At 67.1% G+C, this 57671-nt stretch carries 32 protein-coding genes, 1 tRNA gene and 2 rRNA genes (1 of these 35 running past the window's edge); 26 read left to right on the forward strand and 9 right to left on the reverse strand.

Going from position 1 to position 57671, the window contains the following annotated elements; all coding sequences use genetic code 11:
* The 12 genes from IT182_16670 to IT182_16725 form a co-directional block, all read left to right on the forward strand.
* Positions 1-161 (forward strand): 23S ribosomal RNA (locus tag IT182_16670); the annotation flags it as partial.
* A 228-nt stretch (positions 162-389) separates the two neighbouring features.
* Positions 390-506: ribosomal RNA gene (rrf, locus tag IT182_16675) — 5S ribosomal RNA — on the forward strand.
* Between the two features lie 58 nt (positions 507-564).
* Positions 565-1440, forward strand: a complete 876-nt coding sequence (locus IT182_16680) for an SDR family NAD(P)-dependent oxidoreductase (protein ID MCC6164984.1) — start codon at positions 565-567, stop codon at positions 1438-1440.
* Between the two features lie 24 nt (positions 1441-1464).
* Positions 1465-2178 (forward strand): hypothetical protein, encoded by a 714-nt coding sequence (locus IT182_16685; GenBank protein ID MCC6164985.1) that lies wholly within the window; start codon positions 1465-1467, stop codon positions 2176-2178.
* Between the two features lie 52 nt (positions 2179-2230).
* Entirely contained in the window at positions 2231-3439 is a 1209-nt protein-coding gene (locus IT182_16690) for an ATPase (GenBank protein MCC6164986.1), read from the forward strand.
* Positions 3439-4272 (forward strand): methyltransferase domain-containing protein, encoded by an 834-nt coding sequence (locus IT182_16695; protein ID MCC6164987.1) that lies wholly within the window; start codon positions 3439-3441, stop codon positions 4270-4272. Before IT182_16690 ends, IT182_16695 begins: the two co-directional genes overlap by 1 nt.
* Positions 4273-4365: 93 nt before the next feature.
* Positions 4366-5139 (forward strand): class I SAM-dependent methyltransferase, encoded by a 774-nt coding sequence (locus IT182_16700; GenBank protein ID MCC6164988.1) that lies wholly within the window; start codon positions 4366-4368, stop codon positions 5137-5139.
* 42 nt (positions 5140-5181) lie between these two features.
* Complete coding sequence (locus IT182_16705) at positions 5182-5934, forward strand: YebC/PmpR family DNA-binding transcriptional regulator (protein ID MCC6164989.1); 753 nt, start codon at positions 5182-5184, stop codon at positions 5932-5934.
* Positions 5931-6494: a crossover junction endodeoxyribonuclease RuvC gene (gene ruvC / locus IT182_16710; protein MCC6164990.1), complete on the forward strand. Its 564-nt coding sequence runs from the start codon at positions 5931-5933 to the stop codon at positions 6492-6494. Before IT182_16705 ends, ruvC begins: the two co-directional genes overlap by 4 nt.
* A 23-nt stretch (positions 6495-6517) precedes the next feature.
* A complete protein-coding gene (ruvA, locus tag IT182_16715) occupies positions 6518-7084 on the forward strand; it encodes a Holliday junction branch migration protein RuvA (GenBank protein MCC6164991.1) in 567 nt (188 codons plus the stop codon).
* A gap of 14 nt (positions 7085-7098) precedes the next feature.
* On the forward strand, positions 7099-8118 hold the full coding sequence (gene ruvB, locus IT182_16720; protein ID MCC6164992.1) for a Holliday junction branch migration DNA helicase RuvB: 1020 nt from the start codon (positions 7099-7101) through the stop codon (positions 8116-8118).
* Positions 8119-8144: 26 nt separating this feature from the next.
* On the forward strand, positions 8145-9155 hold the full coding sequence (locus IT182_16725) for a ketoacyl-ACP synthase III (GenBank protein ID MCC6164993.1): 1011 nt from the start codon (positions 8145-8147) through the stop codon (positions 9153-9155).
* 99 nt (positions 9156-9254) lie between these two features.
* On the opposite strand, the gene treY is transcribed toward IT182_16725, so the two are convergent.
* The 5 genes from treY to IT182_16750 form a co-directional block, all read right to left on the reverse strand.
* On the reverse strand, positions 9255-12200 hold the full coding sequence (gene treY / locus IT182_16730) for a malto-oligosyltrehalose synthase (GenBank protein MCC6164994.1): 2946 nt from the start codon (positions 12198-12200) through the stop codon (positions 9255-9257).
* Positions 12197-14140 (reverse strand): malto-oligosyltrehalose trehalohydrolase, encoded by a 1944-nt coding sequence (treZ, locus tag IT182_16735; protein ID MCC6164995.1) that lies wholly within the window; start codon positions 14138-14140, stop codon positions 12197-12199. The genes treY and treZ overlap by 4 nt, the downstream gene beginning before the upstream one ends.
* On the reverse strand, positions 14137-17412 hold the full coding sequence (treS, locus tag IT182_16740; protein ID MCC6164996.1) for a maltose alpha-D-glucosyltransferase: 3276 nt from the start codon (positions 17410-17412) through the stop codon (positions 14137-14139). The genes treZ and treS overlap by 4 nt, the downstream gene beginning before the upstream one ends.
* Before the next feature lie 95 nt (positions 17413-17507).
* On the reverse strand, positions 17508-19640 hold the full coding sequence (gene glgX / locus IT182_16745) for a glycogen debranching protein GlgX (GenBank protein MCC6164997.1): 2133 nt from the start codon (positions 19638-19640) through the stop codon (positions 17508-17510).
* 63 nt (positions 19641-19703) lie between these two features.
* Entirely contained in the window at positions 19704-20615 is a 912-nt protein-coding gene (locus tag IT182_16750) for a TIGR01777 family protein (protein MCC6164998.1), read from the reverse strand.
* A 94-nt stretch (positions 20616-20709) separates the two neighbouring features.
* Between IT182_16750 and queA the strand changes: the two genes are divergently transcribed.
* The 5 genes from queA (at position 20710) to IT182_16775 (ending at position 25332) form a co-directional block, all read left to right on the forward strand.
* Positions 20710-21771: a tRNA preQ1(34) S-adenosylmethionine ribosyltransferase-isomerase QueA gene (queA, locus tag IT182_16755; protein MCC6164999.1), complete on the forward strand. Its 1062-nt coding sequence runs from the start codon at positions 20710-20712 to the stop codon at positions 21769-21771.
* A 66-nt stretch (positions 21772-21837) separates the two neighbouring features.
* Positions 21838-22242 carry a hypothetical protein gene (locus IT182_16760; GenBank protein MCC6165000.1) on the forward strand — a complete coding sequence of 135 codons (405 nt, stop codon included), beginning with the start codon at positions 21838-21840 and terminating at the stop codon, positions 22240-22242.
* Between the two features lie 104 nt (positions 22243-22346).
* On the forward strand, positions 22347-23729 hold the full coding sequence (locus IT182_16765) for a sulfatase (protein ID MCC6165001.1): 1383 nt from the start codon (positions 22347-22349) through the stop codon (positions 23727-23729).
* Between the two features lie 146 nt (positions 23730-23875).
* A tRNA-Met gene (locus tag IT182_16770) sits at positions 23876-23952 on the forward strand.
* A gap of 192 nt (positions 23953-24144) precedes the next feature.
* Entirely contained in the window at positions 24145-25332 is a 1188-nt protein-coding gene (locus IT182_16775) for a tyrosine-type recombinase/integrase (protein ID MCC6165002.1), read from the forward strand.
* Between the two features lie 93 nt (positions 25333-25425).
* On the opposite strand, the gene IT182_16780 is transcribed toward IT182_16775, so the two are convergent.
* The 3 genes from IT182_16780 to IT182_16790 form a co-directional block, all read right to left on the reverse strand.
* On the reverse strand, positions 25426-26187 hold the full coding sequence (locus tag IT182_16780; GenBank protein ID MCC6165003.1) for an ATP-binding protein: 762 nt from the start codon (positions 26185-26187) through the stop codon (positions 25426-25428).
* Positions 26174-27748 carry an IS21 family transposase gene (locus IT182_16785; protein MCC6165004.1) on the reverse strand — a complete coding sequence of 525 codons (1575 nt, stop codon included), beginning with the start codon at positions 27746-27748 and terminating at the stop codon, positions 26174-26176. Before IT182_16785 ends, IT182_16780 begins: the two co-directional genes overlap by 14 nt.
* Before the next feature lie 67 nt (positions 27749-27815).
* The gene (locus IT182_16790) at positions 27816-28187 is read right to left on the reverse strand and encodes a hypothetical protein (GenBank protein MCC6165005.1); all 372 of its coding nucleotides are present in this window, start codon (positions 28185-28187) and stop codon (positions 27816-27818) included.
* A 483-nt stretch (positions 28188-28670) separates the two neighbouring features.
* Here IT182_16790 and IT182_16795 point away from each other — a divergent pair, with 483 nt between their 5' ends.
* The 4 genes from IT182_16795 to IT182_16810 are packed head-to-tail and all read left to right on the forward strand — an operon-like array spanning position 28671 to position 45590.
* Positions 28671-32222: a hypothetical protein gene (locus tag IT182_16795; GenBank protein ID MCC6165006.1), complete on the forward strand. Its 3552-nt coding sequence runs from the start codon at positions 28671-28673 to the stop codon at positions 32220-32222.
* The gene (locus IT182_16800) at positions 32191-37440 is read left to right on the forward strand and encodes a DEAD/DEAH box helicase (GenBank protein MCC6165007.1); all 5250 of its coding nucleotides are present in this window, start codon (positions 32191-32193) and stop codon (positions 37438-37440) included. Before IT182_16795 ends, IT182_16800 begins: the two co-directional genes overlap by 32 nt.
* Positions 37441-37489: 49 nt before the next feature.
* The gene (locus IT182_16805; GenBank protein MCC6165008.1) at positions 37490-40408 is read left to right on the forward strand and encodes a DEAD/DEAH box helicase; all 2919 of its coding nucleotides are present in this window, start codon (positions 37490-37492) and stop codon (positions 40406-40408) included.
* Positions 40409-40424: 16 nt separating this feature from the next.
* The gene (locus IT182_16810; protein ID MCC6165009.1) at positions 40425-45590 is read left to right on the forward strand and encodes a class I SAM-dependent DNA methyltransferase; all 5166 of its coding nucleotides are present in this window, start codon (positions 40425-40427) and stop codon (positions 45588-45590) included.
* On the opposite strand, the gene IT182_16815 is transcribed toward IT182_16810, so the two are convergent.
* Positions 45587-46453, reverse strand: coding sequence for a hypothetical protein (locus IT182_16815; GenBank protein MCC6165010.1), 867 nt, complete (start codon positions 46451-46453; stop codon positions 45587-45589). The two genes, IT182_16810 and IT182_16815, sit on opposite strands and share 4 nt — an antisense overlap.
* Before the next feature lie 115 nt (positions 46454-46568).
* On the opposite strand from IT182_16815, the gene IT182_16820 reads away from it, so the two are divergent.
* The 5 genes from IT182_16820 to IT182_16840 form a co-directional block, all read left to right on the forward strand.
* Positions 46569-53000, forward strand: coding sequence for a DEAD/DEAH box helicase (locus tag IT182_16820; GenBank protein ID MCC6165011.1), 6432 nt, complete (start codon positions 46569-46571; stop codon positions 52998-53000).
* On the forward strand, positions 52997-55093 hold the full coding sequence (locus IT182_16825; GenBank protein ID MCC6165012.1) for an AAA family ATPase: 2097 nt from the start codon (positions 52997-52999) through the stop codon (positions 55091-55093). Before IT182_16820 ends, IT182_16825 begins: the two co-directional genes overlap by 4 nt.
* 166 nt (positions 55094-55259) lie before the next feature.
* The gene (locus tag IT182_16830) at positions 55260-56465 is read left to right on the forward strand and encodes a phospholipase D family protein (protein ID MCC6165013.1); all 1206 of its coding nucleotides are present in this window, start codon (positions 55260-55262) and stop codon (positions 56463-56465) included.
* A 119-nt stretch (positions 56466-56584) separates the two neighbouring features.
* Positions 56585-57208, forward strand: a complete 624-nt coding sequence (locus IT182_16835) for a hypothetical protein (GenBank protein ID MCC6165014.1) — start codon at positions 56585-56587, stop codon at positions 57206-57208.
* Positions 57209-57643: 435 nt separating this feature from the next.
* Positions 57644-57671: the beginning of a transposase gene (locus IT182_16840; GenBank protein ID MCC6165015.1), read on the forward strand. The gene runs 404 nt beyond the window's last position; only the first 28 of its 432 coding nucleotides appear in the window; it begins with the start codon at positions 57644-57646; the stop codon falls past the right edge of the window.

Consider the following 57671-nt stretch of genomic DNA (forward strand, 5'->3'; position numbering starts at 1 on the left):
AAACGCTGAAAGCATCTAAGCGTGAAACCCTCCACGAGATGAGATCTCCCTGGACGCAAGTCCCTGAAGGCCCCTGGTAGACCACCAGGTGATAGGCCAGGTGTGTAAGGGTGGCGACATCCTCAGCTGACTGGTACTAATCGGCCGTGAGGCTTGACCATAACTTCACCCTCTGCGGTGTCGTCGAGTAAACACTACCGTTTGCAGGATATTCAGTTGTCCGCCCACGCGGCCTTTGGCCGCTACGGCGGGGTTCTTTTACAACGAGATGCGCGGCTGCACGTCATGCCCTTCACGGATGTTGGGGCCCCAGGCGTGCGCACCTCGGACGACGAATGTCGTCGAGGGCTCGGTACCGGATGAGTCCGGTGCCGGCCGCCAACAAGTTTCCCGGTGGCCATAGGGGAGGGGTCACACCCGTTCCCATTCCGAACACGGAAGTTAAGCCCTCCACCGCCGATGGTACTGCAGGCGCAGGTCTGTGGGAGAGTAGGTCACTGCCGGGGATATATCGAAGCCTCGGGCATCGGAAGATGCTCGGGGCTTTTTTGTGTTCCGTAGCGTATGTCGCCTGGTTCCGTTTCCCGCGTCGTCCTCATCACCGGCTGCTCGTCGGGCATCGGGCACGCGACGGCGCTGCGTCTGCGGGCGCGCGACTGGCGGGTGTACGCCACGGCGCGCGACGTGCGCACACTCGACCATCTGAAAGCCGCGGGGTGTCACGTGCTCGCCCTGGATGTCACCGACGAAGCGGCGATGCAGGCCGCCGTGGAACACGTGACGCGCGAGGCCGGTGGCATCGGTGCGCTCGTCAACAACGCGGGCTACAGCCAGTCGGGCGCGTTCGAGATGGTCCCCCTGTCGCGCGTACGGGCACAGTTCGAGACGAATGTCTTCGGCCTCGTGCGCCTCACGCAGCTGGTCCTGCCGGGCATGCGCGCGCGCCGCTGCGGCCGCATCGTCACGATTGGATCAATGGGCGGCCGGCTCACCTTCCCGGGCAGCGGCTTCTATCACGCCACCAAGCACGCGCTCGAGGCGCTGACCGACGCGCTGCGCTTCGAGACGGCCGGGTTCGGGATCAAGGTGGTCCTGATCCAGCCTGGTCTGGTGCGGACAGCCTTCACGAAGACCGTCACGGCGCACGTGGAGGCGCTGGAGTCCGGCGCGTCTGGTCCATATGGCCACTTCACGTCGGAAGTCGAGCGGATCACGCGCGAGTCGTACGAGAAGGGGCCGGTCGGGCGGCTGACGGCGACGGCTGATGAGGTGGCGGCGACGATCGAAGAAGCGCTGACGACGATGGACCCGCGTCCGCGGTATCGGGTCGGCTGGTCGGCGACGGTGTTCATGACGTTGCGCGCCCTGGTGCCTGACCGGGTGTGGGACGCGCTGCTGGCGCGCACGTACCCGCGCCCTGGCGACCGTTCCGGCCCGTGACGCCACCGTATACTCTCTGACGCCGTGTCCCATCGGATACCCGTCGAGCTCGACACAGAACGGAAGGTTCGCACCCGGAACAAGCTCTACTACCGATGGCTGCACTGGCCGCTCTGGATCTTCGTCTTCTTCATCGCACCGGGACCGCTGACCTTCGATCTGTTCGAACGCGGCTTCGATCGGCGGATGATCCTGTGGCTCGGCGCCGTGCTCGTGGCCACCGGCATCGCGTTCGCACGCGGACGCCTGCCTGGCTGTGAACCGGCGCCGTACATCATCAGGTTCACCGAAGATCGTCCGAACCCGCCGTATCGCCGCGTGTGCTACTCCTTCGCCTGGGGTGAAGCCGTCGCGTTCGCGGTACTCAACATCGCGGGGCTCGTCGTGGCGATCGCCACGGGCACGTGGATGCTGAAGGAGATCTACCGGTACGCGTACTTCCCGATCGCGGGCTCGATCTGGATCGCCGGCCTGGCCGGTCATCTTCCCCGCGTGAGACCGTCCACGGCTGGCGAAGGACGCGAGCGGCGCTACTTCTACGGCACCGTCTGGGCCGTCTCCGTGGCGCAGCCCGTGCTCTGGCTGCTGTATCTCACACTCCCGAAGGGACCCGTGCCGGACACGTTCAAGCTCGCGGCGTTCATCGGCACGCTGGCCTTCATGGGCGGCCTGGCCTACAAGGGCCGTCTGCCACGCACGCGCCCGATCGTGCCTGGCGAACTCGCCGCGCTCGATTGACCCGCTGCCCGGACCGTTCCCGGGCGACGTGAACTAAGATGCGCTGCACGTCATGACTGCATCCGAGCCGTTGACGGTCCTTTGTGTCGCGACCTACGAGAAGGGCGCCGACTTCCTGCGCGAGTGCAAGCGGCAGGGGTGTACCGTGCTGCTGCTCACCACCGACGCGCTGCAGCACGCCGCAAGCTGGCCGCGCGAGGCGATCGACGAGCTCTTCGCCATCCCTGTCGACATCTCCCGCGAGGACCTGCTCAAGGGCGTGAGCCATGTGGCGCGCACGCACCGCTTCGATCGCATCGTGGCGCTCGACGATTTCGACGTCGAGACCGCCGCGCTGATTCGCGAGCACCTGCGCGTTCCGGGCATGGGCGAGACCACGGCGCGCTACTTCCGCGACAAGCTCGCGATGCGCATCAAGGCGCACGATCACGGCATCCTGGTGCCGCCCTTCACGCCACTCTTCAACGACGCGGACGTGAACGATTTCCTCGATCACGTGCCCGGCCCGTGGCTGGTGAAGCCGCGATCGCAGGCCGCCGCCATCGGCATCCGCAAGGCCACCACGCGCGATGAGGCGTGGCGGTACATCGACGATCTCGGCGACATGCGGGCCTTCTCGCTCATCGAGCAGTTCGTGCCGGGAGACATCTTCCACGTCGACGCCATCGTCTCGCATCGCGAGGTGCTGTTCACGGCGTCGCATCGCTATGGATCGCCGCCCTGGACCGTGGCGCACCATGGTGGTGTCTTCACCACGAGCTCGCTCGACAGGGCGTCTGACGAGGCGCGTGAACTCGACGAGCTCAATCGCCACCTCCTCGACACGCTCGGGCTCGTCCGCGGCGTGACGCACACCGAGTTCATCAGGGCAGACGCCGACGGCCGGTTCTACTTCCTCGAGACGGCGTCGCGCGTGGGCGGCGCCTTCATCGTGGACGTCATCGCCGCCGCGACGGGGCTGAATCTCTGGTGCGAATGGGCGAAGGTCGAGATCGCCGGCGAGCACGGCCACTACGACGTGCCTCCGCACACCGACGACTACGCGGGCCTCGTGCTCTCGCTCGCACGGCAGGAGCACCCCGACACGTCGGCGTACGTCGACCCGGAGATCGTGCACCGTATCGACATGGCGCATCACGCGGGCCTCATCGTGCGCGCCGCGACGCCCGATCGCGTCAACGCGCTGCTCGACGCGTACGGTCATCGTTTCATCGAGGACTTCTACGCCTCGGCACCGGCCCCCGACAAGGCCGCGCACTGATGTCTCGCGACATCGACGCGCTCACCTCCTACACCCTCAAGCACCTCCGCGATCGCTGGTGGACCACGCGATGGACGCAGTGGGTGAGCCGCCATCTGCGGTGCGATCCGGGCGAGCGCTTCATCCACGTGGGCTGCGGCAACGGCGAGATCGATGTCGCGCTCGCGCTGGCCACGCCGGGTCTCGACGTCGTGTCGCTCGACGTGATCGAGGCCCGAGCGCGGCACACGCGCGAGCTCGCCGGAGACGTGGACGTGCGCGTCCATGCCGTTGCGGGCGATCTGCGCGCGCTGCCTGTCGCGCCGGCGAGTGCCAACGCGGTGCTGTGCATCGGAGTCCTGCAGCACCTGCGAGATCCGGAAGCCGCCGTCGCCACACTGGCCGCGCTCGTGAGGCCCGGCGGCCGCATCCTCGTCGTCGAGCCCGACCACGAGGCACGGTACTGGTTCAGTGGCACGCCTGCCGGTGAGAGAGCTTTCGTCGCGGCCACGGAAACGCTCGGTGGCTGGCACGTCGCGCGTGTGGCAGGTGCGCCGTCGCGCCTGGGTGTCCACGTGGCACCGTGGCTGCGCGACGCGGGCATGGAACCCCTCTCCGTGGAGGCCCTGCCCGTCTCCGAATCGAGGCTTGGCGCGCCGCCGCCCGGCGTGTGGGAGGCACGCGAGCGCGCCGCCACAGCGCTCGCTGCCACGCCGGGCCGCGAAGCGGACGGCCATCGCCTCCTCGACGCCGTGAAGGAGTACAGGCGCGAGGCCGACGCCCAGGGTGCCGCCTTCGTCGAAGTGCAGCACGCCCTCCTCATCGCCACGTTGGCGCAGCGCCCCAGCCGCTGACCGGTTGCCCGTTGCCGTTCCGTAGGGACGGCCCGTGCCCGCCCTCCGTAGCTGCGTAGCAGCGGAGAGGGTGGCGACAGCTACACTGACGCGATGCCATCGGGCCATGAAGGATGGGGGGCGTACGCGCCGTTCTACGACTGGGAGAACGCGCGGACGATGGGGCGGCGGGATGTGGGGTTCTGGCGCCAGCTCGCCACGCAGACGGGCGGGCGCGTACTCGAACTCGGCAGCGGTACGGGCCGACTGACGGTGCCGCTCCATCGCCAGGGCATCCCCATCGTCGGCGTGGATCGCGCGGCGGAGATGCTGCAGCGCGTCGGACCGCGTGCGCGACGATCCCGCACCACGCGACCGCCCCTCGCCCGCGGCGACATCACGCGATTGCCGTTCGCCGATGAGCGCTTCAGGCTCGTCATGGCGCCGTACGGCATGCTGCAGTCGCTCCTCAGCGACGTGGTGCTGGGACGCACCATCCGCGAGGCCTGGCGCGTGCTCGAACCGGGCGGCGTCCTCGGCGTGGACCTCGTGCCCGACGTTCCGCGTTGGCGGGAGTACACGAGGAAAGTCGTGTTCTTCAGCCCGGCAGGTCCCCGCGGCCTGCCCATCACCCTCCGCGAGACGGTCAGGCAGGACCGCGACAGGGGCGTCACCACCTTCGAGCAGGAGTACATCGAGGGCCGCGGCAAGGCGCGTCGGGTGACGCCGTTCACGATTCGCTTCAGGACGCTGCCGCTTCCGGCGATTGCGGCCCGACTGGAGCGAGCAGGCTTCCAGGTGGAGGCCGTCCTGGGCGACTACAGAGGCACTCCCTGGGACCGCCGGGCCGACGTCTGGCTGCTCATCGCCCGCAAGCCGACGTGCTAAAATCCCACGGTTCTACGACGTTCTGCCGAGGAGTTCCACGCGATGTCCGGCCACTCGAAATGGCACACCATCAAGCACAAGAAGGGCGCGCTCGACGCCAAGCGCGGCAAGATCTTCACGCGCATCATCAAGGAACTGTCCGTCGCGGCACGTAGCGGCGGAGGCGATCCGGCGATGAACCCGCGGCTCCGCACCGTGATCGCGGAAGCCAAGTCCGTCAACATGCCCAACGACAACATCGCGCGGGCGATCCGGCGCGGCACGGGCGAGGAAGACGGCGTCAACTACGAGGAGATCACCTACGAGGGCTACGGCCCCGGCGGTGCGGCCGTCATCGTCGAGACCCTCACCGACAACCGCAACCGCACCGTGGGCGAGCTGCGGCACATGCTGACCAAGTTCGGCGGCAGCCTCGGCGAGACCAACAGCGTGGCGTGGATGTTCGATCGCAAGGGCTACATCGTGGTCGACAAGACCGCCGCCGCCGAAGAGGCGTTGATGGGCGCGGTGCTCGACGCCGGCGCCGATGACATGGCCGACGATGGCGACACGTGGGGCATCACGACGGACATCTCTGGCTATGAAGCCGTGCTCGACGCCGTGAAGCAGCTCGGCGTGGAACCGTCCACGGCGCAGGCCATGGCGATGCTGCCGAAGAACACGATCAAGCTCGAGGGCAAGACGGCGCAGCAGATGCTGAAGCTGATGGACGCGCTCGACGACCACGACGACGTCAAGCAGGTGTGGTCGAACTTCGACATCGAGGAGAAGGAGATCGAGGCCTCGATGGCATGAGGATCTTCGGGATCGATCCCGGATCGGTGCGCACGGGGTACGGCTGCATCGAGTCCAGCGGCAGCTGCTGGGCGCTCGTCTGCAGTGGCGCCATCGTGCCGCCGGCAGGGCGCGACTTCCCGGAGCGACTCCAGATCCTGCACCACGAGCTCGCCGATCGACTGGCCGCGTCAAGGCCCGACTGCGTGGCCATCGAGAGTCTGTTCCACGGCCTGAACACCCGCAGCGCCTTCGCGCTCGCGCACGCGCGCGGCGTGCTGCTGCTGGCCGCCAGGCAGCAGGGCGTGCCCATCGTGGAGTACGCACCGGCGGAAGTGAAGCGCGCCGTCGTCGGCTTCGGCCGCGCGGAGAAGGCGCAGGTGCAGCAGATGGTCACCATGCTGCTCGGTCTCGCGGCGCCCCCGCGACCCTACGACGCCTCGGACGCCCTCGCCGTGGCCATCTGTCACGCGCACACCTCGTCGCGTCAGCTCTCGCACGTCGACGCCTCGCCGTTCGCGCGCGGGCGGCGCGTCACGAGCTGGCGGCAGATGCGCCCCGAAGACCTGGAGCACCGGTGATTGCTGCGCTGCGTGGACGGCTGATGGAGAAACAGCCGGCGCGAGTGATCGTGGATGTGAGCGGTGTCGGCTACGACGTGCAGGTGCCGCTGTCCACATACGGCCGCCTCGGCGACGTCGATGCCGACGTCGTGCTGCGCATCCACACGCACGTCCGCGAGGAGCAGATCGCGCTCTTCGGATTCCTCACGGCCCTCGAACAGCAGATCTTCGAGCGGCTCATCTCGGTGAGCGGCATCGGCCCGAAGGTGGCGCTTGCCGTGCTGTCGGGTGTCGCGCCCGGCGATCTCGTGGCGGCGGTGCAGGGCAACGAACCCGCACGCCTCACCGCCATCCCAGGCATCGGGCGCAAGACCGCCGAGCGCATCGTCCTCGAGCTGCGCGATCGACTGCCCGCAGCGATGCCCGTCGCGCAGGACGCCGCGACGCCCGGAGGCGCCGTTCGCGCCGACCTGCTGTCGGCGCTCGTCAATCTCGGTTACCCGCGTCCGACGGTCGAGAAGGCCGTTGGTGACGTCCTGAAGGCGCAACCGTCGGCGTCGTTCGACGAGGCCCTGCGGCAGGCGCTCGGCAGGCTGGCGCGCGCATGACGGCCGAGCGCGACATGCCCGATCCGCGCGTGCTCAGCGGACGCGTCACAGACGATGAGGCGCAGTACGAAGCGGGCCTGCGTCCCCGGACGCTCGATGCGTACATCGGCCAGGATCGCGTGCGCGAGAACCTCCAGGTGGCCATCGCCGCGGCGCGACAGCGGGACGAGGCGCTCGATCACGTGCTCGTCTCCGGCCCTCCCGGACTCGGCAAGACGACGCTGGCACACGTGATCGCCAACGAACTCGGCGTGTCGATGAAGGCGTCGTCAGGACCCGTGATCGAACGTCCTGGCGACCTCGCCGCGATCCTCACGACCCTGCAGCGCCACGAGGTGCTGTTCATCGACGAGATCCACAGGCTGTCTCCCGCGATCGAGGAGATCCTCTATCCCGCGATGGAGGACTACGAACTCGACATCGTCATCGGGCAGGGCCCTGGGGCGCGGTCGGTGAAGGTGCCCGTGCAGCCGTTCACGCTCGTCGCTGCGACGACTCGTACTGGATTGCTGACGGCTCCCCTGCGCAGCCGGTTCGGTCTCGTTCATCGTCTCGACTACTACGCCGAGGCGGACATGATCGAGATCGTGTCGCGCTCGGCGCGCATCCTCGGCGTGACGATGGATTCCGAGGCCGCCGCGGAAGTGGCCCGTCGGTCGCGCGGCACGCCGCGCATCGCGAATCGCTTGTTGCGTCGCGTGCGCGACTACGCGCAGGTGCGGGCCGACGGGTCGGTGACTCTCGACGTGGCGCGCGCGGCGCTGACGCTGCTCGAAGTTGACGCACATGGCTTCGACGAGGTCGATCGCCGGCTCCTGCGGGCGATCATCGAGAAGTTCGACGGCGGGCCCGTGGGCGTCAACACGCTCGCGGCGGCACTCGGCGAGGAACGCGACGCCATCGAAGACATCTACGAGCCCTTCCTCATGCAGGTGGGCTTCCTCGAACGCACGCCCCGCGGCCGCATGGTGACGCGACGCGCGTACGAGTTCTTCGGGCTCGAGGAGCCCGGAAAGGACACGCGCCTGTGGTGACCCAACCAGCGGCTCAGCCGCATGGAGTGTTCAGCGGCGGACGGCCGACGATCCAACCCTGCATCAGCGGCCTGGCCACGTACCTGCCGCCGCGCACGCTGACCAACGCCGATCTCGAGAAGATGGTCGAGACCAGCGACGAGTGGATCCTCCAGCGCACCGGCATCCGCAAGCGCCACATCGTCGATCCGGGTGTGGCCACGTCCGATCTCGCGGCCCAAGCCGCGCGCGAGGCCATCGCCAAGGCGGCCATCGGACCCGAAGACATCGACTTCATCGTCGTCGGCACGACGACGCCTGACACCATGTTTCCGAGTACGGCGTGCCTCGTGCAGGACAAGATCGGCGCGACGCGCGCGTGGGGGTTCGATCTCGGTGCCGCGTGTTCAGGATTCACGTATGCGCTGACGACGGCGGCGGGCTTCGTGAGCAGCGGTGTGGCGCGGCACGCGCTCGTGATCGGCGCCGACGTGATGTCGAGCATCATCGACTACACCGATCGGACGACGTGCGTGCTGTTCGGCGATGGTGCGGGTGCGGCCGTCGTCTCGGCCGCGCCGGGACCGGGTCTCGGGATCATCGACTTCGTGCATGAAGTGGACGGCAGCGGCGGTCCTGCACTGTGCATGCCGGCGGGTGGATCGCGCCTGCCGGCGTCGCACGAGACTGTCGACAACCGCCAGCACTACGTCCACCAGGACGGTCAGACCGTCTTTCGTTTCGCGGTCCGCAAGAACGAGGAGATCTGCCGGCGCCTCCTCGAGCGCAACGGGATCGGCCCCGACGACATCGACCTGTTCGTGTCGCACCAGGCCAACAAGCGCATCATCGAGAACACGGCGGAACGCGTCGGCGTCCCGCGCGAGAGGGTCGTCATCAACATCCAGGAGTACGGCAACACGACGGCCGCCACCATCCCGCTGGCGCTGCACGACGCCGTGAAGGACGGCCGCCTGAAGAAGGGCGACCTCGTGCTCATGGCCTCGGTCGGCGCCGGCTTCACTGCCGGATCAGTCCTGCTGCGCTGGGCGTATTGAGCGGGCCTGGCTCGACCTTCGACTGCGATCAGGTCGCCCTGCGCTTGCCGAAGGGCGGAGCGCCGGTCCTGCCAGGCAGGATGACGTGCCCTGGTGGCGTCATCGTCGCTGGCTGGACAGGGAATGCGCATGGGTGCAGGCGGGAGGACGCGCCAAGGGGACGAGCACCGAGACGGGGACGGACTGTAGCGTCTGGGCGAGGAAGAGCCAGCGTTCCGTTGCTGACTCCACGGGGCGGTGTTCCGTGCCTGTCAGAAGATCGCGCCACGCGCCTGAGGGCGCCGATGGCGACAGTACGACGCGCGAGGTTGCCCAGGCGGCGCCGACGGGCCAGTCTCCATGCAGTCGCGCCGTGCGCGTCCCCGCGATGACGATGGCCCAGCGATCGGCTGACGCCACACGTGCGTAAGCCATCGCTGTCGCATCGACGGATGTCTCGGCGAGGAGCGGTTGGTAGCCGCCCTGCAGCCACAGCTCGGGATCCGCGCGCCGTGCCCGCAATAGCGTGGACACCACGTGCCGCTTGATATCGCCGTCCTGCCAGGTGTCGAGCCACGCGGCGAGCCGATCCGGGCCGAACGTGCTGGCCTGCTGCGCCGCCGTTACGTGTGCGAGACGCGTTGCGAGCCCGTCGAAATCGACAGGGCCCCTGTTGTCGGGATCGACGAGGTGGAGTGCCCACTCCTCGGTGCCCTGATACGTATCGGGCATGCCGGGCGCCGTCAGCTTGATGGCGGTCTGCGCGAGTGCGTTGCTCACGCCATGTCGCATCACGCGCGTCATGAGCGGACGCAGCGCCGCGAGCGCGCGCTTCGAGCCAGGCCCTCGCAGCAGGCCTTCGACGTACGCGAGCATGCCGGTTTCGTACGCCTCATTGGGCGTCAGCCAACTGGTGTGCCGCTTGGCTTCACGGATCGCCTTGGTCATGTACGTCTGCAACCGTTCGACGAGCGCCTCTGGTGCTGGCGCCGCGACGGGCACATCGGGCGGCCAGCATCCGACGAGGATCTGGAGGCATCGATACTCATCGCTGCGATCGGGTGCCCACGTATCGGCAAGCCGCACGCGCAGGTGTGACGTTGCGCGCAGCACACGACCGAGCGTCTCCCGCCAGGGATCGGGCAACTCCGACAGCACGTTGAGGCGCGCACGCACGTCCTCGCCGAGCTTCGTGTCATGCGTCGTCAGCGTCGTCATCGTCAGCGGCGTGTCGGCGACGCGAGAGGCCATGCGCGTGTGGAACTCCTCCACGTCGCGCGCCGCCCGCGCGGGCTCGCCGCCGACCTCCGTTGTGGAGACGAGCACGTTGTGACGATAGAACGCGGTGTCTTCGACGCCCTTGGCCTGCACCGGACCCGTGTACTGCTGCAGCTTCATCGCGAACGCGAGACGGCGCTCGTGCATCCCGTCGTTGTCGCTGCCGTCAGCGGTCTCTTCGCGCTCCGAAAGCAGCACCGCGCGCAGGAACGTGAAGAGCGATCGCTCCGTCGCGGGGTTGCGTCGCCGCGCCTCGGCGATGGTCCTGTCGATGATGATCCCGTCTTCGGGCGTCCACCCTCGCGGACCGACGTACGTCCTGTAGACGGGGATGCACGCGACGTATTCGATGAGCAGTTCCCGAAGGCTGTTCTGCGTGAAGTCGCGCGTGCGCCTGTCCGATCGCGCGATGCGGGCAAGCGCGTCGGTCAACACGCCGAGCTCGCTCGACATCGTCGTGTTCATGATCAGCTTCTTCGACTCGTACACGATCTCGTGCAGCGGATCGCGCAGACCGGTGACGCGCGCGTGGAGACGTTGCAGCTGACGCATGCCGGCAGGATCGAGGAAGAGCCCGTTCACGTCGGACAGGAACGCATAGCCCGTCGTCCCGTGTACCTCCCAGTCGGGCCGCAGCCGTTCGCCGTTGGAGAGGATCTTCTCCGCAACGGTGTAGATCGGCGCCGTGCGCGCCGTGGCGATCCGCGCCAGCGCCTGAAGCCGCTCGAAGTATGCCGGCGGATCGAGCAGGCCGTCGGGATGATCGACGCGCAGCCCGTGCACGATGCCTTCGCGCAGCCAGCGTTCGACGAGGACGTGCGTGGCGTCGAACACGTCGTCGTGCTCGACGCATACGGCGGCAAGGTCGTTGACGTCGAAGAAGCGGCGATAGTTGATCTCGTCGACGGCCGTTCGCCACGACGCGAGCCGGTAAGGCTGTGCCTCGAGCAGCATGTGGAGGTCGTCGAACGATTCCGGATGACCGGGACGGCCGTTCACGTGCCTGAGCGCGCCTTCGATGGCGTCGAGGACGACAGGCGTGTCAGCGACGAGCCGTGCAAGGCGGCCCCGCAGCACCTCCTTCTCTCTCGCGCGAGTCGCGATGCGATCGGACTGCGTGTCCGTGTAGGGCGGCAGGTTGCTCAGTCCTTCGATGATGCTCAGGAACTCGAGCACGGCCGGATGCGCGTCGCCGAACGTTGCGCGCAGGTGCGGCTCGGCATGCCGCAGCGCGATGGGCGCCTGCCGCGGATTGATCGGCAGCACGGTGTCGACGTACCGCAGCAGCAGGCGGCCATCGTCGAACGCGACCTGAAGCTCGCCGCGCTCGAGCACCGCGCCGTACTGATCGCCGAGAATCGGTAGCAGTACCTTCTGGTGCAGGTGCGGCGTGATCGGTTCCCAGTCGATGTCGAAGTACCCGGCGTACATCGAGCACGGGCCGTTCTCCAGCACCTCACGCCACCACGGGTTGGCCTGTGGATCCACGCCGACATGGTTGGGGACGATGTCGGCGAGCAGTCGCAGACCGTGACGATGTGCGGTGCTCGCGAGACGTACGAGATCGTCGTCGGTGCCGAGATCCGGATTGAGCGCGCCGTGTTTGCAGATGTCGTAGCCGTGCGTGCTGCCGGGTCTCGCCTCCAGCATCGGAGAGAGATACAGCGCACCAACGCCCAGCGACGCGAGGTACGGAACGAGGGCTTCGGCGTGCGCGAAGGTGACCGACGGTCCGAGCTGGAGCCTGTACGTGCTCGTGGGTGTCCATGCGGCGTGCGTGAGGCTCACGACGACACTCCTGCGGTGTGAAGCACCACGGCATACGGTGCTGACGGTGCATCGATCGCGATCGCGTCGCCCTCGACACTCACGCTGGTGGCCCGCGGCGCCGCGGTGGACGCCGTGGCATGGAGAAGGCGAACCTCGCGTCCCGCCACGTTGCGCGGCCACGGCACGAATCGCGCGGGCGTGTCGGAGAAGTCGACGATGGTGACCAGGTGTCCGCCGCACGCGCTCGGTTGCGCGAGACACAGCGCCCGCGGCCCGACCACGTCGCAGCGGATCGACGTCCTGTCGCGGGGCATCGACAGGTGCGCGGCGCGGATCCCCAGCAGCGCCGTCGTCTCCGCCAGCACGTGTGCGTGGATCGGCTTCGCAGGCTCGGTCCAGTCGAGCACGCTGGCCCGCCACGTCGCGATGTCCTGTGGACTCGGGATCCGCGCACTGGCCAGGTCGCTCGCGAACGCCGCGAATCGCCTGAACTCGCGCCGGCGTCCGTCGATCACCTGACGCCCGAGCCCTGGCTCGTGATCGGTGAAGTACAGGAACGGCGTCGACGCTGCCCATTCCTGCCCCATGAAGAGGAGTGGCGTCTCAGGCGCCGTCAGGAGCAGGGCCGACGCGGCAAGCCACGCGGCGATGTCGATCCCGTGATGCAGGCGATCGCCGAACGCCCTGTTACCGATCTGGTCGTGGTCCTGCAGGCAGATGACAGCGGCTTCGATGGGCACGTCGTGCGGCGGTGTGCCGCGTGCGCCGCCGAAGTGCGACGCGTACTGGCCGGTGAACACCCACCCGTCGCGGACGGCCGTCGCGATCTCGCCGATGTCTCCCGTGAAATCGGCGAACCACGCGTCGCGATCGCCGGCGAGATGGCGGCGTACCGCGTGATGGAAGTCGTCGGTCCAGACGCCCGTCATCCCTGCGCCACCGCGCGAGACGGGATGCAGCAGCGTGTTCAGGTTGCGCTCGTCCTCGGCGATGAGGTGGACCTCGCGATCGGAGATGCACGCAGCGACTTCGCGCGCCAGCTGCGCCAGCAGATGCTCGGGACTGGTGTCCACGAGCGCGTGCGTGGCGTCGAGCCTCAATCCATCCATGTGGTACTCGATGAGCCAGTGGAGCGCGTTGTCGCACAGGAGCCGGCGCACGTCGGTGCTGCCCGGGCCATCGAGATTGATGGCCCGGCCCCATGGCGACGTGCTGCTGTGGAAGATGGTGGGCATCCACGCCGCGAGATAGGCACCGTCGGGACCCAGATGGTTGTAGACGACGTCGAGCAGGACCGCCAGACCGAGCGCGTGCGCGCGATCGACGAGACGGCGCAGATCGTCAGGATGGCCGTAGCGCTCCGACGGCGCGAAGAGCGCCCCGCCGTCGTAGCCCCAGTTCCTCGTGCCTGGAAACGCGGCGATCGGCATCAGCTCGATGGCCGTCACGCCGAGTGCGGCGAGTTCCGGCAGCTTCGCCGTCGCGGCAGCGAATGTCCCCTCGCTGGTGAAGGTCCCTACGTGCAGTTCGTAGATCGCGAGGCGAGGGCGTGCGACCCCCGTCCACGACGCGTCAGTCCATGCGAACGCATCAGGGTCGACGAGCATCGATGGACCATGCACGCCGTCGGGTTGCCAGTGGCTGCACGGGTCGGGCCACGTGTGCGTCTCGTCGCGACCGAGCATGTAGCGATCGCCGGCGCGCGCACCGATGACGTGCGCCTCGAACACGTCGCCCTCGCGTCGCGTCATCTGGTGGACGTCGCCGGTGCTCATCACCACGGAGACCGACGCGGCGTCGGGCGCGCAGACGCGGAACGTCGCGCCCGTGGTCTCTGCGGTGCCCGGTGCCCGGGGCCTCGTCCCTTCGATCCGATGCCCGATGCCCGGTGCCCGGTGCCCGGCCCCTTCGATCCTGTGCAGACGCGGTCCGAACGCCGGCTGCCACCGCGCGCTCATCGGCTCGCTCCCGTGCTGCGCGCGGCGAGGTCGGCGAGCATGCGCGTGGCCTGTTCCCGCCGCGCGTGCCCGGCGCTCGCCGCGTCGACGAGCAACCGCCAGAGCAGTCCCGCCCGCAGTCGTGCGACGAGGACGGCCGGCTCTGGCGCCGACCGTCCTTCAGCGGCAAGGCCTTCCTGCCAGCCGCGCACGAGACTCCATGTCGCCACGGCCCACCACGCGCGCGCCGCGGCGATGGGGGCCGGAGCGTCGTCGACGGCAGGCAGGACCGTGAGCGCCACGTAGGCGAGATCGGCAGACAGCGCGGCGATGTCGCGCTCGCCCGGATCGGCGCCGCCGCTGTGCAGGCCCGGCGTGCTGTCGTCGGGATCGATGGGGATCGGGGCGTGGCCTGCCCACCGCCAGCGCGCCAGCGCGCCGAGGACCTGACGTGAGTCCAGCACGTGTCGGGCGGCATCGCTGCCGAGCAGCGTGGCCCATCGGCTGCGCACCGAGTTCGGTACGCCGCTCGCCGCGGCGAGCGCGGCATCGGCCAGGTCGCGATCGTGCGACGTCACGGGCGCGTCAGTCGTCGTCGCCGTGTCGGCGGCGGTCGACCGCTCGATGGCGACGTGCGTGCGCGCCACGCCATGGCCCATCGCGCGCATCATCGGTTCGAGATCGCGCAAGGGGTCGCCGTCCAACGGCGGTGCGTCACGCTCTTCGATCAACCACACGAACGGATCGGGTGCGGCATCGAGCGACCGCGGCTCGCCGATCCATTGCCTGGCGAGGGCTTCGGCGCGCTGCCACCCGTCCTCCGGGTACGGGACGCGCGACCGGAGCAGCACGAACGGCCAGCGCGCGCCGTCGGGCGTGAGCAGGTCGATGCCCGCGTACACGGCAGGCAGGTCGACGTCGAGATCGTCGGCCAGTGCGGCCATCAGTGTGTGTTCGTACGAGCGTCCTGGCAGCAGGCGTCGCCGGATCTTCAACTCCGCGGCCGCGCCGCACGCGATGACCGTCTGCGCCAGTGTCGTCGGCAGGGCCTCGTACGGCTCGTGGTCGGCAAGCACGACAGGGCCGCGCGATGCCGCGTCGAAGGTGCCGCCCTGACCCGTGAATCGCGCACCCTCGGTCAGCGCGCGCATCAGCACGCGAGCCGCGTCCGCCTCGACGACTTCGTGCAGCACGCCCGTCCGCGCCCCGCCGATGCGCGCGAGCACCAGATCCGGGTGCGTGTCGAGCACCTCTTCGCCGCGCGCGCCGGCCGTGAACGTCAGGGTCAGGCCGAACCTGTAGGTATCCACTTCGCCTTCCACGTCGACGGCCACGAGCACCACCGGCTCGGTCCCGTCGCGCGCGACGGCATGCGCGGCCACGCGCACCGCACGGACCTGTGCGCCAGGTGCGCGATACCAGGGCTGACGCTGAAGGTATGGCAGCAGATAGCGCCGCTCGAGGATCGCGCGGACGGGACCGTCCAGGACCGTGCTCCACCTGTCACTCACGAGCAGATCCGGAAGGGGATGGCGGCGCTGCTCGTCGGCGGCCTCGCTTCTTGCGCGTGGATCCGAAGCCTCGACGAGGTCGAGCCAGTACCAGCCGAATGGCGCAAGGGTGACAGGGAGTGTGCCATCGGCGACCGACGGCAGGCGCGTGCCGCCGAGTATCTCCACGGGCACGCGCACGTTGGTGGATCGCCGGGCTCGGAGAGCCGGCCCTACCACCGAAGCCGGTCCTACCATCGATTCCGTCGGGCCGGTGGCGATTTCTATTTGCGCCGCCTGTACGTCGGCAGACAGGTTGGCGACAACGAGGACGCGCTCGTCGCCGAGCGTGCGGGTGAACGCGAGCACGCGACGATTGCCCGTCTCGGGAAACTCGACGAGACCGCGGCCGAACGTGCGTCTGGTCTGGCGTGCGGCGATCATGCGTCGCGTCCAGTGCAGGAGCGACGAGGGCGTCCGTTCCTGTGCCTCGACGCTGACGGCCTGATACCCGAACACCGCGTCCATCACGAGCGGCGCGCAGAGCCGCTGCGGATCGGCGGTCGAGAAGCCGGCGTTGCGATCGCCCGTCCACTGCATCGGCGTGCGGACGCCGTAGCGATCCGAGAGGTAGATGTTGTCGCCCATCCCGATCTCGTCGCCGTAATACACGACGGGCGTGCCCGGCAGAGACAGCAGCAGGACCGTCAGCAGTTCCACGCGACGCCTGTCGCCGCCGAGCAGTGGCGCGAGCCGTCTGCGGATGCCCGCGTTGATCCGCATGCGCGGGTCCTCGGCGAACGCGCGCCACATCGACTCGCGCTCCTCGTCGGTCACCATCTCGAGCGTCAGTTCGTCGTGGTTGCGCAGGAACAGCGCCCACTGGCAGAGGTCGGGGATGTCTGGCGTCTGCCGCAGGATCTCGACGATCGGCTCGCGGTCTTCGCGCTGCAGCGCCATGTACAGGCGCGGCATCAGCGGGAAGTGGAACGCCATGTGGCACTCGTCGCCCGCGCCGAAGTACGCGCTCACGTCGGCAGGCCACTGATTCGCCTCGGCCAGCAGCGCGCGTCCCGGATACTCCGTGTCGAGGAAGCGCCGGACCTGCCTGATGATGGCGTGCGTCTCCGGCAGGCTCTCGCACGACGTGCCTTCACGCTCGATGAGGTACGGGATCGCGTCGAGGCGGAAGCCGTCGACGCCGAGATCGAGCCAGAACCGCATCACGCGCAGCATCGCGCGCAGCACGCGCGGGTTGTCGTAGTTGAGGTCTGGCTGATGGTGGTAGAACCGGTGCCAGTAGTACGCCCGCGCCACGGGATCCCACGTCCAGTTGGACGCTTCCGTGTCGCTGAAGATGATGCGCGTGTCCTCGTACCTGCTCGTCGAGTCGTGCCACACGTAGAAGTCGCGTGCCGGGGATCCCGGCGGGGCCTGTCGTGCGGCCTGGAACCACGGGTGCTGGTCGGACGTGTGGTTCATCACCAGTTCGGTGATGACGCGCAGCCGTCGCGCGCGGGCCTCACGCAGGAAGCGGCGCACGTCGCGCAGCGTGCCGTACGCGGGGTGCACGCTCTGGTAGTGCGCGATGTCGTACCCATCGTCCCGGAGCGGCGACGGATAGAAGGGGAGGAGCCACAGCGTGTCGACGCCGAGGCGCTGGATGTAGTCGAGTCTGGAGATCAGGCCTGCGAAGTCACCGATCCCGTCGCCGTTGCCGTCCAAGAAGGTCCGCACGTGGACCTGATAGATGACGGCGTCCTTGTACCAGTCGATGGGAGTTCCGTGCGTGAGTTCGTCCATGTCACCTGAAATGCGACGTGCACGCCTGCCGCAACCGGTACGGTCGGGCTGACGTGCACGAGCCGGCGCGGGGCCGGAGATGAGATGGATCGAGTTTACCGGACGGGGGCGTGACCTGGCTCGTCGGTGCGCAGCAGCACGACGGATCGCCCGGCCACCTCGTACGTGAGGGGCTGGGCGGCGAGCTCGCCGGGTGCGGTCGTGATGCTGGTGTCGAAGACGAGCGTCCACGGCAGACCGCTCGGCGCGGCAGGCAGCGTGAACGTGCACGCGTCCTCGTCGGCGTTGAGCAACACGAGCAGCGTGTCGTCCAGGACGGGCTGGCCGCGTCGGTCGATCTCGTCCATCGCGGTGCCGTTGAGCAGGACGCCGATCGTGCGGACGTGCGGGGCCGACCACATCGAGTCGTTCATCTCCACGCCCGAGGGATCGAACCACGCCAGATCCTTCACCCCTGCGCCGCGCAGGGGCCGCCCCTGGAAGAACCGCTGCCGCCGCAGCACGGGATGCGTCTGGCGCTTCGCGATCAGCATGCGGGTGAAGTCCAGGAACTCCCGATCGCTCTCGGTGATGTCCCAGTCCACCCAGCTGATGTCGTTGTCCTGGCAGTAGGCGTTGTTGTTGCCCTTCTGCGTCCGCCCCATCTCGTCGCCGCCGCAGATCATCGGCACGCCCTGCGACAGCAGGAGCGTGGCCATGAAGTTGCGGCGCTGTGTGACGCGTGCCGCGTTGACGACGGGGTCGGTCGTCGGCCCCTCCGCTCCCATGTTCATCGAGAGGTTGTTCGATTCGCCGTCGCGATTGTCTTCGCCGTTGGCGTCGTTGCGCTTGATCTCGTAGGTGACCAGGTCGTTGAGCGTGAACCCGTCGTGACACGTGACGAAGTTGATGCTCGCGCTCGGCAGGCGCCCCGTGTGTTCGTAGAGATCGCTGCTCCCGGACAGACGCGTCGCGAACTCGGAGACCTGCCCGCCGTCGCCGCGCCAGAAACGCCGCACCGAGTCGCGATAGCGGCCGTTCCACTCGGTCCAGCCGACGGGGAAGTTGCCGACCTGATACCCGCCCTCGCCGAGATCCCAGGGCTCGGCGATCAGCTTTACCTGCGACAGCACGGGGTCCTGATGGATGATGTCGAAGAACGCACCCAACTTGTCCACCGCGTGCAGTTCGCGCGCGAGCGCACTCGCCAGGTCGAACCGGAAGCCGTCCACGTGCATCTCGAGCACCCAGTACCGCAGGCTGTCCATGATGAGCTGCAGCACGCGCGGGCTCTGCATGTTCAGCGTGTTGCCCGTGCCCGTGAAGTCCTCGTAGTAGCGCCGATCGCCGGGCGTGAGCCTGTAGTACGAGACGTTGTCGATGCCACGGAGCGACAGCGTGGGACCGAGGTGACTGCCTTCGGCCGTGTGGGTGTAGACCACGTCGAGGATGACCTCGAGACCCGCCGCGTGCCGCGTCCGCACCATCGTCTTGAACTCGCGCACCGAGCCGTAGGGTGAGCGGCCCACCGAGTAGCGCAGTTCCGGCGCGAGGAACGCGAGCGTGTTGTAGCCCCAGTAGTTGGAGAGCCCCGCCTTGACGAGATGCCAGTCGTCGATGTGGTGGTGCACCGGCAGCAGCTCGACGGCCGTCACGCCGAGATCCAGCAAGTGCTCGATCGCGGCCTCGGACGCGAGGCCGAGATAACTGCCGCGGAGTTCCTCTGGGACTCCGGGATGGCGCTTCGTGAAGCCGCGGACGTGCAGCTCGTAGATGATCGTCTCGTGCCAGGGCCGCTTCAACGGGCGGTCGTCGCCCCACGTGAACGACTGGTCGACCACCGCCGCCAGCGGCGCGTACGCCGCGTTGTCCCGGTCGTCCCGGCTGTCTGGAGACCCGATCGTGAAACCGAACATGCTGTCGTGCCAGCGCACGTTGCGCCCCACGGCCTTGCCGTACGGATCGAAGAGGAGCTTCGCGGGATTGAAGCGATGGCCCGCGCGCAGGTCGTGCGGTCCGTGCACGCGATAGCCGTACAACTGCCCCGGCTTCGCTTCAGGCAGATAGCTGTGCCAGACCTGGTCGGTGCGCTCCCGCAGCGGGATCCTGTGCGACTCGCGGCCCGCGTACGGCGAGTCGAAGAGACAGAGGTCCACGCCCGTGGCGTGTTCCGAGAACAGGGCGAAGTTGACGCCGATACCATCCCACGTGGCGCCGAGCGGATAAGGAGAACCTGGCCAGACTTTCATCGTGTACGAGAGGCGCGGCGACGACGCGGCCGTCGCGCGGCGCCCAAGTATGTCATCGGCCGCTCAGGCCGTTGATGCAGCCCGACCCAGGGCGGCGCGCAAGGCGTCCTCCAGAATCGGGTGCGTGAAGGTGAATCCTGCCTGCTGCAGCGCGCGCGGCAGGACGCGCTTGCTGCTGAGGAGTTCGGCCCGCGCCATCTCGCCGACGAGCGCCTCCAGGACGCCAGCCGGCATGGGGAGCGCCGCGGGGCGGTGGAGTACGTGCGCCAGCGTGCGCGTGAACTCCGCGTTGGTGACCGGTGTCGGCGCCGTCACGTTGATGGGCCCGGCGACGTCATCGCGCGTCAGCGCCAGCAGGACCGCACGCAGGACGTCGGTCATCCCCACCCAACTGTAGAACTGCGTGCCGGGACCGAGTCGCCCGCCGAGGCCCAGCGAGAACGGCAGGCGCATCTTGCCGAGCGCGCCGCCACGCCCGTCGAGGATCACGCCGAAGCGGGGGTGCACCACGCGGATGCCGGCCTCGCGTGCCGGGGCTGCGGCGGCCTCCCAGGCCTGGCAGGTCTCGGAAAGGAAGCCGCGACCGGGCGGGCTGTCTTCCGTCAGATCCTCGGTGCCACGGTCGCCGTAGTACCCGATGGCCGAGGCGCTCACGAGCACCCGCGGCCGTGCGGACACGGTGGCCAGCGACCGCGCCAGGGCCGCCGTCGGGCCGACGCGGCTGTCGCGGATGCGGGCCTTCACGGCTGGGGTCCAGCGCGCGCTGGCCACGCCCTCGCCGGCCAGATGGACCACGGCGTCAAGCCTCCCGAACATCGCCGTGTCTGGCAGGCCGACCGCGGGCGCCCACCGATGCTCGTCTCCGCTGCGCGGTCCGCGACGCACGAGTCGAATCACGTCGGGGCCAGCCTCGCGGAGGAACGGCACGAGCGCCGTGCCGACCAGACCCGTCGATCCCGTGATGGCAATGCGCATCTCGACTCCATCCTTTGCCATGGTCGTGCTCGGCGCGCGATCATGACGCCCTGCCCGTGGCGCCAACGCCAGCCGGGCGCCCCGACGGTTGCCGATGCGTGTTGACGAGTTCGACTTCCACCTGCCAGAAGCCCAGATCGCCCAACACCCACCCGATCGGCGGGGGACGTCGCGCATGCTCGTCCTCGATCGCATCACGGGCGCGATCGACGACACGACCGTTGCCGACCTCCCTGAGTGGCTGCGCAAGGGTGACGTGCTCGTGCTCAACGACACGCGCGTGTTCCCGGCGCGCCTGCTCGGGCGTCGACTGCCTGGTGGAGGGCGACTCGAGTGCCTGCTCGTCCAGGCCCACGGCGGCGACGCATGGGATGCGCTCGTCCACCCTGGGCAGCGCCTGCGCGTCGGCAGCACGTTCGTGTGCGACGGACCCGATGGCGCGATCCACGGCTCGATCACCGGCCGCGGCGAGTTCGGCAGGCGTCGGGTGCAACTCCGCGCCGACGGTTATCGCGACGTCGATGCCGCGATCGAGGCCATCGGCCACGTGCCACTGCCGCCCTACATCAGGCGGCCTGACGCCTCCACCGATCGCGAACGATATCAGACAGTGTTCGGGATGCATCGCGGCTCGGTGGCCGCGCCGACGGCCGGGCTGCATTTCACGCCCGCGCTGCTCGACGCGATACGCGCCCGTGGTGTCGACGTCGTCACCATCACGCTGCACGTGGGCTACGGCACCTTCAAGCCCGTGCGTGTCGATCAGATCGAGGATCACATCGTCGATCCGGAGCGCTATGAGGTGCCGGACGCTGCGGCGGCAACCATCAACAGAGCGAAAGCCGAGGGGCGTCGCGTGGTGGTGGTCGGGACGACGAGCACGCGTGCGCTCGAGAGCGCCGTCGACGATGAGGGGCGCGTGCGTGCGGGGGCGGGCAACGCGACCATGTGCATCAGGCCGGGTCACACGTTCCGCGTGGTCGACGCGCTGATGACCAACTTCCACGTCCCGCGCTCATCCCTGCTGTTTCTCGTATGCGCCTTCGCCGGCCGGGAACGCGTCCTCGCCACCTACGCCCACGCCGTCGCCAACGGCTACCGCTTCTACAGCTACGGCGACGCGATGCTGATTGTGACGGGGAGCAATGACGAATGACGAATGCTTGCCGCGCCGTAGCACCATAGGTGCGAAGGCGGGACGGTTGCCGGCTATCCTCTCCTCATGACCTCCACGAAACTGACCTTCCTCGCCGGACTGCTGGCCGGCTCGGCGATCACGGTTGGCGTGCTGACGCTCGGCCACGCGGGCGTCGCCGCGGCCACGCCGCCGGCCGCACAGGTTGCGGGCAGATACGCCAGTCAGACCGTGTTCGAGAACGAGCGGGTGCGCGTGAAGGACGTCACGTTCCCGCCGGGCGTGTCCGACACGGGGATGCACACGCACGACCTTGCGCACGTGGGCGTGATCCTCACGGAAGGCCGGCTCGTGTTCACCGAGAAGGACGGCACGAAGGAGACGGCGTCGTTCTCGAGCGGCAGCGTCGGCTTTCGCGGGCCGAACGCCACGCACATGGTGGCCAATCCGGGCACGACGCCGATGCGCGTGATCGAGGTCGAGCTGAAGTGAACGGGCAACCGGCAATCAGGGGACGGCAACCGGCAACCGTCAACGGGCAACCGGGTGTCGAAGGCCGTCAACGGGCAACCGGCGATCGGCAGCCGGGCTCACGCATGTCGCGTCGCGCTCGGCTCCGGCGCGTGGCCTGGGGCGTCGTGGCGGTCGTGGTGATTGTCGGATGCGCGCTGCTGCAGCCGTCACTGGTCACTTACGCACAGGCGCCGGGCGCACCTGCGCGCCCCAACATCGTCATCATCCTCGCCGACGACATGGGGTACGGCGATCTCGCGTCGTACGGGCATCCGGCGCACCGCACGCCGAACCTCGATGCCATGGCGCGCGAAGGCGTGCGCGCCACGGCGGCGTATGCACCGTCGCCGTCGTGTTCACCGACGCGTGCGTCGTTGCTGACGGGCCGCTACGCGTTCAGGGTGGGCATCAAGGCGCCGCTCGCGCCGTTGAGCGAGAGCGGCCTGCTCGCACGCGAACATGTGACGATGCCGCAGGTGCTGCACGAGGCGGGCTACAGGACGATGCTCGTGGGCAAGTGGCATCTCGGCGACAGGCCGGGCATGCGCCCGCTCGACCACGCGTTCGATCGCTTCGTGGGCATGCTCTACAGCCACGACTACAAGGATCCGTTCGTGAAGACGCCCGAGAAACTGGCGATCTTCGATGGCGAGACGCGGCGCGTCGAGGAGCCCGATCCAGCCACGCTCACGGCGACGTACACGCGCGAGGCCGTGGCGTTCATCCGCGAGAGCGCGGCAGCGAAGACGCCGTTCCTGCTCTACTTCGCGCAGCCGATGCCGCACACGCCGCTCGCCGTGTCGAAGAAGTGGAAGGGCATGACGCGGAGCCTCTATGGCGACGTGATGGCGGAACTCGACGACTCGGTGGGGCAGGTGAGGGCCGCGCTCGCCGCGACGGGCGTCGCGCGCGAGACGCTCGTGATCTTCGCCAGCGACAACGGCCCCTGGAATGCCATGCCTCCGCGCATGTTGGGTCGCGACATCGTCAAGCCCTGGGACCACGGTACGCCGGGGCCGTTCAGGGCAGGCAAGGGGTCGACGTACGAGGGTGGGCATCGCGTGCCGTTCCTCGCCGTATGGCCGGGGACGATCGCGGCGGGCCGGACGACGGATGTGCCGATCAGTCTTGTCGACGTGTTCCCGACGGTGGCTGTGCGTGCCGGGCTGTCTGCACGCGTGCCCGCTCGCGTCGATGGCATCGACGTGTGGTCCGTGCTGACGGGCACCGGCGACGCGCCGGCGGATCGTGTGCTGCTGTACGACAACCAGGGGAAGGCCGAAGCGATTCGCGTCGGGCCGTGGAAGCTGCGCGTGGGCACGACGGGGCAGGGCGCGGAGGCCCGCGAGCAGGTGGAGCTGTTCAACCTGCTCGACGATCCGTCGGAGCGCTACGACCAGTCGGCCGCGCAGCCTGATGTCACATCGCGCTTGCGCGAACGGCTCCGCGAGGAGAACGCGAGGTAGCGCGAGCATGCCGAGGCTTCCACGTGCTGCGCAAGGTGTCGCAGGCGCCAGAACCAGCCGTGGGCGCGTGCCGGCGCACCGCTCTGGTACAATCAGCCGTTCTGGTCTCCGTCGGCGTCGCCGCAGGAGGCCAGCCTGCCAGGGGTGCCGGTGTAGCTCAGCCGGTTAGAGCATGCGTCTCATAAGCGCAGGGTCGGCGGTTCGAGTCCGCCCACCGGCACCATAGTTTCTTCCAGCCCCATCCATAGTGGTCCACGCCATCACGATTTGCGCCTGAATTTGCGCGATCGCGTCCGTGGTGGTCTACTCTTGTCCCTAGCCATCGCCACGTTGTTGCAGTAGGACACGCAGTAGACAGCCTCCTACTGCATCCTCCGCCGAAGTTCCTACTGCAACGTGGCTGGCCGGAGGCGTCATGTCACGTCTGGTCGTGCCCCTCAGCGATGCGCGGATCCGGCGAACGAAGGCCGGCGCCACGCCCGTCCGCCTGTCCGACGGCGACGGCCTCTTCCTGCTGGTCCAGCCGAGCGGCTCTGCCCTCTGGCGGTTTGACTACATCCTTCAGGGCCGCCGCAGCACGCTGTCGTTCGGCGCCTACCCCGAGGTGTCGCTGGCGCTCGCCCGGCAGCGCCGGGCGGAGGTGCGGGCGAAAGTCGCCGCCGGCATCGACCCCAGCCGTGAGCGGCGGGAGGCCCGCGAGGCGGCCGTCCAAGCGATGACGTTCGCCGAGGTCGCCGACGAGTGGCTCGAGCGGCAGAAGCACGTGCTCGCGGCGGTCACGTTCGAGAAGGCGACCTGGATGCTGAAGTCGCTGGTCAACCCGTGGCTCGGCAAGCGCCCGATCGCGGAGATCGAGCCACCGGAGCTGCTCTCGGTGCTGCGCCGCATCGAGAGTCGCGGGAAGCACGAGACCGCCCATCGCACCAAGCAGCGCTGCGGCCAGGTTTTCCGCTACGCCATCGCCACCGGACGTGCGCAGCGTGACCCGTCGGCCGACCTCCGCGACGCGCTCACGCCCGTGCGATCGCAGCACCGCGCGGCGGTCACGCACCCGGAGCAGGTGGGCGAACTCCTGAACGCCATCGACGGGTACCATGGGAGCTTCGTCGTCCGGGCGGCGCTCCAACTCGCGCCGCTCGTCTTCGTCCGCCCGGGAGAACTCCGGAAGGCGGAGTGGAGTGAGATCGACCTCGATGCCGCTGAGTGGCGCATCCCAGCGGAGCGCATGAAAATGCGCGAGGCGCACATCGTGCCACTGAGCACCCAGGCCGTCGCCATCCTGCAGGAGCTCAGGCCGCTCACCGAGCACTCGCGCTACGTGTTCCCGTCCATCCGCACCATCACGCGGCCAATGAGCGACGGCACCATCAACGCCGCGCTGCGACGACTGGGTTACGACTCCGACCAGCACGTTGGCCACGGCTTCCGTGCGATGGCCTCCACGCTGCTGAATGAGATGGGCTGGGCGCCGGACGTCATCGAGCGCCAGCTAGCGCACGCCCCGCGCAACAAGGTGCGAGCGGCCTACAACCGCGCGCAGCACCTGGCGGAGCGGCGGAAGATGATGCAGGTTTGGGCCGACTTCCTAGCCGGCTTGCGATGACAATATCGTTCCTCGGTGGACAGGTCAAAACCGGCAATTGATGGACGACGCAAAACCGGCAATTGTCGGGGCGCGGCCGAGACAGGGTGAGTTCTATCCCAGGCGCTCCCCTGGGGGCAAATCGGTCGTCAGTTTCGTGCGCCAGCTGCGCGGCCCGCACGTGAGGACGTGGGCGTGGTGCAGGAGGCGGTCGAGTAGCGCGGTGACCGCCGCGGTGTCGCCCAGGAGCTTGCCCCAGTCGTCGACGGGCCGGTTCGAGGTCAGCAGCGTGGAGGCCCGCTCGTAGCGCCGCATGATCAGCTCGAGGAGTTCCTCGGCCGCCGTATGCGGCAGCTTGCGCATACCGAGGTCATCGATGATCAGGAGCGGCACGGTCCCCAGTTCCGTCAGCGTCTGCTTGCGCGTGCCCGCCAGGGTGGCGTCGGCGAGGTCTTCGAGCAGCGCGTGGGCTTCGCGGTAGATCACGCGGTAGCCCTGACGAATCGCGGCATGGCCGAGCGCCTGCGCGAGATGACTCTTGCCCGTGCCGGGGGGGCCGAGGAAGAGGACGTCCTCGCGCTGGGCGATGAAGCGCGTGGTGGCGAGGTCGTAGACGAGCGCCCGATTCATCTTGGGGTTGAAGGCAAAGTCAAAGGTGTCGAGCGAGCGCTGCGGATCGCGAAAGCGCGCGAGCTTGTGGCGCCGCTCAAGGAGGCGATCCTGCCGGCGCTGCAGTTCGTCGGTGACCAGCGCGGCGACGAGATCGAGCGGCGGCAGCCGCTCGGTCTGCGCTTGGCGCAGGCGGATCTCGAGGACGGCGGCCATACCCGAGAGGCGCAGCTGCCGTAAGGCGCGGTCGAGTTCACTGAGGGTCATGCGGGTCTCCGGTCGTGCGATCGATGAGATCGCGATAGAGCGTGACTTGGCGAATCAGGGGATCGACCTGGCGCAGCGTGAGCGGCACCGGGGGCCGACGATCGAGATAGCGACGGACAAAGCGATACGACGGGGCGCCCAGATCGCGCGCGGCGGTGGCGGCGTCCTCGACGACCGCCCCGCCGTGCTTCTTGACGAGGCTCAGCAAGCCGAGGAGATGCCGGACCGCGCGGGCGCCCTCGTGCTGCTGGAGGTAATCGGCGACGGCCCCGAGCGCGGGGCCCACGCGATGCGCAGCCGCGAGCAGGGCGAGCACTTTGGCGGGCGTCCGCGCCGGCCGGTCGGCGTCGGCAATCCGATGCCAGCCCCGCGGCGCGCGGACGTGCTCGCGCAGGAGCTGCCCGGTCGTGGGCGCGAGGATCCGGACGTGGAGGTCGGTCCATTGCACGTCGACCTGCCGACCGATCCAGCCGGGCGGCACGCCGTAGTAGGCGGCCTCGACTTCGACGCAGCCATCGAGGTGGACGGTGCGGACGCCGAAGCGGTAGTACCGAAACGGCTCGACCGGCAGCGCCCCAAGCGCGGGCTGCTCCTCGGCAAACATCGCGGCGACCTGTCGCTTCGTCGTGCCGTGGATGCGCGTGTCGGCCCACCGAGTCTCCCACTGATCGAGATGGGCTTGCGCCGCGTCGAGCGTCTCGAAGCGCAGGCCCTGCAGTGGCGTGCGCTGCGTGTGCCCGATGGCCGATTCGACCTTGCCCTTGCGATCCGGATCCCGCACCCGACAGGGCAGCGCGACGACGCCATAGGGCGCGAGCACATCGCGGTAGAGCGGATTGAGCGTGGGGTCGTAGACGTCGGGCGTGAGCACGCCCTCCTTGAGGTTGTCGAGCACGATGACCCGCACCGTGCCGCCCAGGCGCCGAAACGCGCGCTCATGGAGTTCGGCCCAAATCTGCGTGCTCGACGTCCAGACGAGCAACCGCACCGCCTTGCGCGAGTAGCCCAGGGTGAGGACGAAGAGCCGCGTCCGGCGATGCTTGCCCGTCGACGGATGACGGACCATCGGGCCCTCGCCGTAATCGACCTGCCCTTCCTCGCCGGGCGCCGTGGTGATGACGGCGTGCGCCGCCGGGGACGTGGCGCCGCGCAGGCCGGCGACGAAGCGGCGGACGCTCGCATAGCGCCCCGGAAAGCCGTGCGTGTCGACCAGGTCCTGCCAGATCGCCATCGCGTTCCGACCCCGCGCCCGCGCGTCCTCGATCAGCTCGCGGTAGGGCGCACACGCGCTGGCCGACGGTGCGCGGCTCGGCCCGGCCGCGGGCGGCGCGGGGGCTGGCGCCGCGCCAGAGTCGGTGGACACCGGGGCGACGGACATTGCCGGTTTTGCCAGTGCCCCCGGCCGGCCGCGACCGCGCACCGCAATGCCGGCGGCCTTCAGGTAGCCGCTCACCGTCTCTCGGCGGACACCGGTCGCCGTCTGGATGCGCGACAGGGTCCAGCCGAGCCGGCCCAACGCGAGAATCTGCTGCTGCGTGCTCTGGTCCAAGACGTTGCTCATCGCGAACGCAGGATGCCGACATCCTGGCCCGCCTCAACGGCTCGACCGCCGGGCTAATTGCCGGTTTTCAGGTGTCCATCAATTGCCGGTTTTGGGTGTCCACCGAGGTATACGCCTCGACGGCCTTCTCGAACGTCATCTTCGAGATCATGGCCGCGTAGCGGACGGCCTGGAGCTCCATGTGGCCGCCGTCCTCCGTTCGCTTTAGTTCGATTACCACCAGCGACCCATTCCGCGCCACGCCCAAGAGATCGATCCGTCGTCGCGAGTCCTCCCAGTCGCCGAACTCTTCGGCGATGATCAGGACATCGTCGGTGATGACATCGATCTGCGATCGCAGCAGACGCTGAAGGTCCGACCGTTCCTTCAGCCCAGCTGCCGCGAAGCGCGTTGTTTCTAGTCGCTGAATCCTGTCAGTACTAATCTCAAACAGCGCCATTGAATCGAAGTCTCTGCAATCCTGTGGAGCGCAGAGTATAGCCGCGGCTACTGCACCACGGGCAGAGCGGCTACTACTCCCGGAGCAGCGTGGTTGGCTGCACCAGCGACGCCTTCCGCACGGGACGCACTGTGGCCAACCCCGCGGCCGTCGTTGATCGCAAGCGCTCACGCTCCAGGGCCACGCTTCGGCGACGCTCGTCCCGTTGCCGTACTCGCGCGAGCAGTCGGCGCCCGGGATCAAACCGACGCTAAGGTGGAGCGCCCCACGAGACAGCGGCCATGACGCCTGTCCCCTGACGAGGGCTTTGCACCTAGCGACCGCTCCTTTCGTGCACCAAGCTGGCGTAGCTGCCGATTCACTGCGAGAATGGCCACGCTCGAGCTGCAGAGGCAGGACAGGCGACCGGCACGGTGTCAGACCTGCGTCTTTAGACTCGTCTGTTGAGCACCATAGCGCAGTGGGGGAGGTACCAGCCTAGGCATGCCGACTTTCGACGACGGATTCGAGAAGTTCGAAGAGAACTTCCGGAAGCAGCTCGCTGGCAAGACTCTCCTTGGCGAGATCCCGTTCGACGAGCAGTACTGCGACCTCCTGGCGGAGATGTTCAAAGGGCCGTTGACCCAACTTGGACTAGGCCGAGGTCTCCAGTGGATCCGCGCTCGATTGCCCATCACATTCGCGATGTGGCTGGTCAATGAGGCGTACTACGGATACGACGGTGGCTTATGGCCCATAGTCCTGCCCAAGCTAGGCCTCCAGCACCAGCCGCAGTCGGCCTTGCTGGGGAAGCTGTTCATCGAGATCATCGAAGCGCACAAGCTCCCTCGTTTCGCAAAACTCAATACGAAGTGGTCCTACCTCGGGCCGATTCTTGCCCATTGCGGTATCCCCAAGTCGCGCCTTCCCGAGTTCTTCGAGGTGGTCCTGCCTGAGGCTGCCCGAATAGGCGTGAGTTCTCCGGAGGGATTGGCCGAGTTCGAGGATCACCTCGAGGAACTCCGTGTAGCGAAGGTAATCGACTGGTTTGTGCGGTTCGGCGAGAAGACCAGTGCAGAGTTCTTGCGCCGCAGCGTGGACATGTATCGGCTCGCGCGCGATGGCAGCGACCTCCCGCCTGCGGCCGCGCTGGGCCTGCCCGAACGCGTCCGGGCCGCCTTCGCTGACTGGCGGAAGACCGCCGACATACAGGGACCCGAGTCGACCCGTTCCAGGCTGAGGCGACCGCGCCTGTACGTGGATCCGTCGCAGGGTCTTCGGCTGGAACTCCCGTCGCAACCCTGCGCGCCGTCGCACTCAGAGCTGCAGTGGGAGATTCAAGTGGATTCAGAGGCGAACCAGCTCCGCAGGGCGCCTCGATTCGTCGGCGACACGCGCACTCAAGCCGACGACGTGCTGCTCCCGAAAGCCTTCGCGTCAGTCGTCGTGCGGCTCGCCGACCCAGTAGGAAGGGCCCTCGGAATCTGGGTGCTGAACGGCGTCTCACCAGAACTTCCGGTGATCTATTTCGATCCTGCGACGACATCGCTGCTGCCGTCCCAGCAAGTGGCTGCCGGCGTCGTCGGCATGATGCACCCAGTGGGCTGGTCCGTGGCGCTCGAGCCGACGACCGACGCCAAGACGGCATCCGTCCTGAGCAATCTCGGCGCGCTGCCATTCGGGTGGTCGGCGTTCCGAGCAGCCATCTTCGACCTATCTGGTGGAACGAAGGTCCGGTTCGTGGATGCGCAGAGCATCGATCGTGGCACGCTGGAACTGGCCGAGCAGCTGGCCTTGCCGCCTCGGATTGATGGCGTCGACGTGCCGTTCCTCATGGCGCCCGATCGCGCCCGCGTGTTCTCCGGAAGCGCGCCGGCCCTTTTGGTCGCGGCCACGCTGGACGAGTTCCGCCGGGACTGGCACTTGCGCGTATCGCCAGTATCGGAGCTGTGCGACGCTGCTCCCCCGGTGGTCGCGCCGTCGGCGGAGACACTCCTTGCCGAGGCGGTGGACCGCGACGGCAAGACATGGCTGCGCGTTCCGCTGGACCAGCCATCGTTGCTCGGTCCCCGGCCATGGGGTGTGTTCGACATCGCCGCAACAGGTCCGATGGGGCAGGCGCTCCGGACCCGAATCGCCACCCTGCCCTCGATTCGCCTCAGTCACGATTGGGCCGAGTGGCGCCAGGGAGAGATGGTCCAGGCGCAGCTCTCTACGAACGCTCAGCTCACTGGCGCCGACGTTCGGCGGGTGAACCACGAGACTTGGGCGCTACCAGTGGGCGACGGTCGGGCACCGCTTCGAGTGCAGTTCGCCGGATACGGTGAGCAACGTTGGTCGATCCCACTCGACCTGCGGCTGCCGATGCCCTCATGGTCCGTGTTCGACGAAAGTGGGGCAGCGCACCTCGTGACGTGGTCGTCGCGCCCCGCCTCCGTAACGCTTCCCGACATCGACGGGCGCGCGCCGTGGCTTCTCGCCCGCCTCGAGACGCCCTGGGGCATTCCGCACGCTGTCACGGCCTCGCTCTGCTATCACGACCGAGTGCTGCTGTCGGTACCCGTGCCCATGGAGCAGAGCGGCTTCGCACGGCTTGACCTGCAACGGGTGATGGCGGACGCAAGACAGGCGGGCTTGGCGCGCACGTCGCTCCGACTCGACCTGGAACTGACCCGAACGGTCTCGTTGCAGTGCCTGTGGGTCGAACACACATGGACGGTCGACCACCTGTCGGTGACGTCAGACGGTGATGAGCTGCGAGTGACCTGGAACGAACGTGTGCCCGTTCATGGCCGAGTGCTTCGCGCCTATTCCTTGCTCCAGCCCTGGGAGGCTCCGCGTACCGTGGCTCTCGGGGACGATCAGAGTGGCACGTGGCAGGGGAGCCTCGACGCGCTTGTTTCGGAGGTGGGCCGCTACCGGATCGAACTCGGGCTCGAAGATGAATGGACGGGAAGCTACCAGAGCGTTGCCTCGGCAGAGTGGGATCACGGGCACGCAGAGGAGTGGGAAACGGCGCCGCTCGCAGGCGACTCGTCCATCGACGGCATGTTGTACAGGCTCCTCGTGGCCGCGGCGTCGGGACGCCCGCTCCTTCCCGGACACAACGCCGTCGGGACCGACGAACGCGCCGAGGAGTTGGCAACGAAGGCGCTGCTCGCGCGGCAGGCCGTTGCTCACGTCCCGGCGGTGGCCAGGCAGCTCGACGCGCTGCTGCGTCGCGTTGACTTGTGGCCGCTTCTTCGCGGCGTGCTCGCGGCCGGGGCGGCAGTGACCCCGCGAACGTTGTTGGAACTCGGTGTGCTGACGCGGCCAAGATTCGGCGCGGAAGGGGTTCCGCTGAGCGACGAGCGCGCCGACGCCCTGTGGCGGTTCTGGGAGCCGCTGGGGGCATGGGCCGATTTAAACGCGATCGAGGCAACTGGCAGCCAGGCCGCATGGATGCGGATGACTCGTCGCCTCGGCGAGCAGGCGCTGTCGACGTTGCCAACGACCTTTCGTCCGCGAGTCGACGAGTTCGCCATTACGCAGATCAACAGCAATGGTGGCACGTTCCTGCGGGGACTCCTCGAGCACTGTCGTCCCTTTCCATCGAGTCCCATCGGCGATGAAGCGTTTCAAGCGGCGTGTTTTGAATGGACCATTGCAGCAGCCGACAACCTGGCGAAGCGGGGCGACCTCGAGGCTCTCTGTCGCGAGATTGGTCCCCTCTGTGCCGAGGCCAGGACCGCGAGTGACGTTGCTCCGGAGCACCTGCCAGTGTTCGAGCGCCTTCGCAGCGAACTGAAGGCGCGCTTTCACCCGCTCTTCCAGGACACACGGCTGCTCGCGACTCACGAGGTCAGTTGGCTGCTGGCGTCGCTGATGGTGTGGCGCTCGCTGGGTCGATTGCCATTCGCGACGTGCTCCGAAACGCTACTCGCACAGCTCTCGACGCGGCTGTTCGATATCGCGCCTGCATTACTGGCGCACGACATAGTCAAGGTCTGTGCCATCGAGGCACTGCACACGCTCCAATCCAACCATGCCCCTGAACCCCAGCTCGCTGACCAGTGACCTGATCGAGCAGTACTCGAGCTACCTTCGCAGTCGCTTTCACTTCCGCGACGCGGACCTGCGCGCGCAGTTCGCCAAGGCGCTGGGTGGCGATCGCCCGCTGCATGCGGGCCCATACCTCGAAGTACTTCCGGCGTTCAGGGCTGCTCGCAGCATCCGCGAGTTGAGCGCCGACGGTGTCCTTGCGCCTGAGTTCCTGAAGCTCGCCCCGAAGGCCGCCGACATTGAGCGGCCCCTCTATCTCCACCAGGAAGAGGCGATCACGAAGATTCAGGACGGGCGCAACGTCGTCGTGGCGACCGGCACGGGCAGCGGCAAGACCGAGACCTATCTGCTGCCGATCATCAGCCACCTGTTCGAGACGCTGTCGGCGGGCCCTCGCCGCCCCGCGGTGCGCGCGCTGCTGGTGTATCCGATGAACGCGCTCGCGAACGACCAGCTTAGACGAATCCGGCAGTTGCTCGCCGACGTGCCATCGCTGACCTTTGGTCGTTACACGGGCGAGACTCCGCAGACGAAGGACAAGGGCGAGGCGCGCTTCCGTCAGATGTGGCCGCATGAGCCAGTGCTGCGCAACGAACTCAAGAGCCGCGAAGAGATGTGGGCAGCCCCGCCCGACATCCTGATCACGAACTTCGCGATGCTGGAGTACCTCCTCGTCCGTCCGCAGGAAGCCGTCTTCTTCGCGCCTGGCACGGCCGAGTTCCTGAGGTTCCTCGTCTTCGACGAAGTCCACACCTACGACGGCGCGAAAGGCTGCGAGATTGCGATGCTGCTACGACGGCTGAAGCATCGCATCGGGGCGACCGAGCGCGGACGCCTGCGATGCATCGCGACGAGCGCGACACTGGGCGGCGGGAAGGACTTCCCGGACGTCGCGGCATTTGCCGAACAGTTGTTCGATGAGCCGTTTGAATGGGGTGACCGAGCCAGCCGGCACGATGTCGTCCAGGCACACCGCGTCGAGTACGTCGAACCCGCTCGAACGTGGTGCCCTGAATCGTCGCTTTATCAACGGCTCGCCGACGCATTGACGTCGTCAGACCCCGGTGCGGCCTTGCTGCGCACCTGTCGCGCGACCAGGCTGCCAACGGATGTCGTGGACGAGGCCCTCAGGGCGCTCGACGTCGAGGATGGGGCTGATGCGGCAGCGTCAGACCAGGAATCGGCCGACGACGAGTGGGGCTGGGGAACGCCGGCGGCAGCTCGCACAGAGGCCGCGCCGGCCGACGCTGCGCACATCAACCGCGCGTTGCATGTGCTGCTGCAGGGCGACGAGCGTATCGTTCGCCTTCGACGCGCCTGTGACAAGGGAGCGCGCCCGATCAATGAACTTGCGCGAGTCGTGTTCGAGGACCCCCTCGCTCCCGCGGTCGACGGCCGCCTCCTGGCGCTGATTGGGCTGGCCGGCCGAGCAACAGCGCCGGATGGGCAGACCACGCTTCTGCGCGCTCGCTATCACTTCATGCTGCGTGCGCTCGAGGGCGGCTTCGTCTGCTTTGGGAAGCACGACGATGGTGCCCCGCACCTGCACCTGGAGCGGCGCACGACGTGTGCCGAGCACGGTCGCGACCACAAGACATTCGAGATTGGCGTTTGTCGCCGCTGCGGTGAAGCCGTGATCGCGGGAAGTCTTCAGCGAGACCCGATCACGCACCGTGACATCGTCGGCAGCGACGATCCGACTCAGGACGCCCTGGTGGAGGACTCCGGACGTGTGCAGCGGGTGTTCCTGTCTTTGGCAGCGGCCGGGACAGAACGAATCGACGAGGACGAACTCGACGCCGTCGACGAGGCGGCAGCGATCGGAGGCGACAAGGTCAAGCTCTGCGTTCGCTGTGGAACACTTGCGGAAGCAGGCGTGCAGGGTGACGTGTGTGAATGCGGTCCGCAGGCCGATGTTCGCGAGGCGTTCAAGTTGGAGGCGCGGGCTGGCGACTTGAAGGCCTGCCCGTCCTGTGGGACGCGCTCGCTGCAAAGGGAAGTGCTGCAACGGCTGTACACGGGACCAGACGAGCCAGTCGCCGAAGTGGCGACGACGTTGTTCCAGTCGGCCAATCGCGACCACCTCGACAAGGGTGCGCCGAAGCAGAAGCTCCTGACCTTTTCCGACAGCCGACAGGACGCTGCGTTTTTTGCACCGTACCTGGACAGCCTGTACAAGGCATCCCTGCGTCGCCGCGTGATGCTCGCGGCTATCGAGGCGGCTGACGGAGCGATGGCGGTTCCTGACTTGGCCACACGACTGGCTCAGGAGATCGAACAGCGCCACTGGCTTGGAATCAACGCCACCACCGGCGAGATCCAGACCGAGGCGTGGCGGTGGGTTGTGGGCGAACTGCTGCGCACGTCACGCGATCGCCGTAGCCTGGAGGAACTGGCACTCGTCCGGTTCGCGTTGCGCCGTTTCCCCGACGTGCCAGCGCCGCCACCGCTGCTCCGCGCACCGTGGAACTTCACCGAGCAGGAGGCATGGGCGCTCGTCGAAGTGCTGGTCGACAGCCTGCGTGATCGCTTCATCATGGCGTCGCCTCCGGGAATCGTCCGCGATGACGAGGTGTACCTCCCCGGCCGCGGAGACATCGCGATCGCGGTCAAGCGCACGCCGAATGACCCGGGAACGCGGTCCTGGGTGCCGGAGCTGGCGCATCTCTCCAATGCCCGGCTCGATTATCTCGAGCGGCTCGCGACGCGCCGCGGGTTGGCGGTGAGCGCAGAACAGATTCGAACCTTCCTGGCCCAGCTGTTCACGCGCTACCTGACCGAGCCGGCCGGTGCATTCGTCAAGCGGTACTTCGAGGCCGACAATCGAAATCTCGCGCAGGGTGTCGTCTATCGTCTGTCGCCACGCGGATGGGAGGTGTCACCGGCGCGTCTGTCTGGCACGGCCCACAGGTGTACCCGGTGCGGTGTGCGGACGTTCACGTCGATCAGCGGCGTCTGCCCGACCTATCGTTGTGACGGCGAACTCCACGCTGATGTGGCACGAGACGATCGTGCCAACTACTTCGAGCGTCGCTACCGCGAGATGGCGGCACTGTGGCTGGTCGCCCGCGAGCACACGGCGCAACTCGACTCCGACACGGCGTCGGACTACCAGAACCTGTTCTTCGAAGGGCAGATCGACGTCCTGAGCTGCTCCACGACCTTCGAGCTCGGCGTGGACCTCGGCGAGCTCGAGACCGTGCTGATGCGAAACGTGCCGCCCACACCCGCCAACTACGCGCAGCGCGCTGGCCGTGCGGGCCGCCGCCTCGGCAGCGCGGCGTTCGTGGTGTCGTACGCGCAGCGCCGCTCGCACGATCTCACGTACTTCGGCGAACCACTTCGCATGATCGCCGGCCGCGTGCGCCCGCCGTCGTTCCGGCTCGACAACGAGCGGATCGTTCGTCGTCACGTCTACGCCACCGCCCTGGCGGAGTTCTTCCTGTCGCAGCCGAGTGCCTTCGGCAAGGGGCGACAGAGCGACTTGTTCGGCGGCGACGTCGCGGCCGAATCGCGGGTGGGCGAACTGGTGACATTCCTCGAAGGACATCCTGCTGGTCTCGGAGCGGGCCTGCAGTTCATCGTGCCCGCGTCGCTACAAGGTGAGCTCGGGATCAAGTCGTGGGGATGGCTACCGCGGTTCCTTTCGACTGGAGTGACGTCGGTCGCGAGCGTGCAGGCAGAGTACCGGCGGGACAGCGACTACTACCTGGGCGTTGAGCAGGAGGAGTCCAGGGCGGGGCACCACAAGCGAGCGGGGCTGATGAAGTGGGTGCGCAGCACGGTTCAGCGGCGCCCGTTGCTCGGCGTGCTGGCCAATCGCGGCTTGTTTCCCAAGTATGGGTTCCCGGTCGATGTCGTCGAGCTGGAAGTCGCACCGGAGGCCATCAACAACGTCGTGCGCGGCGAGGGGCACAGTGCAGACAGTTTCGGATTGTCGCTGCAGCGAGATCTCCGTCTCGCCATCGCCGAGTACGCGCCTGGGAGTGAAGTCGTCGCGGCAGGCCACGTGTGGCAAAGCGCGGGACTCAAGGTGCTGCCCGACCAGCGGCTCGAAGAGCGGCGCTATTTGACCTGTGGATGCGGCGCATTTCAGCTGCTCGCCCCAGGAGAAGAACCCGCGGCGTGCCCGAACTGTGGTGCCGCGCACAATGGGCGGTTCCGCACCTACATCAAGCCGGAGTTCGGGTTCGTGACGACGACGCAGACGCCGAAGCGATCGACGACGCGCCGGCCAGGCCGCCAATACGCCTCCCGGCTGGCGTTTGCCGGCTACCTCGGAAGCCTGCCTCAGGAGTATACGGAGCGCTATCCGGGCATCCGCGTGGGAACGCCGCGGCAGGGGCGCCTTGTCAGTATCAACACCGGCTCCGCCAACCGCGGCTTCCGGGTCTGTCAATCATGCGGGGCTGCCGAGGTCATCCCGCACAAAGGCTTGCCGTTCCTGCAGTCGCACAAGAGTCCTCGCGGCCGCGATTGTACTGGGCAGGTCAGCTATCAGATCGACCTCGGCCATGACTTCATCACCGATGTTCTCGAGATCCACTTGAACACGCACCTGCCGATGCGTGTCGCCGACTGGTGGTCCGTCGGCTATGCCATTGCGGAAGGCACGACCTCCGCGCTCGGCATCAAGCGTGACGACATCGACCTTGCGCTCAGGCTCGCGCCGGAGGGCGGCTACTCGGTGTTCCTCACAGACTCGGTGCCTGGCGGCGCTGGCCACGTGGCGCGCATCCACGAACACCTGCCGCTCGTCCTCCGGAAGGCGCTGGATCGCGTGGAGCACTGCGCGTGTGAAGAGACCACGAGTTGCTACCAGTGCCTGCGCACGTACAGCAACCAGCGCATGCATGCGCGGCTTTCTCGAGGCGTGGCCGCCGCCTTCCTGCGCGAGGCCCTCGAACCGGCCCGGACCTCAGGTCGGGTCCGGCCGCCTGCCAGCCCGGCGAGCGAGGATCCCCTCGGCCTGATTCTCGACGCCGACGTCAGGGACGTCCTCCGCACGCTGGTCCCGCATGACGTTCCTGTTCCGGAGGTCGGCTTCGAGATCGTCGATGAACAAGGAGCAGTGGCCGGCGAGTTCGAGGCTGCGTGGCCGGCCAGCCACGTCGGCCTCGTGCTCGAGGCGCCGGACGCGCCCATGCCGGCGCCCTGGCGCGTGCTCAGGGCCGAGGACTTCCTGGCGCGGCCGGCTTCCCTGACCGAACTGCTCGCGGGCCCTGTCTCGTGAGTTCGATGCCCTTGCTCTCCGTGAACATCGCGGACATCATGGCGCGCGCATGGTGACCGCGACCCGCATTCCCCTTGCCCCTGGTGCTCGCGTCGTGATCCGCGACGAGGAATGGATCGTCCGCCGCGTGGATCCCTCGTCCGACGGCGGTGATCTCCTCGTCTGCGACGGCGTTTCCGAGGTCGTGCGCGGCCGCACGGCGCAGTTCCTGACGGTCCTCGAGGACGATCGCATCGAGGTGCTGGACCCGGCGGAGACGACGCTCGTGGCCGACACGTCTCCGCACTTCAACGCCGGCCTGCTGCACATCGAGGCGATGCTGCGGCGCAACCTGCCCAACGACGACCGCATCCGGCTGGGGCACCGAGCGGTGATGGACGTGGTGCCGTACCAGCTCGATCCGGCGCTGCAGGCGCTTCGGCAGCCGAGACAGCGCATCCTGATCGCCGACGCGACGGGGCTCGGCAAGACCCTCGAGGCGGGCATCCTCACCACCGAGTTGGTTCAGCGCGGTCGCGGGACGCGCATCCTCGTGGTGACGCTCAAGAGCATGTTGACGCAGTTCCAGAAGGAGTTCTGGACGCGCTTCTCGATTCCGCTCGTGCGGCTCGACTCCGTCGGGCTGGCCGCCGTGCGCAACCGCATTCCGGCCAACCACAATCCGTTCAACTACTACGACCGCACGATCATCTCGATCGACTCGCTGAAGAACAACCTCGAGTACCGCAACTACCTCGAGCAGGCGTGGTGGGATCTGATCATCATCGACGAGTGTCACAACGTGGCCGCGCGTGCGACCGACAGCGGCCTGTCGCGGCGCGCGCGCCTGGCTCGTCTGCTCGCGGGCCGTTCCGATGCCCTCGTCCTCTTGTCGGCAACGCCCCACGACGGGTCGGCGCGATCGTTCGCGTCGCTTGTCACCTTGCTCGACCCGACAGCAATCAGCGACCCCGAGGACTACACGCCGGAGGACTACCGGGACAAGGGCCTGGTGATTCGGCGGTTCAAGAAGGACATCCGCGACCAGGTGCGGCAGCAGTTCGAGGACCGCGAGACCACGGTGCTGCGTGCCAGGGCGAGCGCCGAGGAAGACGCGGCGTTCGAGGCGCTGCTCGCAGTGCCGTTCACCCATGGTGGACATCGCACGGCGGGCAGGCAGCATGAGCTCTTGCGGCTCTCGCTTCAGAAAGCGCTGTTCTCGAGCCCTGCGGCGGCCGCCCAGTCGACGCGCAATCGGATGGCTTCGCTCGAACAGCGAGAGCTGGTCACCAACGAGACGAGAGCGGAGCACGCCGCTCTCGCCGAGCTGCTGGAGAAGGTCGACGCCATCACGCCCGCGTGTTTCAGTCGCTGGCAGCGGCTCCTCCAGCTCCTGCGCGATCCGTCGTACGGATGGTCGGCACAGCAGGACGATGATCGGGTCGTGATCTTCTCGGAGCGCCTCGACACGCTGGCCTGGTTGCGCGAGGAGCTGGGACGCGCCCTGAAGCTGCGGGCAGACGACTCGGACACGAGCCAGGTCGCTGTGCTGCACGGCGAACTGCCGGACACGGCCCAAATGGCGCTTGTCGAGCGCTTTGGTCGCCAGACTGACCCGCTGCGTATCCTCCTGTGCTCCGATGTGGCCTCGGAGGGCCTCAACCTGCACCACTTCTGCCACCGGCTGGTGCACTTCGACTTGCCGTGGTCCCTGATGGTCTTCCAGCAGCGCAACGGACGCATCGACCGCTACGGCCAGACGCGGAAGCCGCTCATCAGCTATCTGCTAACCAGCACCGACGTCGAGCGAATCAAGGGCGACCTCCGAATCCTCGAGGTGCTCCAGCGCAAGGACGACCGCGCAAACCAGGACCTCGGCGATCCAAGCGCGTTCATGCACCTGTGCGATCCGGACGCCGAAGCAAAGAAGGTCGCAGAGGTCATGGCCGCCGGCACCGATGCGGAGGCTTTCGACCGCGAGCTCGAACGCGATGCGGCGACCACGACCGAAGGCGAGGGGGACTGGCTGTTGAACCTCTTCAACGCTCCTCCCGAAGCGACCACCTCGTCTGCGCTCGACGCCATCTCCGAGGCGCCGTCGCTGTTCCCCGACGACTATGGCTTCGCGAAGGCCGCGCTCGAGGAACTCGGGCGGGGCAAGGCCATCGCCCAGTGGTCGCACCATGATGCGAGCCGCACCCTCACCGTGACAGCACCGGCGGACTTGCAGGCGCGGCTCCGGCAGATTCCGCGCGAGGCACGCGATGCCGATGATCGCTACGTGCTGACCGTGGAGAGGGCGCACGTTGCCGAAGCCATCGAACGCGCCCGCCAGGCGAAGTCGGCCGAGGAGAGCTGGCCCGACCTGCAGTACCTCTGGCCGCAGCACCCAATCAGCGAGTGGCTCCGGGATCGCGTGCTGGTGCACTTCGGCCGGCACACCGCGCCCGTGCTCCGATCGCCTCACCTCGCTGAGGGCGAGCGAGCGCTGTTGATGCTCGCGCTGATCCCCAATCGAAAGGGGCAGCCGATGGTGGTGGAGTGGCGCGCCGTGGTCCTACACGCCTCGCACTCGACAGCCTCGCTCGAGGACTTCGGGACGTTTGTCGCGAGGGCGGGGCTGAAGGCCGGCGCGTTGCCGAATCCCAACTCGTCTCTGGACACCCTGGGCCTCCAGGCAGATCTCCGCGTTGCGGTCGCCCGTATGCAGCAGCACATGGCCGAACGGCAGGCCGGGTTCGCTCGTGAGATGGAAGCGCGCCTGTCGTCAACGCTCGCCAGACTCGAGGAACTGCAGGGTCGCCAACTGCTGCAGTTGCAACTCCGCTTCGAGGAGATGGGTGGGCCCGAGAACCTGCGCCGAGGGCAGAAGGCGCGCCGCGAAGGCGAGATCCACCGGGTGTTCGACGACTACAAGAAGTGGGTCGAGGACAGCCTCGAGACCGAGCCCCATCCGCACCTCCAGGTGCTCGCGGCGGTCTGCCGCTGACCTGGCGCACCTGACCATGGCCATACTCGACACCGCCGCCCAGACGTTTGCCGGCATCACCAACGAGAACGAGTTCTTCGGGCACCACTACCTCGCCGAGGTCTTCCGGGGTGACATCCGCAATCAGCTCGACGCGTGGCTCGCGCGCGAGGAAGCAACGAAAGGAGTCGACGGCGTTGGCAGGGACGGCGGCTCCCCGAGCCGCCCTGAAATCATCCGCGCCCCGCAGAAGGTCCTGGCCGGTCTCGGCGGCCGTTGGTTCGTCGGCCGCAAGGCGCTCGCCGACGCGCGCGACGAGGACGCCTTCCGTGAGGCCTTCCTCGATCTCCAGAGACCGTTGCTCGCGGCGCTCGGCTACACGGTGGCGCCAGACGTCGCCACGCTCGTCGACGGCCATCCGTTCCGCGTGTGGTGCCGGGCGGGGCAGCACCCAGCCTCGCACGCCGCATCGCGAGTGCTGGTGATTCCTGCCGCCGCCTATCGGCACCTCGAAGACGACCTGCTCGACCAACCGATTGACGTGTCGCTGTATCCGGGAGCGGCGCCGGAGCACGCGAGAGACGCCACCTGGGCCGACTGGCTTTCGGACGCCGTCTTCGGGGCCGACGAGGGCGCGCCGCGCTTCGTCCTCCTGCTCGGTGCCGACGACTGGTTGCTGCTCGATCGGTTGAAGTGGCCCAACAACCGCGCCCTCCGCCTCTCGTGGGGTGAGATCCTCGACCGCCGAGACACGCCAACCATCGAGGCGACGGCCGCCCTGCTGCACCGGGAGAGCCTGGCGCCAGACGAGGGCACGCCGCTCCTCGACGGCCTCGACGAGAACGCGCACAAGCATGCGTTCGGCGTCAGCGAAGACCTGAAGTACGCCCTGCGTGAGGCCATCGAGTTGCTCGGCAACGAGGCAGCGAGGCAGTTGCGAGCTCAGGCCGAGGCGAAGAAGCTAAGCGTGTTTGCTGGCCGTGCGGAACTCGATGCAGAGCAACTCTCGCTCGAGTGCCTGCGGCTGATGTACCGGCTGCTGTTCGTGTTCTACATCGAGGCCCGGCCTGAACTCGGGTATGTCCCCATCCGAAGCGAGATGTACCTCAAGGGCTACAGCCTGGAAGCCCTGCGCGATCTGGAACTCGTGCAACTCGACACGCCGCGGGCGCGCGACGGACTGTTCTTCGACGACAGCCTCAGGCGCCTCTTCCGACTGATCCACGAGGGGAGCGGTGCGGCGTTGCAGCAATCGCTGCGGGATGCGGCGGAGGGCGCCAAGCCCACGGTCACCCTGGCCCCGCTGGACAGTCGACTGTTCGATCCCGAGGCGACGCCACTCCTCAATCTCGTCCGGTTCCCGAACCAGGTGTGGCAGCGCGTGATTGCGCTCCTCTCGCTCACGTCAGGCAAGGGCCGTGGCCGTCGCGGCCGGGTGAGCTACCAGCTGCTGTCCATCAACCAGCTCGGCGCCGTGTACGAGGCACTGCTCTCGTTCCGCGGGTTCTTCGCCAAGGAGGACCTGTTCGAGGTGCAGCCCGCGGCGAAGAAGACTGCCGCTGCCGCGTCGAGCGATCAGGATGACGAGGTCGAAGGCGACGAGGACGGCGATGAGGACGACGCGGACGCAGGCGAGTCCGAGGGCGCCGGCCGGCGTGGCAATCGCTCGACGCAAGGCGGAGCGGCCGGCGTGCGTCGTCGCGACGACCTCGAGGTCGGCTGGTTCGTCCCGGAGGCACGTCTTGCGGACTACGCCGAGGACGAGCGGGTCTACGAGCTCGACGAGCACGGCCATCGTCGGCTGCGTCGACATGCGAAGGGCAGCTTCATCTACCGGCTGGCCGGGCGCGATCGCGAGAAGAGCGCGAGCTACTACACGCCGCAGGTGCTGACCGCATGCCTCGTGAAGTACGCGCTGAAGGAACTGCTGAGGCTCGACGACACCGACCCGGCGAAGCGGCTCAAGGCAGACGACATTCTCAGTCTTACGGTGGTGGAGCCGGCGATGGGAAGCGCCGCCTTCCTCAACGAGGCCGTCAACCAGCTCGCCGAGAAGTACCTCGAGCTGAAGCAGGCGGAACTCGGCACGCGCATCCCCCACGAGGCATATCCGCGCGAGTTGCAGAAGGTGCGCATGTACCTCGCCGACCGCAACGTGTTCGGCGTGGACCTCAATCCGGTGGCGGTGGAGCTCGCCGAGGTGTCGCTATGGCTCAATGCCATCTACGGCGACGCCCCGGACGAGCAGGGCCATCCGCGACCGGCGCGCGGGCCCTGGTTCGGCTACCAGCTCTTCGACGGCAACAGCCTGATCGGCGCGCGTGCGGAGGTGTACGCCGCGACGTCCATCGCGAAGGGCGCCAAACCGGCCTGGCACGAGCAGGCTCCCCGTCGCCTCGATCCCCAGGCTCCGGATCGCCGAGCCGACGAGGTGTACCACTTCCTGCTGCCGGATCCGGGCATGGCGAGCTACACGGACAAGGTCGCGAAGGGGCTGTACGCCGACGACTTCGCACGGCTGAAAGTTTGGCGCAAGACCTTCTGCGCGCCGCTGCAGTCGTACGAGATCGCGCGCCTCCAGCAATTGAGTGCGAAGGTGGACGACCTGTGGGCCGCGCACGCTGCGCAGCTGCAGGGTGACCGGCGGGCCACGGAGGACCATCTGTCGGTGTGGCCAGCCGAGGGGCACAACGACACCATCACGTCACGGGCGTCGAAAGAGGCAATACGTCGCCAGGGGCTACTGAACGAAGACGGCGACGAGGCCACGCCTTACCGCCGCCTGAAGCTGGTGATGGACTACTGGTGCGCGCTCTGGTTTTGGCCCATTCGCGCGAGCCATCGCCTCCCCTCGCGCGACGAGTGGTGGATGGAAGTGGGCGCCATCCTCGAAGGCAACATCGTCGACGTGTCGCCCGACCTGCCGCTGCCCTTCGGGTATGACCGGCCGGGCGTCCCTCTCGTCACCGCAAATGCCCCACGGCTGCCGGAGTTCGAGGAACAGCCTGCCCTGGCCGTGCAGGACGTGTCGCCGCAGTTGCACGATCGTCTCGGCCGCTTGCGCATCACGAGGCTCCGCGAGGCGTTCAAGCGGATCGGCGAGGTGGAGGCGCTGGCGAAGGCTCGTCGCTTCCTGCACTGGGAGCTGGCGTTCGCCGATGTGTTCCACACGCGCGGCGGATTCGATCTCGTGCTCGGCAACCCGCCGTGGATCAAGGTCGAGTGGAACGAGGCCGGTGTTCTCGGAGAGGCGAACCCCCTGCTGGCGCTTCGCAAGACCAGCGCATCTGAGCTGACGAGGCTCCGCGCCGACACGTTCGCGACATTCCCGGCACTGCAAGGGGAGTGGACGATAGAACTCGAGCAGGCAGAAGGGACGCAGGAGTTCCTGAACGCCACACAGAACTTTCCGCTACTCAGAGGGGTTCAGACGAATCTATACAAGTGCTTTCTGCCTCTCACGTGGCGCGTATCAGCGACGACAGGAGTGTCCGGGCTAGTGCACCCTGAAGGTGTTTATGACGATCCGAAGGGAGGAGTCCTTCGTGAGCCCCTCTATCGCCGACTGAGATCTCACTTTCAGTTCCAGAACGAGCTCAGTCTCTTTGGGATTAGTCACACCAGGCGATACGGTCTCAATCTGTTCGGGCCCGACCGCGCGACTGGCTTCGATCTGATCTCAAACCTATTTCACCCCAGGACGATAGATGAGTCTTACGCTCACCCCGGCAGAGGCCATGTGCCAGGCTACAAGTCTCAGGGTGAATGGGAGCTAGCTGGCCATAGAGACCGCATCGTTAGAGTTAGCGATAACGAACTAGCCGTATTCGCATCGCTGTACGACGAGCCAGGCACGCCATCAAGTCGTGCGCGCTTGCCTTCGCTGCACGCCGGCGCCATGGCGAGCGTGCTCAGAAAGCTGGCAAGGTATCCGACGCGGCTTTCCGCTTTGGGCGATGACTACTCCTTGACGTGGATGTGGGACGAGACTCGGCAGCAGGCAGACGGCACCATAAGCCGTAGAAAGGGAGAGTGGTTTCCCGCGACTCCTTCGGAGTTGATCATCTCAGGTCCCCACATATTCGTCTGCAACCCGTTCTACAAGTGCCCGCGTCGAGTCTGTACTGCGAATGGTCACTATGACGCTGTCGAGCTGAAGGCCTTGCCGGATGCCTACTTGCCCAGAGGCAATTTTCGGCCCATGGTCGATAGGGACGAGTACAAACGACGAATTCCGCGTGTCCCTTGGCTGAATGACGACGGGCACCGAACTCCCGTGACAGGGGACTACAGGCTTGCGGCCAGAAAGCGTCTCGCTCAGTCGGGCGAGCGAACGCTTGTGTGCGCACTCGTCCCTCCAAATGTCGCCCACGTGATCAGCTGCGTAAGTGCTTCTTTTCGATCCCGAGAAGCACTGTTGGCTACTTCTGCCGCAGCATCTTCAATTGTCCTCGACTTCTTTGTGAAGTCAGCAGGGTGGGCCGACCTTACCGCAAGCGGAACGAAATTGTTTCCTTTGCTTCCGTATTCAATGGACTTAGGCACTCGCGTACTAGCGTTGAACTGCTTAACTCGAGATTACGCGCGCCTTTGGGGATCTGCGATTGGAGCGGCAGCGCGCAGCCAATCGTGGAGCCAGCCGAACAATCCGAGATTGCCGCAGAACTTCTTCGCAGAGTTGACCTCGGAGTGGACACCCGCTTGCGCGCTACGCAATGACTATGCACGCCGATTGGCGCTGGTAGAGCTCGACGTCTTAGTAGCGCGGGCTCTTGGCCTCACACTAGACGAACTCCAGCTCATTTACCGAGTGCAGTTTGCGATCGTAGCGCAAAACGAGTCCGATACCTGGTACGACATGCACGGTAGCGTCGCGTTCACGGCAAATCGAGGACTTCCCGGCGTTGGCCTTCCGCGCAGAGGCGGCCCAGGGAACCCTGCGACTCGCATTACATACGTGGATGGGCGAACTGTTTCCGGCAACGCGGGTTGGGAGGACGTGTGCGAAGTGCCTGAGGGCACCGTCATCGAACAGGAGGTCCTCGACGACACGCTCCCGAACGGCCCGCATAAGAAGACCCGTCGCTGGGTCGCGCCGTTCGCGCTTGCGAACCGCGAGGACGATTACCGCATTGCGTGGGAGTACTTCCAGTCCCGGAGTGCGGTCGACGCCGCCGGCAACGAGGCTTTGCGGCACGGCTAACGCTTCATGTGCTCCTCCGCTTCGGCAATCTCGAAGAACTCGTCCTGTGTGATGATCAAGGATCCGAGACCGCGCGCCGTCCTGAGCTTGAGTGTGTCGTCGAATCCCATCAGCTCGCCTTGCACCAACGCCGCCGCTGTCGGCAACGCAGAAGCCTTCATTCCGATGAAGCCCCCAAGCTTTTCGACGTATGGATAGAGCCGCGAAGGCCGTGGCCAGTCGTGGATGCGTCCTGTGAACACGAACGTGTTGCCCTTGATGCGCTTCGGTAGCGTCCTCCTCCGCGGCGCTGGATCAGGCTCCTTGCGTGTGCGCTCGCGGAGCCGCGCCGCCTCGGCCAGGTTGTCCTTGCGCTCTTGCCAAGCAGCGCGGTATGCGGCGAACCAGTCGGGCGTCACGGGAGTGGCATATGCGCCGTGGAACATCGCCTCGAACTGGGCCGCGAGGTCGGAGATGGCCTGGCGGTCCTCGATGAGGACATTGGCCTCGTAGTTGGCGGCCAAGCCACCGCCTGTCAGATTCGATGAGCCGACGATGGCGGCGGTGTCGCCGAAGACCCACAGCTTCGCGTGAAATGCCCGCGCCGCTGGCGAGGCGAAGCGCTTCACGGTGAACGAGGTCAGGTGCTGCCCGACAAGGTCTTGGAGGGCTGCGATGGCCTCGGGATGCGTTGGCAGGTCGGTCCCGAACAGGAACTCTCCAGTGGAGCCCCGTTTCAGTGCCGCCTGCAGGTCCGGAAGCAACTGCTCCAGCCCAGTGGCACTGACCAGGGCCATCGCGACATGAAAGGTGCTGGACCTGGCGATGTGCTGGCGAACTGCCTTGATGAGAGCATCTTCCTTGACGAGCGCGGTAACGGACATCGACGATTCCTCGAAAGAGTAGCGGCCAAGCAAGAGCATAACGGCGACAGCAGATGCCCCGATCTGAGTGGTCGTGGCCGTGTCTCGATGCGTCGGATAAGATGCGGTCGCCGAGATGCTGCCATCAATCCTCGCCCACGAACTCAGCGAGAGTACCCGCCGGTTTTTGATCACGGCGTTCGAGCCCGCAGACGCGTACTTCGGCGGCATCGTGCGCCGGTTCGTGGACACACCGGGTGCCATCGGCAAGGGGCCGTACCTGCAGCTCGGCCTCCCGTTTCGAGCAGGGACGGGGGCCCGCGCGTTCTTCCCTCGATTCGAGACCGAACACCCCGGCTTCAGTCACCAGGAGCACGCCTGGCGACGCCTCCGGAGCGATGCGGCGCCGTCCAATACGCTGGTCGTGACCGGCACGGGCAGTGGCAAGACCGAGTGCTTTCTCTATCCGGTGCTCGATCACTGCGCCAGACAGAAAGAGCAGGGCGCGGCACGCGGCATCAAGGCGCTCGTCATCTACCCGATGAACGCGCTCGCCAACGACCAGGCGCGCCGCTTCGCCGAAGTGGTCGCCCGTACGCCAGCGTTCGCCGGGCTCCGCGTCGGCATGTATATCGGAGGCGGCGGGCAAGGCAGCGCCGTGATGACGCCCACGACGGTCATCACCGATCGCGACACGCTGCGCAAGGCACCGCCCGACGTCCTGCTCACCAACTACAAGATGCTCGATTACCTGCTGGTGCGGCCGAAGGACCGCAGCTTGTGGGCGCACAACGCGCCGGACACCCTCCGGTACGTGGTGGTGGACGAACTGCACACGTTCGATGGCGCGCAAGGGACCGACCTCGCGCTGCTGTTGCGTCGCCTCCGCGCACGGCTGGGCACGCCTCCTGAACACGTCGTCTGCGTGGGCACCTCCGCAACGCTCGGGGATGGCGACACGGCGCCGCTCCGCACCTACGCCGGGCAGGTGTTCGCGAGCGCGTTCGAGGTCGAGTCGGTGGTCGCTGAAGACCGCGACTCGGTGGCGCAGTTCCTGGGCGAAGCGCCGATCAACCATCTGCTGCAGTCGCGCGACGACTTCGCCGAGATCCTCGACGCGCAGCGATATCGCTCGCAGGCCGAGGCCATCGCTGCGTGGTTTCCGGTGTTCTTCGCTGGCGAGGCCGTGCCAACTGACGTGTCGGATCCGGCCTGGCGATGCGCGCTCGGCCGCCTGCTCAAGCAGCACCTCCTCGTACACAACCTCCTGCGCGTGCTGAAGGGCGGCATCGGCGAGTGGAGCGTGCTGTGTGAGCAACTGACTGGCCCCATGCCAGCGGCCGCGCGCCCGCACGCGCCACGCGTGCTCGACGCTCTTGTGGCCCTCCTCGCTTGGGCGCGCGACGTGAAGGACCCGAACCTGCCGCTGGTCACCGTGCGTGTGCAGCTATGGATGCGTGAATTGCGTCGGCTCGTGGCCAGCGTCGTGCCCCTCGCCACGGGCGGCGACAACGCGCCTGTCGACCTGCCCGCGCTGCGGACCGCAGCCGACCTGAAGGCCGCGCGCGAGGGTCTGCACCTCCCGCTCGTGCAGTGCATCGAGTGCCATACGACCGCGTGGGTGGGCCTTCGGCAGAGCGGTTCCGTGAAGGTCGACTCGGTCCTGGAGGCCATCTACAACGCGTGGTTTAGGTCGGCGCCAGAACTGGTGCGGCTCTATGGAGACGCGACACTCGACCTGCCATGCCAGCGGTACCTGTGCGGCGCGTGCGGCAGATTGAACGACAGCCCTGGCACGTGTGCGGACTGCCGGCACTTGGGCCTCGTGCCTGTGTTCGAGCTGCAGGACTATCAACAGAGCAAGCGCGGCGACGTCACGTACAACTGGCACGACAAGACCTGCCCCGCGTGCGGTGCCCACGATCGCCTGCTGCTCCTCGGCGCGCGTAACGCGACGCTCGGCGCACAGCTGATTGAGCAGGGCTGGGCCACGCCGTACAACGACGACAAGAAGCTGATCGCCTTCTCCGATTCGGTGCAGGATGCCGCGCATCGCGCTGGTTTCTTCGGTAGCCGCACCTACCGGAACAACATCCGCATGGCCATCGCGCGCGTCGTCGATGCCCTCGCGCAGCCATCGGTGCCCTGGACCAGTCTGCTGGATCAGTTGCCGACATGGTTGCTCGATCCGGCGCGCTTGGGGCACCTGACGCCCGAGGCCTTCGTCTCCGAGTTCATCGGTCCCGACATGCTGTGGCAGCACCCATGGGAGGCGCTGCAGCGGGACGGCTCGCTGCCGGCCGGCAGCAAGTTACTGGCTCGCGTGCGCAAGAGGCTGGCCTGGGAGGCCGTCGCCGAGTTCACCTATCTCTCCCGGCGGGGGCGCACCCTCGACCGCCTGGCGTTCGCCACCCTCACCTTGCCCGCCGATGCGCTCGAGCCGTCCGTCGATGCCGTGCATCGCCGCCTGGTCGAAGCCTTCGGGCTACGCGAGGTGACGCGCGATCAGGTGCGCCACTGGCTGTGGGGCATCGTGTTGCACCTCCGGCAGCGCGGCGCGATCACCCACGACGAGATGAAGGGGTACGCGTTGTCGGGGTGGCTGGGCACGCTGACCTTCGATCGCGGACGACGGGACTGGCTGCCGCCGATCGGTCCTTTCAGTCACCATCCGCAATTGCTGACCCTGGGCAAGCACCGCGACTTCGAGGTGCTGATCGACCGTGGGCGCAGCTGGTACGAGCAATGGCTTCGCGTGACCATCGGCCACGGCCTGCTTCTGCCGAAGGGCTCCGAGCGAGAACTCTACGAGACGGCGCTGTCGGAATTGATCGCAGCAGACGTGTTGCAGCCCTTCGACGGCCGGGACGGCCGCGCGATAGCACTGCGGGCCGAGCGGCTGGAGGTGGACCGCGACGCCGTGCAGCTCGGTGCCTCAAGTGGTACCCGTGAGCTGACCGTCTCACGCGCCCTTGCTCCAGTGGTGCTCGGCATGCCGTGCCTCGACGCAATGCACGAACGCTACACGGGGATCGTCGAGCCAGACGATGCCGAGATGTGGATGGTGCGCAGGTACCGCCACGGCGACATCCGCCGAGTGATTGCCGCCGAGCACACCGGCCTGCTCGAGCGTGACGAGCGCGAGGCGCTCGAGGACCGGTTCAAGGCGAAGCCGTCAGACGCCAAGCCGTGGTACGAGAACCTGCTGTCGGCCACGCCGACGCTGGAGATGGGCGTGGACATCGGCAGTCTGTCGTCATTGCTGCTGTGTTCCGTGCCTCCCTCGCAGGCCAGCTTCCTGCAGCGTGTGGGCCGGGCCGGTCGCCGCGATGGCAATGCCATCGTGGTGACGCTTGCCGACGGCGCCAGCCCCCACGATCTCTACTTCTACGAGGAGCCGTTCGAGATGATGGCGGGCGAGGTGGCGCCGCCGGGCACGTTCCTGCAGGCGCCGGAAGTGCTGCGTCGCCAGCTACTGGCCTTCTGCCTCGACACCTGGGTCGCCAGCGGCATCGCGGCCACTGCGTTCCCCGACAAGACCAAGCCGGCGCTCGACGCCGTCGAGCGCAAGGACGAGGCACGCTTTCCGTACAACTTCCTCAACTTCGTGCAGAACGACGAGCACGGCCTGTTGGACCGGTTTGTCGCGCTCCTCGACTACCAGCCTCAAGACGAAGTCGAGCGCCGCGGCGTGGTTCGTGTCCTCAACCGGCTGCGCGAGTACATGTTCGGTGAGGGCGGTGTCGATGCCCTGCGCGTGGGCCTCCTGAAGGTGCTCGAGGAGCTTCGCCGCGAGCGCCACGCGTATCTCGAGCGGGCCAGGGACATCAAGAAGGAGATTGAAAGACTCAAGCAGCAGCCGAAGGACGAGGCACGGGACGCGCAACTGCGCGACCACATCCGCGAGCGCGGCAAGCTGCTGGAACTCGCGAAGGGCATCAGCGACCGCGACCTGCTCAACACTTTCACCGACGCGGGCCTGTTGCCCAACTACGCCTTCCCCGAGGCGGGCGTCGAGCTGAAGTCGCTGCTCTGGCGGCGCCGGCATGCCGACGATGAGCCCGGTGGCGGGCTGTACGTCACCATCACGCAGCGCTTCGAGCGCCCAGCGGCGTCGGCCCTGTCGGAGTTCGCCCCGGAGAACCGGTTCTACGCCAACCAGCGCCGCGTGCAGATCGACCAGATCAACATGCAGCTCGCGAAGACGGAGGACTGGCGGTTGTGCCCGTCCTGCCATCATCTCGAGAACGTGCTCGTGAGCGGCGATGCCCACCCGGCGTGCCCGCGATGTGGGAGCGCGATGTGGGGTGATATCCAGCAACGCCGCACGCTTCTGCGCTTCCGCCAGGCCGTCGCGAACGCCAACGACGAGAAGTCCCGCATCGACGATCGTAGTGACGACCGCGAGCCCCGCTTCTTCATCCGCCAGTTGCTGGTGGATTTCGACCCGAACGACGTGGTCGTCGCCTGGCGTCTGCAGGACGAGCACCTCGCGTTCGGCTTCGAGTCGATCCGCCGGGCGCAGTTCCGCGACATCAACTTTGGCGAGATGGGGCGGCAGGGCGTGTCGTTCAGTGTGGCCGACTGGGAAACGACACGTCCCGGCTTCAAGGTGTGCCGGCACTGCGGGATGGTGCAGACGCCGCCGCCGAGGCGACGGCCTGGCGAGAAGCCAGGCCCGGTGCAGAAGCACGCGCGCGACTGCCAGTGGTGGGGCAAGGACCTGCCCGAAGCGGTCCTGGACTGTCTGTACCTCTATCGCGAGTTCTCGTCCGAGGCCGTGCGCATCCTGGTGCCATACACACGCACCGGCTTGAACGAGACGGTGCTGCAGTCGTTCATGGCGGCCTTGCAGCTGGGGCTGAAGCGGCACTACGGCGGCAAGGTGGATCACCTACGCATCACCACGCAGGAAGAGCCAGGAGCGGACCAGGGCCCGAAGCGTCACTATGTGCTGCTCTACGACTCGGTCCCCGGAGGCACGGGCTACCTGCACCAACTCCTCAGTGAGGACGCCCAGACGCTCACGCAGGTGCTGCAGAAGGCGTACGCGACGCTGCGGGCCTGCCCTTGTAATGCAGTGCCGGAGAAGGACGGCTGCTACCGCTGCCTGTACCAGTATCGTCAGGGGCGGGCATTGTCGAAGGTCTCGCGCCGTGCTGCGGAGGACCTGCTTGGGGAGCTGCTCGGCAGCATCGAGCACCTCGAACGGGTCAAGTCGCTCTCCGAGATCCACATCAACGCGCAGCTGGACTCGATCCTCGAGGGGCAGTTCATCGAGTGTCTCAGCCGCATCGGCGGCACGGCGGGCCTCCCGAAGATCAAGGTCACCCAGGACATCGTGCAGGGCAGGACGGGCTACCTGCTCGAGGTGGGCGCCGAGCGCTACTGGGTTCGGCTGCAGGTGGACGTTGGCCCCGACGATGGGGTGGGCGCGTTCGTCAGGCCCGACTTCGTGATCCAGCCGGTGCGCGGTACTTCGACTCGCCGGCCCATCGCGGTCTTCGCCGACGGCTGGGCCTATCACCGCGGCGCGGTGCGCGCCGATGCGCAGAAGCGTTCGGCGCTGGTGGCGAGCGAGAAGTATTGGGTATGGTCGGTCGTCTGGGAAGACGTGCAGGCGGCGCTCGCAGGGAACGTCGAGGCGACCCAGGACGTGATGGCCGCGCACGCGCGCCTTGGGGTTTCGGATCCGCTTGTCGTGAAGGTGCGATCGAGTCTGGGCCGCGGCTCCGGCACTATCAGCGAACACGCCGTGGCGCGCCTGGTGCGCTGGCTGTCCGATCCGGCTGATGATCCGGACGATGGAGCCTTACGGCGACGACAGCGCGAGGCTGCGGTGCTCGCGGCGCGCCTGATTGTGCATCCCCAGTCGCCGGACATCCCCGCGGCGCGAGGTGCGCTACAAGCCGTGGCAGCCGCCCTGCCTGATGGCCATCACGAGGCACCTCTGGATGCCGCGGTCGGATGGTCGAAGGAGCCCTTGCGTGCGGCCGTCGTCAGGTTGGCATGGCCGCAGGCGTACATGCGCGGTGACTTCTCTGCAGGGTTTGGCGCGATCACCCTTGCGCCCGCCCAGGCACCGACGCCGGAGGCATTGAAAGCTTCCTGGCGGGAATGGCTGGAGCTGTTCAACGAGCTGCAAGTGCTGCCCGGCACGTTCCTGATGGAGCAGGTCGGTATCGAGCACGGCGACTATGGCGGCCTCGCGCCTGCGGCGGTGAGTTCGTCGGTTCCAGTGCCCGCGGACGAGACCGACGGTGAGGCCCGCGCCTGGGACGTGGCCATTGGCCAGGCGGTAGGCGAGATGCATGAAGGGATGAGGGCTCTCGCCGCGCGTGGGGTGCCGGCTCCAGACGCGGTCGGCGTGGAGTTGGCGTCGACGAGCGGCGGCGTGATCGCCGAGGCCGAACTGCAGTGGGAGCAGCCGCATCTCGTGGTGCTGGCGCCCCACCAGGCCGAGCAGGTCGAGGCGTGCAAGGCGGCTGGCTGGCAGGTGGTGCTGGCTGTAGATTCAGGCTGGGCCGATACGGTCGCCCTGGCCATCATCGAGGTCGCAGACGTATGAGTATCGCTCCACGCGTGGCGCTGTCGCAGGACTTCCTTCTCAAGCTCGGGAAGCTGCCAGCCGCTGTTCACGCCAACGTCGTGAAGTGGGCCCTCAAGTTCCAGCAGAACCCGACGGCGCCAGGCATCAACTACGAGGTCATCCGCGCCGCGCGCGACCGGAACCTGCGGTCGATTCGCATCGACCAGGACTGGCGCGGCATCGTGTTCCGTCCCGAACAGGGAGACCTGTACATCCTCTTGCACGTCGACACGCACGACGAGGCCTATCGTTGGGCCGAGCGTCGCAAGTTGTCGGTGAACCCGGTGACCGGGGCTATGCAGATGGTGAACCTCGAGGCTGTCGAGGCCCAGGCGGCTCCGGAAGCCCACGTTCGCGTTGCGCCTGCGGCAGACGCGCCAGCGCCGGCCCGCGAGGAGGTGGCCGCTCCGGCAGCCTCACCGCTGTTCAAGGACCTCACCGACGAGCAGTTGGTGCAGATCGGCACACCGCCGGAACTGATTCCCATCGTGCGTTCGATGACGTCGGACGCGGACCTCGACCATGCGCAGGAGTTATTGCCCGTCGAGGCGTACGAAGGCCTGTTCCTGATTGCCGCGGGCGACTCGGTTACCCAGGTGCTCGTCGGACGCGAGACGCGGGTGGACCGCAAGGTCGATCCCGACGACTTCGTCACGGCCCTCGACACCGCTGAGAGCCAGTCGCGCTTCGTCGTCGTGACCAGCGACACGGAGATGTCGGCCATCCTCAACGCCCCGTTGCAGCAGTGGCGCGTGTTCCTGCATCCCACGCAGCGCAAGCTGGCCGACGGCGACAGGAGCGGGCCGGTCCGCGTGCTCGGTGGCGCCGGCACAGGGAAGACGGTACTCGCGATGCATCGCGCCGTGTGGCTCGCGAAGCACAGGGCTTCACCCGAGAAGAAGGTCCTCTTCACGACGTTCACGCGCAACCTGGCGTTGGACGTCGAACACAACCTGAAGTCCCTGTTCCTTGGCGACCCGGCCTCAGCCAACGTGGAGGTCACCAACCTCGATCGGTGGGTACACGGATACCTGCGCAGGAAGAAGTACCCACATCGTATTGCCTACGGCCTGCAAGACGACCCATGGCGGAGCGCCCTGGAACTCGCCCCTGCATCGCTGGGCCTCGATGACGCGTTCTTCGCCGATGAATGGTCGCAGGTGATCACGGCCCAGGGGATCGACTCGCTCGACGACTACCGGAAGGCGTCGCGCGTGGGACGGGGCACCGTCCTCACCCGGGCCAAGCGAGACCAGATCTGGCCCGTGTTCGAGGAGTACCGGCTGCAGCTCAGCTCGCGTCAGCTCAAGGACGCCGACGACGCGTTCCGCGACGCCGCGGCGCTACTCGCCAGCGAGAAGGAGTCGCTCCCGTATGGCTCCATCATCGTCGACGAGACGCAGGACTTCGGGCAACAGGCGTTGGTGCTGCTGCGCGCGATGGCCGCGAAGGGACAGAACGACCTCTTCTTCGTGGGTGACGGGCATCAGCGCATCTACGCGCGCCATCGGGCTGCGATGGGCAAGTGCGGCATCGACATTCGTGGCCGCTCCAGGAAGCTGTACCTGAATTACCGCACGACCGAGGAGATCCGCCGCTTCGCTGTCGCGCAGCTCGAGGGCCGCGAGATTGACGACATGGACGGCGGGACGGACGACAATCGTCTGTACAAGTCGCTGTCCCATGGCCCCGCGCCGGAGCAGGTCGAGACCTCGAGCCCCGACCAGGCCTTGGACGTAGCGATCGCGCGCATCACAGGTTGGCTGAGCGACCCAGACCTGCCGGCTGGAACGGTGTGCCTCATGGCACCCTCCAAGAAGCTGCGCGGCGCCGTGGCCGACCGGCTGAAGGCGGCGAAGCTGCCCGTGAGCGTTGTGACGTCGGAATCGGCTGACACAGCGTCCGGCGACGCCGTCCGCGTGGCCACGATGCATCGGGCGAAGGGATTGGAGTTCGACCGGGTGGTGGTGCTGGCTCCCAAGGGGGTCGAACCTGCGGGCGGAACCGATATCGCGCAATTGATCTACGTGTCGCTGACGAGAGCCAAGACGGCCGCCGTCCTCGTCCGGTGATGATCAAGGAGCATAGCCTTCCCCCACCGACAGGCCTGGGCGAAGAGCAGAAGCGGCATCGGGCGGAATGTCGCCTCGACACGTGCCTGAAGGGTGCGCGCTCCACGCGTCGTTCAGCGCGCCGTCGACTCGGTCTGGTTCGATATCGGTCTGTCGGAGGGCACAGATGAACATTGAGATCCTGAGTGGGGCGACATCTTTCGCCGACAGATTCAGGGAATGCTGCTCTCGGTACGACCGACTGGACTTGGCAGTCGCATGGTGCGGCGATCCATCTAAGACTCTTCCCTACGACCAAATCGGCGCGTTCAGAGGACAAGTGGACGCGACGGTGGGCATTGCCCTCAATCGCACGCATCCTGACGCCGTGTCGTGGTTCATGGGTCGCCAGAGGACTCAGGTCAGAATCGTGGATGGCGAAAACGTCTTCTTTCACCCGAAGGTCTATCTATTCACCAAAGGCGATGCGTTTGCCTTGTTCGTAGGAAGTTCGAATCTTACGTTCAGCGGCTTCTACAAGAATGTCGAGGTCAATGCCTATTGCGAAGGTTCGCTGTCAGCCCGCGGCGCCAGTGGTGTGAAGGAACTGCGCGGACGACTGTCTGAATGGAGGACGGACTCATTCTCGTTTGTGCCCTCTGTGCGATGGCTGAACGGATATCGCAAGAGGTATCAGGCTTCATTGGCAAAGGCTCGCAAGGCGGGACTTGTTACAGAGCCTCAAGTTGAAGAACAGGTTGCCAGCGCGAGTTGGCTCAGACAAGCAGACTGGAACGTGTACTACGGGAAGGTCCTCGCCGGGCTGCGCGGTTCCGGACGCGAGGGCGGGCTCCGAACGGCCTTGGACGCCGGCGAACGTTTGCTGCCGCGCCCATGGAAGACGTCCTACTTCTCAGACGTCGAGCGGCGTCGGGTGATCAACGGCCTCGGCGACGACTACGCCTCCCTCGGGCACGTTGGCGCATCAGGAGCATTCCGGCAGCTGGTCAGGAATGGCACAGCACAGCAGCATGCCACCATCGTTCGCAGCATGAACGCCATTTCGGCGCTCCCCAGGCCGATACCCTGGCGTCGCCTTGAGCGCGTACTGCATGATCTCGTGCGTATTGGGCCGACGATGAAGGTGTGGGGCCGGTTACTCTGCCTAGTCAGACCTGACCTCTTCTGTACGGTGGCTGCCCCAACGGTCCGAGCGAATCTATCGCAAGTCGTGGGGATAGGACAGGGACGCTTCGCTGACGTCGATGGATACATCGAACTGATCCGATTGCTGCACGCATCGCCCTGGTTCAACACTTCAGCACCGCAGACGCGACGAGCGAAGGAGATATGGAATCGGCGCGTGGCGTACATGGACGCGATCTTCTATTAGCTCAGAAGCCATTGAAGGGCGCCGATCTTCGCCATGCCTGTGAATGGCCGCGGCCAGCGGGCCGCGGCTTCAGGGAACATAGCTCCGCAACGAACACCGCGCCGCGAGAGGAACCTGCTGTGACGCCACAGCTTCTGGACGATAGACCAGATGAGCTTCAACGCCTTCTGGGAGCATTCAAGGCCGGGCGCACGGCAGAGGCGCTCGCGGCCTGCGAGACGCGGATCGCGGAGTGCGACACGGATTCGAAGGCGTGGTTCATTCTGGGCCTGATTGCCCACGAAGAGGGTCGGGATGAGGACGCGCGGCAGGCGTACTCCTCGTCCCTGTTCGGTCACGTCTACTGGCTGCTCCGACGGCGACAGGCGATGTATTTGCGACCGGAGAACCCTCACTCCTCCGAGCTGGCGGAGCCCATATGGATGAAGGCATTCGTCCAGGCTGCAGCCCGCATCACCGCGGAAGATGGTTGCGCCGAGTTCGGGCTCGCCGAAGAGCACCTGTCGGACGCTGACGCGCCCAGTCGAGGATTGTTTTGGCTCGACAGCAAGGGGCAGGATGGCGGCGTGCGCCGGATCTGGCTGGTAGACGCTGCTTCGGCGCTCTTCTACCTCCTGCGAACCAACGATTTCTACAGCACTTGTCTGGGAAATCTTGCGGTCACGTTGCGGCGGCTCGGTGAGCAGCAGCTCGCAGCAGCGTACATAAGGGAAGCCGAGGAGATGCGGCCGCAACAGTTGTGACACTGTGTGACAGATAAGGGCGAAGCACGAAACCATCCGCGGCGACCGTCGATTTCGGACGCTCGCCATCCGACCGCCATCGGTTCCCGTCATGCCATGCGCGGTTGTCGCGGATGCTCTTGCAGCCGCAGGCCAGAAATGGCCTTTCAACTCCCGCAAGAAGCGACAGGTCCGGAACGACGGGCCGAGCGGCGCGTCCGCCCAGACTATACAAGTACCTTGATCCGGAAGACAATCCGCACGCCAAAGGCGGGCGTGAACCTTAAGGCGCGATGGCCTGGAACGTTGAACATGCGGATAGTCACCCGCGACGCAGTGAGGGATGAGGGATGAGGACGAAACGATGAGCGGCGTTCACGATCCCCGCGGCTCCCACTGGCATCGATGGGACCCGCACCTCCACGCCCCCGGCACGTTACTCAACGATCAGTTCGGTTGGGCTTGATCCGCTTTCGTGGACATC

The organism is Acidobacteriota bacterium, assembly GCA_020845575.1.
Taxonomy (GTDB): Bacteria; Acidobacteriota; Vicinamibacteria; order Vicinamibacterales; family Vicinamibacteraceae; genus Luteitalea.

Excerpts from the sequence above, each read along its gene's own strand:
- IT182_16830 (MCC6165013.1), top strand. The coding sequence starts at position 55,260 with ATGAACATTGAGATCCTGAGTGGGGCGACATCTTTCGCCGACAGATTC.
- IT182_16785 (MCC6165004.1), bottom strand. The coding sequence starts at position 27,748 with ATGAGCAACGTCTTGGACCAGAGCACGCAGCAGCAGATTCTCGCGTTG.
- IT182_16690 (MCC6164986.1), top strand. The coding sequence starts at position 2,231 with ATGACTGCATCCGAGCCGTTGACGGTCCTTTGTGTCGCGACCTACGAG.
- IT182_16695 (MCC6164987.1), top strand. The coding sequence starts at position 3,439 with ATGTCTCGCGACATCGACGCGCTCACCTCCTACACCCTCAAGCACCTC.
- IT182_16705 (MCC6164989.1), top strand. The coding sequence starts at position 5,182 with ATGTCCGGCCACTCGAAATGGCACACCATCAAGCACAAGAAGGGCGCG.
- IT182_16765 (MCC6165001.1), top strand. The coding sequence starts at position 22,347 with ATGTCGCGTCGCGCTCGGCTCCGGCGCGTGGCCTGGGGCGTCGTGGCG.
- ruvB (MCC6164992.1), top strand. The coding sequence starts at position 7,099 with ATGCCCGATCCGCGCGTGCTCAGCGGACGCGTCACAGACGATGAGGCG.
- IT182_16775 (MCC6165002.1), top strand. The coding sequence starts at position 24,145 with ATGTCACGTCTGGTCGTGCCCCTCAGCGATGCGCGGATCCGGCGAACG.
- IT182_16780 (MCC6165003.1), bottom strand. The coding sequence starts at position 26,187 with ATGACCCTCAGTGAACTCGACCGCGCCTTACGGCAGCTGCGCCTCTCG.
- IT182_16800 (MCC6165007.1), top strand. The coding sequence starts at position 32,191 with ATGCCCCTGAACCCCAGCTCGCTGACCAGTGACCTGATCGAGCAGTAC.
- IT182_16805 (MCC6165008.1), top strand. The coding sequence starts at position 37,490 with ATGGTGACCGCGACCCGCATTCCCCTTGCCCCTGGTGCTCGCGTCGTG.
- IT182_16815 (MCC6165010.1), bottom strand. The coding sequence starts at position 46,453 with ATGTCCGTTACCGCGCTCGTCAAGGAAGATGCTCTCATCAAGGCAGTT.
- queA (MCC6164999.1), top strand. The coding sequence starts at position 20,710 with ATGCGTGTTGACGAGTTCGACTTCCACCTGCCAGAAGCCCAGATCGCC.
- IT182_16790 (MCC6165005.1), bottom strand. The coding sequence starts at position 28,187 with ATGGCGCTGTTTGAGATTAGTACTGACAGGATTCAGCGACTAGAAACA.
- IT182_16750 (MCC6164998.1), bottom strand. The coding sequence starts at position 20,615 with ATGCGCATTGCCATCACGGGATCGACGGGTCTGGTCGGCACGGCGCTC.
- ruvA (MCC6164991.1), top strand. The coding sequence starts at position 6,518 with ATGGAGAAACAGCCGGCGCGAGTGATCGTGGATGTGAGCGGTGTCGGC.
- treS (MCC6164996.1), bottom strand. The coding sequence starts at position 17,412 with ATGGACGAACTCACGCACGGAACTCCCATCGACTGGTACAAGGACGCC.
- IT182_16680 (MCC6164984.1), top strand. The coding sequence starts at position 565 with ATGTCGCCTGGTTCCGTTTCCCGCGTCGTCCTCATCACCGGCTGCTCG.
- IT182_16820 (MCC6165011.1), top strand. The coding sequence starts at position 46,569 with ATGCTGCCATCAATCCTCGCCCACGAACTCAGCGAGAGTACCCGCCGG.
- IT182_16825 (MCC6165012.1), top strand. The coding sequence starts at position 52,997 with ATGAGTATCGCTCCACGCGTGGCGCTGTCGCAGGACTTCCTTCTCAAG.
- IT182_16810 (MCC6165009.1), top strand. The coding sequence starts at position 40,425 with ATGGCCATACTCGACACCGCCGCCCAGACGTTTGCCGGCATCACCAAC.
- IT182_16700 (MCC6164988.1), top strand. The coding sequence starts at position 4,366 with ATGCCATCGGGCCATGAAGGATGGGGGGCGTACGCGCCGTTCTACGAC.
- ruvC (MCC6164990.1), top strand. The coding sequence starts at position 5,931 with ATGAGGATCTTCGGGATCGATCCCGGATCGGTGCGCACGGGGTACGGC.
- IT182_16795 (MCC6165006.1), top strand. The coding sequence starts at position 28,671 with ATGCCGACTTTCGACGACGGATTCGAGAAGTTCGAAGAGAACTTCCGG.
- IT182_16760 (MCC6165000.1), top strand. The coding sequence starts at position 21,838 with ATGACCTCCACGAAACTGACCTTCCTCGCCGGACTGCTGGCCGGCTCG.
- glgX (MCC6164997.1), bottom strand. The coding sequence starts at position 19,640 with ATGAAAGTCTGGCCAGGTTCTCCTTATCCGCTCGGCGCCACGTGGGAT.
- treZ (MCC6164995.1), bottom strand. The coding sequence starts at position 14,140 with ATGAGCGCGCGGTGGCAGCCGGCGTTCGGACCGCGTCTGCACAGGATC.